Here is a 56269-nt window from a genome sequence, read left to right as displayed (position 1 = left end):
CGACGCCAGATACCCGCGCCCGGTCTCGGGTTGCGCCGCCGAGGTTTCGCAGCGCATCGCCGAGGCGGTGTTCGCGGCGATGGTGCAGGCACTGCCCGACAAGGTGACGGCGGCTCCCGCCGGCTCCAGCGGCAATTTCGCGCTCGGCGGCAACGACCCGGCCCGCGGCCGCGATTACGTCATGTACCAGATCTCCGGCGGCGGCTATGGCGGCAATGCCGGTCATGACGGCCTGACCAATGGCTGCTCGACCATCGGCATTTCCAAATCGCCGCCGGTCGAGATCATGGAACAGGCTTTTCCGGTGCTCTACCGCCACTATGCCCTGCGCGAGGGCTCGGGCGGCGCCGGCAGGCACCGCGGCGGTTTCGGCCTCGCCTACGAGGTCGAGATCCTGCGCGGCGACGCCCGCGCCTCCTTCGTCATGGATCACGGCCGTTTCGGGCCGCAAGGCGCGCTCGGCGGCAAGGACGGCGCCGTCAACACGGTGACCGTTTTTCGCGACGGCCAAGAGCATGTGCCGCCGCATCTCTCCAAGGAGCAGGACATCGCGCTAAAAACCGGCGACCGCGTGCGCGTCGGCACGCCGGGCGGCGGCGGCTATGGCGATCCGCTGCAGCGCGATCCGCAACTGGTGCTGCGGGATGTCGCCCTGGGCTATTACACGCCCGAACAGGCCAGCGAGAAATTTGGCGTTGCCCTTTCCGCGGATGGGTCGGCAATCGACCAGGCCGCCACCGAGCGGGCACGAGCAGCCGGCTGACCGACGAAGCCTCCAATCGGGCCTTGCCGCGCCGTGATCGCCGCAGGGCATGTCGTTTCCGTCTCCGCCGCGCCCACAAAACCCCGTAGACTTTGCTCCACAACGGAGATCTGGATCATGCGCCTTTTCGGTCGTTTCTTGGCTGCCGCTGCCGTCGCCCTGGCGCTCGCCACCGGCGCTGCCACCGCCCAGGACAAGAAACTCAGGCTCGGCACCGAGGGCGCCTATCCGCCGTTCAACTATGCCAATGCCGACGGCACGCTGGGCGGCTTCGACATCGATCTCGGCAAGGCGCTGTGCGCCGAGATGAAGACCGAGTGCGAATTCGTCGTGCAGGATTTCGACGGCTCGATCCCGGCCCTGCAGGCCGGCAAGTTCGACGCCATCATCAACATCACCATCACGCCGGAACGCGCCGAGAAGGTCGACTTCACCCACAAATACTACCAGACGCCGCCGGCCATCGCGGTGCCCAAGGATTCGACCGTCACCGGCACCTCGCCCGAGGACCTGAAAGGCAAGGCGCTTGGCGTGCAGAGCGCCACGATCCACCAGAATTTCGCCGAGCAGAAATACGCAGGCTCGACGATAAAGCCCTATCCGACCGGCGACGACGCCCGCACCGACATGGTCAACGGCCGCCTCGACGCGGTGATGGACGGCTCGATCCTGCTGACCGAATGGCTGCAAAAACCCGAGGGCGCCTGCTGCAAGCTGCTCGGCACCCTGGCGCCAGACCCGGCCATCCACGGCCCAGGCGTCGGCATCGCCCTGCAGAAGGGCAACAAGGAACTGGCCCAAAAACTCGACGCGGCGATCGACGCGCTGCGCGCCAACGGCAAATACAAGGAAATCAACGACAGATATTTTGCCTTCGACGTCTACGGCGAGTAGGCGGAGGCGCTCCGAGCGGGGGGCTTGTTCAAACGCCAGGGCAACCGCTTCAGGTCGGCGCTGCCCCTCATCTGCCTGCCGGCATCTTCTCCCCGTATAGTGACGGGGAGAAGGGGATTTCCTGCACCGCTGCCGATTGGCGAAATCCTCGGTGACGGCGTTCTTCTCCCCGTCACTATACGGGGAGAAGTGCCCGGCAGGGCGATGAGGGGCAGCGCCGACATCGACAATTGGTGAAGCCCGAACGGCGCTCCCCCTTCTACAGCAGCATCGTCGGGCCGGCCTTCACTTTTCCCGCTTGACTGACCCGCCGTACCGAATACGCTATTGGGGAAAATACCGGCTCCGACCGCCGGGCGGCAAAAATGCCTCGTATGCCTCGCCTTCCGCGGCGGCGGCTGCGGGGCATTGTTATTTTGGGGAATTGCTTGGGACGGCGTATTGAAATCGGCATCCTGTACTCGCGGTCTGGCAACTACCGCCTGCTGTCCGAATCCTGCCGTTCCGGTGCGATGACGGCCATCGCTGACATCAATGCCGATCCTGCCATCCCGATCGAATTCGTTCCGGTCGAGCGCGACCCGCAAGGCAACATCGATGGCTACGCGACGGGATGCGCCGACATTCTCGCCAACAGCGGCGCGCGCCACATCATTGGCTGCATTACGTCATGGAGCCGCAAGGAGGTCATCCCGATCCTTGAGCGCGCCGGCGGCACGCTCTGGTATGCCTGTCCCTATGAGGGCTTCGAAGCGAACGAGCATGTCGTCTACATGCACGCTTGCCCAAACCAGCACCTCGTCCCGCTGCTGGCCCATGTCGTGCCGCGCTTCGGCGCCAACGGTTTCCTGCTCGGCTCGAACTACATCTGGGGCTGGGAGACCAATCGTGTCGCCCGCGACCTGATCGCCGACGCCGGCGGCAAGGTTTTGGGCGAACGCTATCTGCCGCTCGGCGAGGTCGATGTCTCCAGGCTGATCGCCGAGATCCATGCGACCCGGCCGGATTTCGTCCTGAACAACCTGATCGGCTCCTCGTCCTACGCCTTCATCGCGGCCTATGCCGAGCTCGCCGAACGCGACCCGCATTTCAGGCCGGAGCGCTGCCCGATCCTGTCCTGCAATCTCACCGAATGCGAGTTGCCGGCGCTCAACGGGGCGGGCAATGGCCACCTTTCCGTCGGGCCATACTTTCACGACATCTCGGCAGCGGATCGCCAGGGCGATTCGGCGCCCTCCATCATGCCTGCCTCGTCCTTCGAGGCGGCCGCCTATGCCTCGGTGCGGACGCTTGCCGAAATCCTCGCCCGCAATCCCGGCGCACAATGGCCCGACCTTTCCCAGGCCTTTGCCGGAACCTCGTTTCGAACCCCGCTCGGCGACATCTCCATCGATCCGCAAACCCAGCACGCCACCTTGCCGGTGCAGATCGGGCGCATCGAGGGCACCGCGTTCAAGACCGTCACGCTGACCAAGAGTGTCGCGCCCGATCCATATCTGTCCCGCTATGACCGGACCGAGACATTCGGCCGCCCACGCCTGAGGGTGGTCTCGTGAGCAAGGTCCCGCGCATCCCGAACCTCGGCGGCGCCAGGGCCTTTGTCCTGCATCGTCCGCATCCGACGGTGCAGGCGATCACGCGGCAATTGTCGGCCATCGGCCTCGAGACGGTCGGCTGCTGGCCGGAACTGCCGGCCGAGGCGCTGGCGGCGGACTTCGTCTTCTTCGATGCCGATCTCGGCTTCGACGAACAATTCCCGTGGGCGCCGGGCGAGGCGCCGATGCCGCTGGTGGCGCTGATCGGCTCCGAAGCGCCGGGCCGCATCGAGTGGGCGCTGTCGCACAAGGCCGACGCCCAGTTGCTGAAGCCGGTCGGCAATGCCGGCGTCTACAGCGCCCTGTTGATCGCACGGCAGAGTTTCGAGGCGCGCAAGCTTTTGGCAAGCGAGATCTCGTCGCTTCGCCTGCGCGTCGCAGAGCGCCAGACCATCGTGCGCGCGGTGGCGGCCTTGTCGAAAGGTGCCGAGGACGGCCGCGCCTATGCGCAGCTCCGGTCGCTGGCGATGAGCTGGCAGATCAGCGTCGAGGAGGCCGCGCGCCGGATCGTGGCGATGACGGAAGAAGAAGGCGGCGATGACCAATCCCATCGCGCCTGATCTTCCGGCAACCGGGCGCATGCCGGCCAGGCCGCGCGCCGGCGTCTGGCGGCGCCTGGTCAAGCGTCCCCTGGCATTGATCGGCCTGGTGATCGTTGCCGTCGTCGTGGCCGGCGCCATTTTGGCGCCGTGGCTGACGGGCTACGATCCGAACGAGCAGATGTTCGACGGGCTGACGCTTGAAGGCGCGCCCTTGCCGCCGAATGCCAGCTTCTGGCTGGGCACGGATCTGCTCGGCCGCGATCTGCTGACCCGCATCCTTTTCGGCGCACGCACCTCGCTGATCATCGGCATCGTCGCCAACGGCGTGGCGCTTCTGATCGGCACGCTGGTTGGCGTCACCGCGGGCTATTTCCGCGGCTGGATCGGTGGCGCGCTGATGCGCTTCACCGATCTGATGATGGCCTTTCCGGCGCTGCTGCTCGCCATCTGCCTGGCGGCGGTGCTCCAGCCGAGCCTGTGGATCGTTGCCATGGTGATCGCTCTGGTGAACTGGGTGCAGACCGCGCGGGTCATCTACACCGAGACCAGCTCGCTCGCCGAGCGCGAGTTCATCGACGCCGAGCGTACGATCGGGGCCAGCGCGCCACGCATCCTGTTTCGCCATATCCTGCCGCATCTGCTGCCGACGATCATCGTCTGGGGCACGCTCGGCATCTCGACCACGGTGCTGCTCGAAGCAACGCTCAGCTATCTCGGCATCGGCGTGCAGCCGCCGACCGCATCCTGGGGCAACATCATTTTCGAGAACCAGACATACTTTCAGGCAGCGCCCTGGCTGGTCTTCTTTCCTGGTGCGGCGATCCTGGCGCTGGCGCTGGCCTTCAACCTCATCGGCGATGCGCTGCGCGACATCCTCGATCCGACGCAAAGGGGCCGGGCATGATCGCCTATCTCGGCCGCCGCGTTATCCAGTCCGTGCTCATCCTGCTCGGCGTCTCATTGATCACCTTTGCACTGCTCTACCTGCTGCCCGCCGACCCCGTCCGCCAGATCGCCGGCCGCAGTGCCACGCCCGAAACGGTCGAGAACATCCGCCGGCAGCTCGGCCTCGATCAGCCCTTCTTCATCCAGTACTGGCACTATCTGATCAGCCTGCTCAGCGGCGATCTCGGCCGCTCCTACATCCAGCGTTCAGAGGTCACGGAGCTCATCGTCTCGCGGCTGCCGGCAAGCCTGCTGCTGATGGTCGGCGCCATCCTTTGCGAGCTGGCGATCGGCCTGACGATGGGCCTTGTTGCCGCCGTCAGGCGCGGCACCGCCACCGACCAGACGCTGATGGTCGCGTCCTTTGTCGGCGTCTCGGCGCCGCAGTTCGTCGTCGGCCTGCTGCTCCTTTACGTATTCGCCGTGCAGCTCGGCTGGTTTCCGATCGGCGGCTACGGCACCTGGCGCCATCTGGTGCTGCCGTCCCTGACCATGGGAATACTCGGCGCCGGCTGGTACGCCCGCATGATGCGCTCGTCGATGATCGACGTGCTGCGCCAGGATTATATGCGGACCGCCCGCGCCAAGGGTCTTGCGCGCGGCGCCATCATTTTCCGCCATGCACTGCCCAACGCCATCCTGCCGGTCATCGCCATGATCGGCATCGACATCGGCATCTTCATGGGCGGCATCGTGGTGGTCGAAAGCGTGTTCGGCTGGCCCGGCATCGGGCAGCTTGCCTGGCAGGCCATCCAGCGCGTCGACATTCCGATCATCATGGGCGTCACCCTGGTTTCGGCCTTCGCCATCGTGCTCGGCAATCTCCTGGCAGACACCGTCGCACCGTTCATCGACCCGCGCATCAAGCTCAGATGAAAACCAAAAAAAGACCGGTAACAACCAGAGAAAGGGAACATGAGATGAAGAAATTCTTGACCTCCACCGTTGCGGTATCGGCGCTCGCGCTGATGCTCGGCATGACAAGCGCCCGCGCCGAACACGCCGTCGATCCGAACGCCAAGCCGGGCGGCGCGATCACCATCACCTACAAGGACGACGTCGCCACCCTCGATCCGGCCATCGGCTATGACTGGCAGAACTGGTCGATGATCAAGAGCCTGTTCGACGGGCTGATGGACTACGAGCCGGGCACCACCAATCTGCGGCCCGACCTCGCCGAGAGCTACGAGATTGCGCCCGACGGCAAGACCTTCACCTTCAAGCTGCGCCAAGGGGTGAAGTTCCACAATGGCCGCGAGATGACCGCCGACGACGTGAAATATTCGCTCGATCGCGTCACCAATCCGGAGACGCAGAGCCCGGGCGCCGGCTTCTTCGGCTCGATCAAGGGCCATGAGGATGTAACTGCAGGCAAGGCGGAAAGCCTGGCGGGCGTCACCGTCGTCGACCCCTACACCATCAAGTTCGAGCTGACCCGGCCCGACGCCACCTTCCTGCATGTCATGGCCATCAACTTCTCGCATGTCGTGCCGAAGGAGGAGGTCGAGAAATACGGCGCGGATTTTGGCAAGCATCCGGTCGGCACCGGGGCTTTCAAGTTCGCCGAATGGACGCTCGGCCAGCGCGTCGTCTTCGAGCGCAACCCGGATTACTGGCACAAGGGCCTGCCGCATCTCGACAAGGTCACCTTCGAGATCGGGCAGGAGCCGATCGTCGCCCTGCTGCGGCTGCAGAAGGGCGAGATCGACGTGCTCGGCGACGTTATTCCGCCGGCCAAGTTCCAGGAGGTGATGGCCGATCCCGAGCAGAAGGCCCGTGTCGTCGAGGGCGGCCAGTTGCACACCGGCTACATCACCATGAACACCACCATGGCGCCGTTCGACAATGTGAAGGTGCGGCAAGCGGTCAACATGGCGATCAACAAGGACCGTATCGTCCAGCTGATCAACAACCGCGCGGTGCCGGCCAACCAGCCGCTGCCGCCATCGATGCCCGGCTACGACAAGGAATTCAAGGGCTATCCCTATGACGTGGCCAAGGCCAAGGCTTTGCTTGCCGAGGCCGGTCATCCCGATGGTTTCGACACGCAGCTGTTCGCCATGAACACCGACCCCAACCCGCGCATCGCCCAGGCGATCCAGCAGGACCTGGCGGCAGTCGGCATCAAGGCCAGCATCCAGTCGCTCGCGCAGGCCAATGTCATCGCGGCCGGCGGCGACAAGGCCGGCGCGCCGATGATCTGGTCCGGCGGCATGGCCTGGATCGCCGATTTCCCCGATCCGTCGAATTTCTACGGGCCGATCCTCAGCTGCGCCGGCGCGGTTCCGGGCGGCTGGAACTGGTCGTGGTACTGCAACAAGGATCTCGACGCCAAGGCGGCGGAGGCTGACTCGATCGTCGATCCGGCCAAATCAGGCGAACGTGCCAGGATGTGGAGCGCGATCTACGGCAAGATCATGGAAGACGCGCCCTGGGTGCCGGTCTTCAACGAGCAGCGCTTCACCATGAAATCGCCCCGGATGGGCGGCGCCGACAATCTCTACGTCGACCCGGTCCATATCCCGATCAACTACGACAATGTGTATGTGACCGATGTGCAATAACTGCGACTACACCATCCACGGGCGCCATCACCATTTCGGCTGGGACAATTCCTTTGTCCCGACTGAGCGGGTGGCGCCCGGTTCGACGATCGAGTTCCAGTGCCTCGATTCGTCGGGTGGCCAGCTTCAGGCCGACAGCACCGTTGCCGACGTCGCTTTGCTCGACTTCGCCAAGGTGAACCCCGTCACCGGGCCCATCTATGTCGATGGGGCTGAGCCGGGCGACGCGCTGAAGATCACAATTGAGGCGTTCAAGCCGTCCGGCTTCGGCTGGACGGCGAACATTCCGGGGTTTGGCCTGCTCGCCGACGATTTTCCGGAGCCGGCGCTGAACATCTGGACATACGACGCCGCCTCGCTCGAGTCGGCGCTGTTCGGCAAGCATGCGCGGGTGCCGCTAAAACCCTTTGCCGGCACCATCGGCAACGCGCCGGCTGAAATGGGCCTCCACTCGGTTGTGCCGCCAAGGCGCGTCGGTGGCAATCTCGACATCCGCGATCTCGCGGCCGGCACCACGCTCTATCTGCCGGTGGAGGTGGCCGGTGCGCTGTTTTCGGTCGGCGACACGCATGCCGCGCAGGGCGACGGCGAAGTGTGCGGCACGGCGATCGAAAGCCCGATGGATGTCGTGCTCAAGCTCGACCTGGTTAAAAATGCGCGGTTGAAGACACCGCGCTTCACCACGCCGGGCCCGGTGACGCGCCATCTCGACGCCAAGGGCTACGAGGTGACGACCGGCATCGGACCGGACCTGATGACGGGCGCCAGGGAAGCGGTCTCGCAGATGATCGATCTGCTTGCCGGCCGCTACGCAATGGACCCGGTCGAGGCCTACATGCTGGTTTCGGTCTGCGGCGATCTCAGGATCAGCGAGATCGTCGACATGCCGAACTGGGTGGTATCGTTCTACTTCCCGCGCTGCGTGTTTGAATGAACGCTGCGTTCCGTCACACCCCCCTCTGGTCTGCCGACCATCTCCCCCGCAAGGGGGGAGATCGGATGTCACGACGGATTTCGCCAATCTTCAACGGCGAAGAATGGCTGCGGGGGCGAAACTGCCAATCTCCCCCCTTGCGGGGGAGATGTCCGGCAGGACAGAGGGGGGTGCGCAGGAACACGACCTTCTCCCGGCCGCGCCCACAATGACCCTCGCCGACAACCCCATCCTCGATATCGCCAACCTCTCCGTCAGCGTGCGCGGCGAGGACGGCGAACGGGAAGTCGTGTCGGACCTGTCGCTGACGCTCAAGCGTGGCGAGACGCTTTGCATTGCCGGCGAATCCGGCTCCGGCAAATCGATGACGGCGCTGGCGATCATGCAGTTGCTGCCGCAGCCTGCAGCACGAATTTCCTCTGGCATGATCCAGCTTGGCGAAATCGACCTCGCGACACTCGATGAGCGTCGGATGCGCCGTATTCGCGGCGCCCGCATCGCGATGATCTTCCAGGAGCCGATGACCTCGCTCAATCCGGTGCTGTCGATCGGCCGGCAGCTGGTCGAGTCCATTGAGGCCCATACCGGCCTGTCGCGTGCCGAGGCGCGCCGACGCGCCGTCGAGGCCCTGAAGGCCGTCCGCATCTCGGAAGCCGAAAGCCGGCTAAAACAGTTTCCGCACGAACTGTCCGGCGGTATGCGCCAGCGCGTGATGATCGCCATGGCGCTGGCGCTGAAACCGGATGTGCTGATCGCCGACGAGCCGACGACGGCGCTCGACGTCACCGTTCAAGGCGAGGTGCTGGAACTGTTGCGCGATCTGCAGCGCGAACACGGCACCAGCGTCGTCCTCATCACCCACGACATGGGCGTGGTTGCCGAAATGGCCGATCGCGTCGTCATCATGCGGCACGGCCGCATGGTCGAGCAGGGAACAGCCGCCGATATCTTTGCCCGCCCGCAAGCCGACTATACGCGTGAACTGCTCGCCGCCGTGCCGCGCATTGGTACCGGCGCCGGCCGCCAAAAATCCGCCGAACAAAAATCCGTCGAAGCGGAAAAGCCCGGAAGCGTGGCGGTGGTCAACGATCTGCATGTCCATTTCGACCTGCGCGGTGGCTTCTTCGGCCAAGTCAACCGCCGTGTCCACGCCGTCGAAGGCATCAGCTTTTCGATCGCGCCGCACGAGACGCTGGCGCTGGTCGGCGAATCCGGCTGCGGCAAGTCGACCACCGCCAAGGCGCTGGCCGGGCTTGTGCCCTACCACGGCGATATCGTCATCGGCGGGCGCAATCTGGCGGGCCTTGGCCGTGACCAGCGCAAGGCGGTTCGCCGCGATGTGCAGATGATTTTCCAGGATCCCTATGCCTCGCTTGACCCGCGCATGCGCGTCGGCGACCTCGTTGCCGAGCCGCTGTTGATCCATGGCATCGGTTCGAAGGAAGAGCGTAGCCAGCTTGTGGCGGCGCTGTTCGAACGTGTCGGCCTCTCGGCCGATCAGATGGAGCTCTATCCGCACGAATTCTCGGGCGGCCAGCGCCAGCGCATCTGCATCGCGCGCGCTTTGGCGCTCAGGCCCAAACTCATCATCGCCGATGAAAGCGTTTCGGCGCTCGACGTGTCGGTCCAGGCCCGGGTGCTCGACCTGCTGAAGGAACTGCAGCGCGAATTCGGCATCGCCTATCTGTTCATCTCGCACGATATGGCGGTGGTCGAGAACATTTCCGATCGTGTCGCCGTCATGTATCTCGGCCAGATCGTCGAAATGGGCACCCGCGACCAGGTCTTTTCGAACCCGCGCCACCCCTACACCAAGCGCTTGATCGAAGCCGTGCCGGTGCCCGATCCGGCAAGACGCCGGCCGCGTTTCGCGCGTCTCGATCAGGAGATCCCGAGCCCGACCCGAAAAATCGGCGAAGAGCCGCCGAAACTGGCCCTGAGGGATCTTGGCAACGGTCATCTCGTTGCGGTTTCCTGACGTGCGCAACTGTCGGCATTCTTGCGACGCTCAGAGCCACCGCCGCACGGTTTGCCTGTAGCCGCGATACGCATCGCCGAACCGCCGCTCGAGGTAGGCCTCCTCGCGGGCGACGACGCCGTAGCGGATCAGGATTGCGAGAGGCAGCGTGAGAACAAGGATCCAGATATTCTGCGCGGCCACGCCGATGCCGCCATAGATGAGGAACATGCCGAGGTAGATCGGATTGCGCGTCCAGCCGTGGATGCCGGTCGTCACCAGCACGCGCGTCGGCTCATTCGTCGGCACCGGCGTCGTCGCGCGGGAGAAATTGCGAATGCCCGCGGCGAAAAGCGCAAAACCGATCAGGATCAGCAAACCGCCGATGATCCAGGTGACCAGGTCATTCCCCGGAATCGGGAACGGCAAGCGCAGCAGGCGATCCAGCACGAAGCCAATCAGAAAAGCGGCGAGAAAGAGCAGCGGCGGTCTCGCGATAACACCTGCGGTTCCGCTGTCGGTTTGTCCAGCCGGGTCCATTGCCATGTCTGCTCCCGCAAATGCTGGAGGGCTACGAAGCTCACAGCTGCCTATCATGACAACTAAGGTGTCACTCTAGAAGTTGACAACAAGGGTGTCAATCGCAGAAATTCGCAAGACAAAAGGAAGGAAGCGATGGCGTCGGCAAGACACGACCAGAGGACCGGGGCGGACCCCATCGCTGACGGCAAGGCCGAGGCGATCGCCGAGCTGATGCTCGAAGTGGCCCAGTGCTTCTTCAGAATACGGGCTCTCGGCCAGAAGACAGGGCTCATCACCAGTTGGGGCGGCGGCTCGTTCGGCTTCATGCGAAGCCTGGCGCTGCTTGGCCCGCTCACCGTGCCGCAGATCGCCCAGATGCGACCCACCAGCCGTCAGCGCATGCAGCGGCTGGCGGATGAGCTTGCGGCCGAGGGGCTGGTCGAATTCATCGACAATCCAAAACACCGGCGCTCGAAGCTTGTGCAGGTGACGCGCAAAGGCGCCGCGCGCTATGACGAGCTGAACGCCCAGCTCTTGGCGATCGCCTCGACCATGGGCGTCGCTCTCGACGAAGCCGATATCCGCAACACCGCCGAGGTCGTGCGGCAGCTGAGCGACGATGTGAAAGTGCGCTCGGAGCGGCTGGGCTGATGCAAAGGCAACGGCGGTGCCATTGAAGCGATCCCCGATGCTTGAGCGATGAGCTCGCCGGCCGTTTTGCCGCTTCCGCCCGCCCTGCCGGCGAACAATTGCCAACCGGAACCTCTGCGGAGCTGAGGCGTTCGAAGCGCAAAAGCTGAGAGCTGCGCCACAGCAAAAGAGTACTGCAATGGCTCAGAAGACAACGACAGGCACGAACGACCGGCCGCGCAACGAAACCATATCCGGCGAACCGGACGACAGCAGCACGCCGCTTGAAGTCGATGAGGCTGCGGTTGCCCGGGTGAGAAAGCAGCTGCAAGGCGAACCCGGGCAATTTGGTGAAGCCAATCCCGACGCGCCAGGCATTCCCGGCGCCGGCGTGATTATCTGTCGCCGCTGCGCCGGGACAGGCATGATCGACGGCCGCGCCTGCCCCGAATGCGGCGGAACCGGAAAGACGCCGATAGGCTGAGGCGATCAGGGGGAGCGATCTCGCGGCAATCTCGATCAATGAAGCGCCAAGGGCCGATGCAAATTGCGCGGATCAGATCGCCGGCACCCACTTCCAGAACACGCCCTCCATCCGCTCGGGATAATGCTTGAACTCGCATTCGAAGCGCCACCCATAAGTCTTGGCGGCCGCCAGCGCTTCCTTGCTGACCGGGTTCATGCCCGTTCCCGGCGCGAACCAGTCTTCCAGCAAGTCGTCGGGCACGTAGGCGCCGATCCTCAAAGGCAGCTTTTCGAGGACGACATCCATTTCGTCAGGTGCGGACAATGGGGTCTCCTTTCGATATCTAACCACGAAGAAGTCATTTGAGGGCGATTGGGTTCCAAGCAATGGCTGAGTGGAAGGTGACGGTGATGGGCGGGCAGGAGTCGATCCGACGCTGCTTGACGGAGTGAATCCGAAAACTGCCAAAGCACGACAAAAATTAGATTTCAATTTCGAGCTCAGTCCAACGTCCATTGCCGCAATCAGCGGGTATATGGTCCGCCATCTCTGATCCCGATTTTACAATCAACTCCTCACTGGGTAATTTCCAAATATAAAAGAAGTATGCTTCACCGAATTTTAGGGCAGCGTTCCATTCCCCTCTCGTCAAGATAATTCGAGATGGCGTGCGTTGGGTGGATTTCACTTCGACTAGGCGGTTCTTTATCCCATAATCAGTTGGATCATAAGATTGAATGTCGTAGCCCGCTGCGTTGTCGTCAATGGCAACCCACCGGGGACCATTGTTGATGCCAAGTGAGGCTAGCCGAGTGCGTTCGTAGTCCAAAGATAACACTTCTGCCCAACGGCCCTGAGCGTTGAGCTTTTCATCGGTCACGCTTCGCATTTGGGCTGCGTGTGCATCCCACCACTCGACGATGGTTGAAGATGGCTCATCCTCAAATAGTCCCGCAGATTTGAAGGTCTGGAGTTCATCTTGGCTAAGCGCTGTGGCAAGCCGCTGCCTGCCGTAAGGAAAGAAACGACACCACCAAGGCTTGTAAGCTTCGATTAGAACGGTGAGCCCCTGTCGGATGCCATCACGAGGATCAACAAAATCTATGGCCTCAGGAAACCGCGCGTGAAGGCGAATTCCACCTTCGAAGTCAGCAGCCGCGTAGTCTGCATCCAAACGCCGAAGGGATTCTGCGGCTTCTTGTACGGATGAATCCGAATGATCCCGGAGATAACGACGAATCCCGCTAACTGCGACAAACGCGCTCATTCTAAATTCATGTATAAAGTTGTTGGACGGACTCACTCACTGTCCTCGTCCGAATAACTGGCCCGCCCCTCCAACACCTCAATCAAATCACGAACATCGTCAGGGCTAATGTCCCAGGCTATAGGGTCGTCGGAATTTTCTTCATCGAACGCAATTTCGTGAAGGTCTGGATCGTCTAAGAGGACTTGCAAGGCACGAAGCTTCTGCCGCAGCCTGTGGCTAACTGAATGGTCGATGCATCCAAGACCCATCGGGGCTAAAGTTCGATAGATATAAATGTTGGTTTCTACATTAGGAGCCAGGCCCAATCGGTGTATCCGATCAATAGACTGAAGGTAGTGGGTCGTCACATAGCTACGATCAAGATAAATCGCGTCGTGACATATCCTATGCAGACTTATCCCTTCCCCAGCCGCTGCCGGGTTAGCTATCATCACCATACACGACGGATCTTCATGGAATCGTTTAATTCTCCCTTCCCTAGTGGAAGGGTCTGTTGGCTCTCCAGACGGTATGGCGCCGTAAAGGCTGACTGGGTTGAGGTCAGCTAAAAGCGTTTCCATTTGAATGATGGTGTCGGTAAATATCGTCCATATGATCGCTTTCCGCCCCTCTTTTGCGAGCAATCTCGCGAAATCGGCTACTGCTCTCATTTTGGTAGATGGCCCCTCGGCGATAACCTGATCCAATACTCCAGAGTCCATAGATAAAGCGTCTTCTGCGACCGACCGGAGGGCCAGAACTGGGTTGGACGAAAGCTGCAATAGACGCATTACAGACCGCTTCGCCGCGGGTGCATCGAATCTTGCATCCAACCCTAAGGTACTGACTTGCCGCAGAAACTCGTTCTTTATGATGCCGTAGAGGGCCATCTGACCGTCAGCCATTGGGACGGAGATAAAATGCCGATAGGGCTTTGGCAGGCCTAGGTCTTGTTTTGTGGTTCGAACATAGAGTTGTCCGAGCACCTGCCGAGGCGGGTCACCTCGACTAATCTGCAGCCCGAGCCCAGCCCCTGGCCATAGAAAGTCGAGCTGAGACTGCAGATCCGATGGCTGTTGGGGCATCGGGGTACCAGTTAAAATGTCCCGACGGATTGGAAGTGGCGCGAGGTTTAGGAGGAGAGCGCCGCGCTGTGAGCCGAAACCCGCCTTCATGCGATGGGCTTCGTCAAGGACAAGATGGACCTTATGTTGAGCCGTAAAGTTGGTGAGAATTTCGGGATTCTGAATCATTAAGTCGTAGCTAACAACAAAACGCGTTCCTCCCGATGACAGAGCTTTGCTAAGGGCGTCACCAGACGTAGTCAAAATTCTGAAAGTTTCCGCATTGCCGTTGGGGGCGTCTGGTCTGACGCATTCTGCAACAACTTCGCGCCATGCTGGGAATGATGCCTTCGGGCCAATAACAAGCAAAATCTGACCGGGTTTACGCACCAAAATGTGTAGCGCCAATGTGACCGTGGTCTTTCCGGCTCCTGGTACCGAAAAATTCGCGCCATTTTCAACGGACAGCAAGCGCTGCAAGTCCCTTAGTTGAAAACTTTTTAGTTTTCTATTAAAGCCCTCTTGAATAAGCCGCGCTTCGATTTCCTCTGTTGAAACGGAAAGCTTAAGGGTGCCCTTCCCTTTCTGGACTTGTTTGAATTGCTGGACAAAAGCGTTCAAGCGATCGCGCGCGGTGTCGTCGCGGGGACTAAAGCGAAAATCGAGGCTTCTCTGCTGATTGGCGAATTGGCCGATAAGGGTGAGCGCCCCGGCCCAGGTCAACTCAATCGTGTTGGTCCCAAAATGATACTCTAAATTCAAGTTTAAGACGGCCTGCTGTAGACGCTCCCAAATTGAAGTTGACGGAGCATCTTCTAAGACAAATCGTCCGGTGAACCGCGTTGGATTGTAGTGGATGCCGATTGGAGTCGGGCTCGACGCCACGATCAGCCCCCGTCAGACGGCGACTCTTCGCTCCCGTCCCTTATCTGTATAAGCTTGCCTCGAAGCGCCGTTGCGCGGTGAATGATTTCTTCGAGCTGTTTCTCGATCCCGTCGTGTGTATTGGGGTCAGCAGTCGCGAGATCAATTTCAGTCAGGCGTGTGTTTGCGTCTTGAGCCGCCCGGAGCGCGGCCCTTCCCATTTTGCTAGCTTGTCCCGTGTCGAGGATTGTCTGGCAAACTGCCTTTAGTTCATCAAAAACCTCGTCACGACGGTCAGGGTTATCAAATAGATCTATTAGTGGCCCATAATCATCCGACGACTCGTCTCCACCGAGATCGATTTCAAGCTGGCCGGATTGATCCGCTGCCGACGCACCTTGCTCGTAGTCATACGGCTTGCTCTCCTCGTCAAATTCGAGCCTTTCAGCCAATTGAGCAAGAACTTGCTCAGCCTTTTCACCAAGAACCTTATTGAAATTGTAAATCCTGCCGCCAAGACTGTCGCGATTGTCGAAGAGCGCCCAAGCCATTCGAAGATTGGCTTCCAAAAGCGGACCTTCCTTACCCTTTAGACGAGGAACTAGATCACTGAAAAACTGTTCGCCACCCTTCTCGACGAGTCGATAATCGCCAGGGGCGCTGCACCAGTCCTTTAGATAAATCTCCGCATAGTTCAGCGCGCTCAGAGACTTCCGAATATCCCCAACGGATTTTCGGCGAATATCGGCGATATCGGTCTCTTTCTTTGTCTTCTGTGCAAGCTGGCGGCGGATTTTCAACGTTTCGTTGATCCAGCTATAGGGTAGCTTCGTCTCCGGTCGTTCCTGTAGACGTGTTTCTATGTCATCGATCTGATCTTCCGTCAGATGAGGGAGGATCATACACTCCACCTCGGCAAAGGTCGGGAATTCTGATTTTCGCTCAGCGCAAAGCTCTCTCATGGCGGCCAGGCGGCGGTTACCATTGATCACTACTCCAGCGGGCGTGAGCATGATTGGCTCGGTCTGCTTTGTGCGCTCAAGCTCTTCGATGATCGGCTTTATGGATCCAGAGATCGCGCGGGCAAACTCCTTAAGAATATTATGTTGCGCTTGCTGTGCTTCTTCGTTGTCTTGGCCCGCCTGAAAGAAATTGGTAGGTACTTTTCTTTCCGCAATGTGTGCCAACTGCTCCGTCTGTGTCCGAGCATTAGCCATCCGATAAACAGGTACATCCAACGGCAGGCGTATAACTGGTAACATTGTACGCTGACCTTCGTACACGTCGAAGGTCGGCTGCTCGCCGCAAACCGGTTTAACAGCCAGCGCGGCGATCAGATCCTTGCGCTCATGGGCAGGTTTAACGTTGACTTGATATCCAGGCATCGCCGTTCCCCTTATTCAAATCCGACGATCAAAAGGGGAAAGGTAATTATCCGATCGAACAATTGAACTTCACCCCAAACCCGCTCTACGCTTGCCACATTCGAAGCTATGGTTGCTCCCGCCGCCTTCGTTGGCACAGCTAGCGCTGCGGCTTCTATATTCCCTTGCATGTAAAGATACTGAAACTTCATAAGGTCGTAGATGGCGCGGCTTATGTTCCCCGTCTGAATTTGAAACGCGAGATCACGATATCGACCCGTTACCGTCAGGTCATAGTTCGGGTCAATTCGGACCGCGTGAGCCCATCCGCTGGCTGTCAGTTCGCCTTGCAGATGCCGGCGTATCCGTCCCGTGCATCCCGCACCAATCGGGATGTTAGGGGCCTCGAAAATATCGGTCAGCCACTCGCTCAATTCGCGCTTCTCCCACTCGGCCTGTCCGTTGTGGAGAGAGTAGGCCCCTGCGAATTTCATACTCCATCCTTAAAATGGCGGCTCGTAGACCGGTTTGTTCATAGGTCGGACGCGCAACTCGCCGCTCCGGTAGGCGTCAATCCGTTCGTTGGCGATATCGACGTACTCGCGGACCACGTCACATCCGTATGCATGTCGACCATTCTTGAGCGCGGCGATGGCGCTTGATCCCACCCCCAAATAGGGATCAAGGACGGAATCACCCCTGTTGGTGAGAGATAGCACCAGTCGCTCAACGAGTCCGACAGGAAACTGACACGGATGATCTGTCTTCTCGACGTGGTTCGACTTAACATTGGGGATGTCCCATACGTCCGACGGGTTCTTTCCTAGAGGGTTGCTTGAAATCTTTCCTTTGTTCGGTCCTTTGAAGTGCTTTTTCTCGGGATATTTAGAAGGAACTCGAATTGGATCTAAGTTGAAGGTGTAGTCATCCGACTTTGTAAACCAAAGAATTGTCTCGTGACGACCCGACAGGCGTTTCTGGCAATGCAGCCCATGCCCGAAAGTCCAAACAATTCTGTTGCGAAGCTTTAATCCGTGATTCTTGAAAATTGGATATAGAACTATATCGAGCGGAAATACCTCCCCTTCATCAATGCCGTTTCCAACTTGCCAGCAAACTGATCCATTTGGATGAAGTAGGCGGACAGCCTCCGCAATGGCTGCGGCCTGCTGCTCTACGTATACTTCGTTGGAGGTCCTTTTCTCATACTTCTTGCCGACATTATAGGGCGGTGACGTGACTATAAGGTGCATGCTCTCCTTATCGAGCCTCCGCATATATTCTAGATTGTCAGAACATTGAATATGAGCTTGCGATTCCCCTTTGTGGGGAAATTGGATGACTTTCCGTTGGTATAGTGATTCTGGCGCTGGCATCATTCTTCTACGTTATACTTGATTTAATAATAGCAATAAATTTATCATACCTACCAGAGAAAGATCCAGCCCCCGCGAGAATATTTTACAACGACATCCACCATCAAAGGCATGGGGACCCTCTTTCAGCGGTTGGACCGCTATGCTTCATTCGCAGCCGCCGAGTACAGATCCATAATCTGGGAATCATAAGTACGAAGGATACGTCGGTGATTTGCAGCCGCCAAGAGATGATGTCGCCGATGGGCTAAATCGGAGCGCAACCTCCCTATCACACATGTACGGCTCAAAGGCGGTCGACAAGATTTTGTCAGGCGCCACAGAAGATTGGACTCGGGCTGTCAATTTTTCAATGACTTGGCAGTCCATTCCACAAAGGGATTGGACTGCAGCTGCCATAGGTTGTTGGACCATGCTGGTGTTCCGCCATTGATGGCTGGACACCTTGCGTGCTTGGCCATTGGTCAACGGCTGAATCAGTAGGTCTGGAATGGTCGAACCGAAAAATACAGGAGTCGAGTGGCTTCACGAATCGCGTCCGACTCATTGATCAACCGCCTTTTGGCAGGACCGTCCGGGCTAGTTACGATTGCAGCATCGATATCGCTGAGCCTGGCGCGGTACTCGGCAATCATCCAAGCGTAAGCAAGAACGGCGTCTCTCGCATCCGGCGAGTCTGAGTTTCTCTGGATCAAGGGAGCAGCGAAATTTCGCAAGCTTGTCTTCTGAATAGGTAGTCGTCGAACCATGATAGTTGATCATGACATTCCTCATATTTGAGATGCGGGGGTTTTCGTCGACCCCGCCGACGATGGCGCCGTAGGCAAACCTGTTTCCATCCTTCAAGCAAAGGGGGGACCGCGCCTTCAAGTTCGCGGTGATCTGCTCCAATCTCGATCCCTGGCGAGATGGTATCGACGAAGCCACCTGGATCGATGCAGCGCTCCTGCGAACGGGTCTGCCGGATCGACGATCGATCATGGAGCAGGCCATAGTAGCGATCGCGATGCAACAGCCCGGAGGGCAGGAAACTCCTAGCGACGAAGCCGAGCGCTACACGCTCGAGCTAGGAGTAGGGGTCGCGAAGGGACGGACGAACAACCCGTCGTTCAGCCCTATGCACGCACAATCCTATCTGGGCCTTATTCCGCCGATGTTCGATTCGAAGGGGGAGACCTATGTATTCCCTAGTGATCGATTCGACCTCGCAAGGTTCGCACCCGAGGCCATGATTGCACTGGATGATGCTCTGGACGGGTATACCCGCAACCTCCTGACGGGATGTCGCTAGTTCGTCTAGCCAACCACATGATCTAAGGCGCGTATTCCAATGGGCCGAAGCCAAAGGGGACACTTTCAGTAACACGAAAACCCCCATCGAATTCCTCAATTGCTTTCCACGATGACAGCGATGCCAACAGGGCCGAAATCTCGTTGCTGTTCTGTCCCTTCACATATCCGTAGGCATCGACCAGAACGCGTCCTGCGTCGGCTAGATCCTCCCGTGAGACCTTTCCCTTGATGGCTGCGATCTGGTTCATGTGATGAAGCAGTGCCGCTTCCCCATAACCAATGGGCTGGGCGAACGCCCGCAGCCATACGAGTGCGATGCCTAGCAGGAAGCTGGGGAAAGTCACCGGCGGTGCTGCGATGAGAGCGGGAAGGGCGCTTCCGCCTGCCGCGCTCAGTGCAATTGCCGGAATGGAAGCGAAAGGATCCCGCGTCAGGTTGGAAACTTTCAGAGAATAAGCGAGTTGCCGGCGCTTGCGCACCAACACCATCCCCAAAACGCCCTCGCGTTGAGGCGAGACGATCTCGGGAGGAGCCTCTTCCCAGCGACTATCGGCGCTCCCGTCGAGCGCGTTGACCGCCTCGCCGAGCTCGATATCAGACACCTCGGCCAACCGCCAGGACGAGGGAATTTGATCGATCAATACCCTGATCAAAGCGATTTGATTTGAAGTCAGGGACTGCGCGTTCTGCATTGTGCTCTCTACATAACTGTCCGCTACCGGACTGTTCACCCAGGATTGACCCGAGATGCACCGCATCAGATAGCATTTACGCATGGGGCGCTGAAGCCCCACCCTGAACCAAATTGGATTGGCGGGCGCTTCAGGTCCAGCTTGTGGACCGATATCGGACCGGCGGCTTCGGCAAACGAGTATGGATTAGCTGCCGCCTGCCTAGACAAAAATGGTAAGCCACTCCAACGCAGTAATAACGCTGCTTGCCTGCACCGAAACAACCCGCTCTAAAGCTTTGATTTAGGAACGCAGCCGAGGCGAAGTTCATCACTGCGACAGGGGGCCGCGTGTCATCATTCGGGTTTACGTTTCTGTCGCGCAAGGCGTTGGGCCAGGCCGAGCAAGCCATGCTGGGTGGCGTGGCCGGCGTGCGGGATGAGGTTGGATTCCTGATCGTCCACCAGCGTTATGCCGACCATTTTTTCCCCGGCACATCCGTACTGCATACACGACTGCGATATGCGCTACTCATCCCATGGTTATACCAGTCGCTTCGCGACAAACGTCCGGTACCCAAAGACTTCGCACAGGCTTTCGTCGATCTGGAACATGATCTGACCGGACGACTTCAGTTTACGGAAGAAGGCGGCGAGAGGGACGGTGTAATCGGCGGGGAGATCTACCCACGCGCCATCAGTCAGCCCCCCGCTTATGTCTATTGGACGGCCCTTACGAAATGGGGGCTGATCGGGACGCGACCGGAAGGACACCCGTGGAGTCGCGCGGATATGGCAAAGCTGCTGGCCGCCACAGTAAAGCGCTCACTTCAGGATGATGATGGGAAGCCGTTCGACATCGTCACATGGCCGATTGCCGGAATGGTCGACTTTCCTCCAGACTGGGACGGCAAAGGAAAATTGACGCTCGATCTCTCGAAGTCCGAGCAGAAGTTTCTGGCCCGCAAACTGAGGGCCGTGCGCTCGCCTATCGACCCTGCCCAGCCCTCGCTGCTCTCCAGACTGGTCGGCAAGCCTCTGGATGGTGCCGATCATTGTTGGGAGGATATGATCCTTGCCGTTGCCGGCAAGGAAGAGCCTGTCCTGCGTCGTGCGGGCCAGGCAGCGGCGCTGTCGGCTATTGGACGGGCGATCTATGCAGCGCAGGTTGAGACGCTCAAGGAAGTTCGAGACAAGAGGCCTCAGCCCAACCTCCATCGCGCTGATCTAAAGGAGGCGACATTGCAGTGGGGAAAGCAAGCCGCCGGTCTCGATATGTCGCTCTTTCTCGAGGAGATGCGCAAGCTTCCGCCAGCAGTCGAAACCGTGCTTAAGGAGAGTTGGTCATGGGTCCGGTCAGGCGGCAAGGATCCCATGATCCTGCTGGATGCCTATACCCGCGCAGAGACCAGTCGAAAGGGCGATCGCGCCCGCCTCGCAAACAACCAGTTCGGCGTCGATCGGCGTGTCGAGTGGCAAGCCGCCAGGCACGGCAAGGCAGAACCGCTTCACTTTCGATGGGGCAATGTGAAGCGCCTGCTCCGCGACCTGGAAGGTGTCTCATGAGTGACCGCAAGGCGTGGCCGGGTCAACCCTATCTCGACGAACTACGTCCCGACCGCCTCGAAACCGTGCGCCTCGCGCTGTTCGCGACCTATTCGGTCGATCTCTCGGCGGTGGCTGCAACTTTGCTGGCACTGATCGGGCGGAATAACGACAAGGGTAGTGGGAGTGCGGTTGATTTTGCCCAGGCGATCGACAAGCTTCGTGACAAGGTAAGGATCGTCATCCAGCGCGGTCACATTGCACGCCCAACGGCGCTTCCGCGCATTGCCGGCATACTGGACCAGTTCGTCGTCGAGCAGCCTCATGATGAGGAATCACGCAGCTGGCATCCAAAGATCGCACTCATTGCCTATGACTGTCCGGGCGACTATCTTCGCTGGAAACTCTGGATAGGCAGTCGCAATCTGACGCGATCTCGCGATCTCGATGCCGGCGTCCTGCTGGAAGGCTCGCCCAAGCGCGCTAAAGGGCGTGTCCGGCTGCCCGGAGTCGGGGCAATGGGCGCAAGCCTCGCGAGCGCTGCGCATCGATCCGATTCCGAGGCACTCGCCGCTGAATTGGAGAGCCTCTGGTGGGAAGCGCCGGCAGGCTTTACCGTGCGAGCTCTGCTTAATGGCCTGGACGAAGGGGGTGGCCTCCCTGCTGGGCCGCCGGTCGGCCACATCGACAGTATCACCGTCATCAGCCCGTTCCTGTCTGCTGACTTCGTCAAGGCTGCCGGGGAGTGGGGTCCAGATGATGCAAGGACATTGATCTCTTCAATGCCCGCCCTCGTCGATATGGCCAATAGGGAGGGGAAGCCACTTTCCGGCTTCTCGAAGATACTCGCCTATGCCGCGCCTGACATCCTCTTCGAGGGGGAAGCCGCAGACCTGCCTGGAAGCGACCCTGTCACCGAAGATGATGAAGAGCCGGTCCCCCTCGCCCTCCATGCCAAGGTCTACTGCTTCGATATGGGCGAGCAGACCATATTGAGAGTGGGTAGCGCCAATGCCACCAGCAGGGCCTGGTCCGGTAGAAACTCGGAAATCATGGTGGAACTGGCGGCGGGTGAGGATTTCAGGCGAGGAGTCGAATTCCTCGTTGGAAAGGCCACTCCCGTGACGCTGGAGGAACTGAGAGCTACCGAGCCGAGCGACATGAGCGCGGCCGACGCGCTTGAAGCGTCACGCAAGCGATTGATGACCTCGTGGGATCCAGTCCTGTTACGCGATGGCGACCTGTTCTCGATCGATGCCCAACAGATTCCACAACTGGCAGATGCCTCCCATCGACTGGAGGCGGGCCATGCGAATGGCGATCTGCTCGCCTGGCCCAAGGAAGCGACGTTGCTCAAACTAGGCGTTGTCGCATTGTCCCACCAGTCGGCATTCGTCCAGGTTTGTATTGTCGGACCGAATGGCGACTTACGCTGGATGCAACGTGTCGAGGTTCGACCTCCCCTCGAACCGGAACGCGACTTGGCTGCTCTTGCGAGTCATATGGGCCTCCGAGCGTTCCACGACTGGATGCGCGCCATGCTGAACGGTGACACCCTACCGGTGGATGGGACCTTGTGGGATGAAGATCCCGGAAAAAGCCCAAAGAGAAGGGACGGACTCGGCTTCGACCGGCTGACGCTGGAAGACATGTTGTCCGCTTGGGCTCGAGACAGGAAGGCGTTCGGCAGAGTTGATCGTCATTTCGCACCCTATGTTGATGCGCTACTAACCCATTGTGACAATCTCAGCGAAGCCGAACGCCTCGATCTGAAGGAGCTCGCGCATATTTGGGCGATAGCCCGCGCACGGCTTGCATCATGAGCGCGCGCGCGAAACCCTTTCAGGAGGCCACTGCCGAGGCCGCCACAGCAGCCTTGCAGGGCGGCAACCCTCTACGGCGCTTCCTGGTCGCCGATGAGGTCGGCCTGGGCAAGACAGTCGTCGCGCGAGACATCCTCGCCGCCATGGCAAGCAAGGCCGGCAATTTCACGGTCTACTACATCACGAGCGGGCTCAAGGTTGCCGACCAGAACAAGGTCGAGCTCCTGCGGTTCCTGGACAAGGACAAGGCGAAAGCCGCACTGTCAAAGATCGATCGGGTCGGCCTTATTCCGTTCGAATCATCCGAAAGCGAGAAGCTCCGGCTCTATGCCTTCACGCCCAAGACGTCCTTTTCCGGATCACAGCGCCTCTATGGCGGAAAGGCGGTTGAGCGGGCGTTTATCGGCCTGCTGCTGGACAAAATCTATCCGGGCCTCAGCGATGAGTTCCCCGATGGCTACATCGAATATGGCGCCACGTCCGGCTGGCCCGGAGCGTGCTATGAAGCGCAAGAGCAGATCAGTCATGTGCCGCAGAAGTTCATCGCCGCCTATTGCCGGGCTTTGCGGACAGAGTTCGGAACGCCTGCACGTGACACTATCCTCAAAGCCATCATCACGACCAAACATGGGCAAAGTCTGGGGCGAATGCGGAAAGCTCTGGCTCAGGCGGCTTTGGAATCAACGCCGCCCGATCTCGTCATCTTCGACGAGTTCCAATGCTACAGGGAACTGCTCAGCCCCGACGACGACAATCCGTTAGCGAAGCAACTCCTGTGCGGCAAAGAGGGCGAAGCGCCGCCACCCCTTCTCCTGCTTTCCGCAACGCCCTATCGCTTTTATGCCGAGCGTTGGGAAACGGGTGCCGGGATCGCCCCGCATGCCGAGCTGTTCGACCTGATTGAATTTCTGGGCGGCACGAAAGTTCGGACGGAGGCCGAGTCGCAATTCCGAAGGTTTGGCGACCTGTTGCATTTGATTGGAAGGCTGCCACCCCAGAGCCGTAGCGCGCCGATCGACGAGGCCCGATCGATCAAGCATCAACTCGAAGCTCTCCTCACGCCGCTCATGTCAAGAACCGAGCGTCCGGCCACACCGCACCCCAATGAACCGCCACCGCGGCCTGTCCCGATCGAAGCCCATGATCTCGATGTGTATCGACACTTCACCGATCATGTGGCGCCAAAGCTGGCCGGCAGCGCGATTGCATATTGGCTCTCTGTGCCTCTCCCAGCCCAGGCCCTTGGAGATCGTTATCAGATCTCCAAGGACATTGATTTTCCGGCGACGCGCAGCGTCCCGCGTCTGGGAGTCACCAACTGCTTTAAGCCGCCGAAGGACGGTTGGGGGAGCGCCAAGCTGCGCGCGCTCAACGCTCTTGTGCCTACTGAGGCACTTGCCCTGCCATGGGTGCTACCCTCCCTTCCTTGGTGGACGCCCGCCGGCCCTTGGGCGAAGTTATCGCACTCGCCCAAAATGCTGATATTCAGCCGGTTTCGAGCGACTCCGCAGAGTTTGGCCGCACTGGTGAGCCTTGAAGTCGAGCGCCGATATGTCGGCAAGGAGAATATTCCGTACGCGCGCGCCTGGAAGAAGCGGCATCTCAACCCCAAACCCAACCAGGGGCCGACGCTCGCTCTGTTTCACCCTAGCCCGTTCCTCATAAAGGCAGTGGATCCGTTAGACGTTCGCGGAAAGGCTAGCTTGAAGCAGGTGCGGTTGAAGGTGCGGCAGCAGATCATCGAGGCGTTGCCGCAGTCGATCTCGCCGAGAGCACCCAACGCTCGCCATGATCGGCGGCGAAAGCCAGCCTGGGCGGTCCTCGCCGCGATCGAACGCGCACAGAAAGGCAAGGAAGCCCGTGAATTCGGGATCGTCCAAAGAAACTGGTCCAGGATCGCGCCCAAGGATACGACCCTCCAGACACTGATCGCGCAACGGCAGGAAGCCGATGCGATCGACTGGTTGAGCGCTGGTGAGCTCGATGCGCTTGTCGATATCGCGCTCGGCGCTCCGGGCGTCGTCGTTGGACGGGCGCTGTATCGCCATCTGCCGGAGCTGTTTGACTATGAGGATCAGCATTTCCTTCGATTGGTGAGGTTCTGTTGGACAAGACTGCGTACCTATCTCGACCGGCCTGTGTTCTGGTCGATATTGCCGGGTGACGACGCGACAGAAAAATATCAGCAAGCCTGCATCGATGGGTGCCTTGAGGCTGTCCTCGACGAGCATTTCTGGCTGCGGAAATCCAAGGTCAATCCCGAGGGGCTGATCGAGGACCTGTCGTCAGCTCTGGCCGCCAGCGTTGGAACCTTTGGCTTCAAGGGCGCCAGGAAGAAGGACAAGATCCGAATTCGGTGTCACGCGGCAGTGCCCTTCGGTGGGACCGAGACGGAAACGCAGCGACAAGAGCAGAATAACGACGAACCGCCCGCGGCTCGATCGGAAGAGATCCGGAGCGCGTTCAATACGCCCTTCTGGCCCTACATACTCGCGACGACCTCAGTGGGCCAAGAAGGGCTGGATTTTCACAGCTGGTGCGACAGGCTGGGGCACTGGGATATTTGCTCGAGTCCCGTCGATCTGGAACAGCGTGAGGGTCGCGTTCAGCGGTTCGGCGGTTTGACGGTGCGGCAGCCTTTGGCAAAAAAGCTCGGCGAGGATGCCTTGGCACATGCAAGACAAGTTTCTGCTTCCCCCTGGGACATAATCGCCCAGGAAGCCGACGCGGCGTTTGGCGACAAAACCGGTATGAGCCCGTGGTGGACAATGCCTGGCGCCGAGCTAAAGCGCCATTTGTTCGCATTGCCGCAGAGCCGTGATATCGATCGGTTTGCCCGGCTAAGAAGCCAAAGGCTTCTTTATCGCCTCGCCTTGGGACAACCCGATCAGCAGGATCTGGTTGATCTTTTGACCAATCATGACGCGGAAAGTGCCCAGCAACTTCAAGCCCTAACGCTCGACCTTTCGGCGCTTTCGCACAGGAGATCAGTCTCCTGATCGCAGCTTCTTGTCCTACTGCTCCAATCGTAGCAGCTAGACCTCTTCCTCGCCGGCAAGCTGACGACCTACATGCCCATCCCGGTCTCCAAACGAGGTCGGACGCAGTGAACGGATGACAGCTTCCGAGATCATCGACCAGCCAATGAATGGCTATAATGAGGCGCTAAGCGGTCGCGGCACGAGGAACGAAGGTCGTAACCGGTGGCTGGATAGCGAGGAAGGTCCCGTTTGAGAGGAAAATCGGCGCCGGAAAGGCGGCATCGGGTCACGACTTTTCCTTGGCCTCTTCAGGGATGGTCTGCAAGGGGTCGGATCTTGCCGGTCACCGCGGGTACCAAGCATCATGTGTCGATGCCCCGTGATGCAAGGGGATTTTCGAACGTCGAGTGCATGTGATCGGTGCAGACTGGCGAGGCCGGCGACAAGTTGGTTCATGAGGTCCTTTTCCACGGCTCGCACGGTAGCAATTAGTCCGATTCAATATTCTGTTCGGCTGAGGATGGCGCTGAAGGCGGCCGCGGAGAGATGGCGGCATAGTCGCTTAACTCGGGAGGTCGCCAGCCAGCTTTTTCTTATTATTTGGTTGCGAAGAGTCCAACGATCTGTGTCGTTGTCCAAACTTCTGTGTCGTCCGATTTTGGCGCACCCGACAGGATTCGAACCTGTGACCTCTGCCTTCGGAGGGCAGCGCTCTATCCAGCTGAGCTACGGGTGCTTTCGGGATCGACGATCCGGAAAACGAACCAGCCGGTGAACCGGCCAGCCACGGCTTCTTAGCGGAAGCAGGCGCAGGCTTCAACGGGCAAGGCGCCGTAAAGTTGTCCCGGCGCCTCTAGGCGTCGCCTATGAGGTTCGCGCCGCATCCGGTCGCTACGCGGCCTTCGCAGGCTCAGGGGCGTTCGCCATTCGAAAGCCAGGGCTTTTGTCCGCCCCTCACTGCTCCCCGGCATACAACAACCGCGTCGTCGTGTTCGAGACCGGCGACAGGTTGCGCTGGATCAGCGCTTCGACGTGGTCGTTGCGCTGGCGCGCGCTGTCGGCGCCCATCACCACGAGGATGAGCCGGCGGCCGTCGGCATCGTAGGAGGTGACGATGTTGAAGCCTGAGGCTCTGATGTAGCCTGTCTTGATGCCGTTGACGCCGCGGACGCGGCCGAGCATGTCGTTGTGGCCGCGCACCAGCCTGCCCCGGAACATGAAATCGCTTTCGGAAAAATAGTGGAAATGCTGCGGGAAGCGGGCGCGCAGCGCCGTGCCGAGCACCGCCATGTCGCGCGCCGTCGTCTGCTGGCCGGCGTCCGGCAGGCCGGACGCATTGCGGAAGACGGTGCTGCGCATGCCGATCTGGCGCGCTTTGGCGGTCATCATCGCGGCGAACGCATCTTCGCTGCCGCCGAGATATTCGGCGACGGCGACCGCCACGTCATTGGCCGATTTGACGGTGATCGCCCGGATCGCCGAATCGACGTCGATCGTCTCGCCGCGCCGGAAGCGCAGCTTGGTCGGCGGTTGCCTGGCGGCGTTGGCCGACACCGGGATCAGCGTCGCCTTGCTGACGCGGCCCTGCTCCAGCGCCTCGAACAGCAGGTAGAGCGTCATCATCTTGGTCAGCGATGCCGGATAGCGCGGCGCCGTCGAATTGGCCTCGAACAGCGTCCTGCCGCTGCCGTCGATGACGACAGCCGCATATTTCTGCGCCGGCGCCGGCACCGCCAGCATGGTTTCCGTCGGCGTCGTCGTCGCGCAGCCGGCGACCAGCGCCAGCAGCGCAAACGCCGCGACAAATTTTTTGATGAGCGGAAAGAGGCGCGGTTTGGACATTCTGAAGGTAAGCTGTTGCTGAAACGAGTGGGAAACTAGCTTAACCCAATGGCGCCGTCCATTTGGTTAATGCCGGTGTTCACGGCAATCGCTTCGGGTTTGAATGCACCCGGGCGTTGGTGCTGCCCCTCACCTGCCTGCCGGCATTCTCTCCCCGTATAGTGACGGGGAGAGGGGGCTGGCATCGGCGGTTTCGCCAATCACCGGCGTTCGCAAGAAGGGCGCCGGCATTGCGGCCAGCTTCTTTCGCCCCGTTTACGGCAGGGCTATCGCTGGGCCGAGGCTTTCGCTTTACGATGGACCCCCACCCTAACCCTCCCCACAAGGGGGAGGGAACGCTGCCGCGCTCTTTACTTTCCCTTTGGCGCGCCGGAAGGCAGGCAATTTGCCGAGGTCAGTGCCAACGGAAGTCTTCCTCCCCCTTGTGGGGAGGGGTTAGGGGTGGGGGTACATCGTAGAGCGAAAGCCTCGGGGCTAGGGGTACGTGGCCGGGCACAGCGTCTCTGATGCGAAATGCCCCTCATCCAGCTTGCGCAACCGGCACCGAGCGGGTTTGCTGGCGCCGGCAGAATCAGCAGGTGCGCCATGGATACGCTGACGATCACGGCAAAAGGGATTTCGGTAACGGTCGATCTCACCGTCGGCCATCTCGCCGACATGACGGTCGATATCGACGGGCGCCGGCTAAAACCGCTGCATCGCGCGCCGTGGATCGACGAGCCGCGCGCGACGCTGCCGCCAGACCTTCCCGCGGGCACCGTTCGCCTGTCCGGCGATTTTTTATGCGCGCCGTTTTCGCGCAGCGATGTCGAGGAAGCGCCCTTGCACGGCTGGCCGGCCAACAGCCCTTGGGATGTCGTCGCCTCGGCGGCGACTGCCGATGGCTGGCGGGCCGTTTTCAGGCTGCAGCACAAGGTTTTGGGCGCCACGGTCGAAAAAATCCTGACCCTGCGCGACGGCCATCCCTTTCTCTACCAGGAGCATGTCTTTTCCGGCGGTTCGGGCGGCATTTCCGTCGCCCATCATCCGATGACGGTGATGAAGGACGGCGGCAGGCTGGCTTTTTCGCCGAAGCGATTTGCGGCAACGCCGGACGACCCACTCGAGCCCGATCCCGCCCGCGGCCGTTTCCTGCTCGCCTATCCCGCGCGTTCGACCGACCTGACGCGTTTTCCCGCCGCCGATGGCGGCACGCTCGACCTGACCGACTATCGCATCGACCACAGCCGAGAGGATTTCGTCACGCTGGTCGAGGCCGACCATGGCGGGCCGGGCTGGACCGCTCTGGCGCGAAAGGCGGAAGCCGATCTCGTTCTGGTGCTGAAAAACCCGGCCGAATTGCCGGTCACCATGCTGTGGATCAGCAATGGCGGGCGCGACTACGCGCCGTGGAGCGGCCGCCATCGCGGCGTGCTCGGCATCGAGGACGGCCGCACCGCACTCGGCCACGCCGCGTCGCTGGGCGACAACTGGCTGAAGCGGGAAGGGGTGGCAACCGCCTTTGCCCTTGGCGGCAACGTCTCGTTCCGCCACGTCATCGGCGTTTTGCCCTTAATGGACGGCGAGCCGCCGCGCGATATCACCACCACGCAGGGGCGCATGCGCCTCATGGCGGCCGACGGTACGACGCGGGATGTCGCTTTCGACGGCGACTTCCTGCGGATCGGCCGATCCGTGCCCGCCTGATTGGGCTGTGTCGGGGGCGGCGCTTCCGGTTGGAGTTAGCCCTCCTATTGCGAGCGTTGGCGCTGCCCCCTCACCCGGATTGCCAACCGAATTGCAAAGGGCAATTCGGGGCAATCCGACCTCTCCCCGAGGGGAGAGGAGATCGCCAGCGCCGCCGCTTCTCTCTTCTCCCCAACGGGGAGAAGGTAGCCGCGAAGCGGCCGGATGAGGGGGCAGCGGCGCCGACCTCGACAATTGGTCGATCTTCAATAATCCCGCGTTTGAAATTCCCGCCAACTATCGCCAAGATGCGATCCAAAACACTTAGGCCAGAAAGGCTCCGATGTCCGAGATTGCCCACCTCGCCGCCACCATCTTCAAGCGCGCCGGCAAGGCGCGGCGCTTTGTCGTTGCCATCGCCGGTCCTCCGGGCGCCGGCAAGTCGACGCTGTCGGCCCGCCTGCATGAGCTGCTGCCGGAAGGCGCGGCCGAAATCGTGCCTATGGACGGTTTCCATTACGACGATATCGTGCTCGAGCAGCGCGGCCTGCGCGCGCGAAAGGGCGCTCCGGAAACTTTTGACTTTGCCGGCTTCGAAACCTTGCTGAAGCGCATCCGCGCCGCCGAGCCCGACATCGCCATTCCGGTGTTCGACCGCAGCATGGAGCTGTCTCGCGCGGCCGCGTCGATCATCGCCGCTGACACCAAGTTCATCCTGGTCGAAGGCAATTATTTGCTGCTTGACGAGGAACCGTGGTCGCGGCTGGCGCCGCTGTTTGATTTCTCGATCTTTGTCGATGTGCCGCGCGCCGAGCTCGAGCGCCGGCTGCTCGAGCGATGGCACGAGCATGGCCGCTCCGACGATGACGCCCGCGCCTGGATCGCTTCCAACGACATGCCCAACATCGACCGCGTGCTTGCCCGCCGCCGTCGCGCCGATCTGGTGCTTGGCGATCAACCCTGATTCGCAAGGACCGCCCGGCCTGGAACCTTAGGACTTTCCGGCCGTTATCTCGAATACGGCAATAATGCTGACATGAGGAAGACTGTCCGATGGCTACTCCGATGGCAAACAAGGCAAGAAAGCCTGCGCCCGGCAAGGGCAGGGCAACTCGATCCAGGGCAACTGGATCAAAGGCAACTGAAGCGAAGACCGGCGCTGGCCCGGCCGTTGCCGCCCGCTCCAAGGATGCAAAGCCCAGTTTTGGCAAGGCAGCACCGAAGAAAGTGACACCGACCGCCGCCAAAACCACGGCAAAACCGGCTAGGTCGAGGAAGTCGGCAAGTGGCGGCTCGATGGCGGACAGCGCGATGCGCACCGTCAAGACGACGGCCAATGTCGCGGCCGGCGCAGTTGTCGCCACCGCCAAGACCGCTGCGTCCCTCGCCGCTTCCGTCATGGGCAAGGGCGGCTCAAAACCCAAAACCAAGTCAAAATAGCCGCTTCCCGGCGCCTGCGACCGATGAGCTAGCCACGAGCGGGGATGCTGAGACCCCTTTGCACCGCCGGGCGGGCAAGGCCGCGCTCCAGCCATGCCGCGACATGGGAAAAATCATCGAAGCCGACAAGTTCCCTTGCCTCGTAAAAACCGATCAGATTGCGTACCCAGCCCAGCATCGAGATATCGGCGATGGTGTAATCGTCATCCATGATCCAGCTGCGGCCCTTCAGCCTCGTCTCGAGCACACCGATCAGCCGCCGCGATTCGTCGCGATAGCGCGCCAGCGGGCGCTTGTCGGCGATCTCGCGTCCGGCGAATTTGTGGAAAAAACCGACCTGCCCGAACATCGGCCCGATCGCGGCCATCTGAAAAAACACCCACTGGATCGTTTCGTAACGCCGCGCCGGGTCGGCCGGGACCAGCCGGCCGGTCTTGTCGGTGAGGTAGAGCAGGATGGCGCCGGATTCGAACAGCCCGATCGGCTTGCCGCCCGGGCCGTCCGGATCGATCATCGCCGGGATTTTGCCGTTCGGGTTCAGCGACAGGAATTCCGGCGTCCAGCTCTCGTCCTTGCCGATGTTCACCGCATGCGCCTCATAGGGCAGGCCGAGTTCCTCCAGCGCGATCGACACTTTTACCCCGTTCGGCGTCGGGAACGAATAGAGCTGGATGCGGTCGGGATGGCTGGCCGGCCAGCGCGTGGCGATCGGAAAGGCGGACAGGTCGGTCATCGAAACTCCTGGGATTTTTTTTCGCACAAGCGCGCCGTCGTGGCGCGTGGCAAGACGCGTCTCGTCGTGTCTGGATGATCCGATTGCGGTCAGACCGCCTTGAACGCCAGCACCGCATTGGTGCCGCCGAAGGCGAAGCCGTTGCTGATCGCCGCGCGCACCTTGCGCTCACGCGCTACATTCGGCGTGATGTCGAGATCGCAATCGGCGTCGGTTTCGCGAAAATTGGCAGTTGGCGGCACGATGCCTTCGCGGATCGCCATCACGCAGGCGATCAACTCCAGCGCGCCCGACGCGCCGAGGCAGTGGGCATGCATCGATTTGGTCGAGGAGATCGATAGCCTTTGGGCATGGTCGCCGAAGACGCGCTTGATCGCCGCCGTCTCGATCTGGTCGTTGGCCTTGGTGCCGGTGCCATGCGCATTGACGTAGTCGATGTCCTCCGGGTTGAGCCTGGCATCGACGAGGCAGAAGCGCATCGCCGCCTCCGGCCCTTCGATGGTCGGCGCGACGATGTCGGAGGCATCGCCGGAAAGGCCGGCGCCGGCAATTTCGGCAAGGATCGTGGCGCCGCGCGCCATGGCATGCTCAAAAGTTTCCAGCACGACCATGCCGGCGCCTTCGCCGAGCACCAAGCCCTGGCGATCGGCCGAAAACGGCCGGCAGGTGTCGGGCGCCAGCACCCGCAGCGCCTCCCAGCCTTTCAGGATGCCCCAGACCAGCGGCGCATCGGTGCCGCCGGCGAGCATGACGTCGGCGCGGCCAAGCCTGATCTGGTCGACCGCCGAGGCAATGGCGTGATTGGACGAGGAGCAGGCCGAGGTGATGCCGAAGACCGGCCCGCGCAGGCCGAGATTCATGCTGACATGGCCGGCCGCAGCGCCCGGCATCACTTTCGGCACGGTGAAGATGCCGGTGCGGTTCTTGCCCTCGAGCAGGATGGCGCGATAGCTCTCTTCGATCGCCTCCCAGCCGCAAACGCCGACGCCGACGATGGAGCCCATCCGGTAGGTGTTGGCCGCGTGCAAGCTTAGCCCGGCTTGTTGCGCGGCCTCGCGCGCGGCGATCGTCGCCAACAGGCTGAAACGGTCCATCGACACGGCCTGCTTGCGGTCGATGCCGTGCTCGGGAAGCGTCCTGATTTCGCAGCCGACCCTGATTTTCAGGTCATGCAGCTCCGAATTGACGATCGGGCCGATGGCCGAACGGCCGGCGCGCATCTCGCCCCAGATCGTCGGCACGTCGGTGCCGAGCCCGCACAGGCCGCCGATGCCGGTAATGACGACGCGCTTGTGCATTCGGTCAGGCTTTTTTCGCGATCAGCGCGCGAACCGCCTCGACCATGTCGCCGACGTTCTTCAGATTGCTCCAGGCGTCGACCGTGTTCATCTCGATCTCGATGCCATACTGTTCCTCGAGGTCGAAGATGATCTCCGTCAGTTCCAGCGAATGGATGCCAAGCGAGGTCAGTTCGGTGCTGGTGGTGATCTCTTCGCCACCCGGCTCGGCATGGGCCTTGATCTTCTCGATGATGTCCGTTGCCAGCTGGTCAGCCATTCGGTTCCTTCCCCAACCCTCGTCGTTTCCCGGCGCCAACGGATCGGCGCCCGTTTTTCCCCAGGTTCAGACCGTCACCGTCGCCTTTTATCCGGCCAGGCGTTGTGTGACCGTACCAAGACGGCTCCTCTATAGAAACCGAAACGTTGTCAAGCAACAAGCTATATGTCGACAAAGCCGGCGCTGTGCTTAAGTTGGCGCCGTGGATATGATCGGACAGGACCTGACCTTTGTGCCGCCGGCCCAGCGCGTCGCCGGCACGGCGCGGCTTGCCTGTGAGAAGGATGGCGGCCGCACGCGGCTTCGGCGGCTTTATCAGGATGGATCCGCCAAGATCCGCATGCCGGCCGTCTCGGCCGATCCGCTCGAAGCCGTGCTGATCAACACCGCCGGCGGGCTGACCGGCGGCGACCGCCTTGGCTGGCAGGTCGATGTCGGCGCCGGCGCCGGCGCCAGCATAACCACCCAGGCCTGCGAGAAAATCTACCGCGCTGCGTCCGATCGTGCCGAGGTGCGGGTCAAGCTGACCGTCGGCGCCGGCGGCCGCATCGCCTGGCTGCCACAGGAAACCATCGTCTTTGATCGATCTGCCTTTGCCCGCAGGCTCGACCTGGAGCTTGCCGCAGGCGCCGAGGCGCTGGTGCTCGAGGCGACCGTTTTTGGCCGCCTCGCCATGGGCGAACGCGCGGCGCACGGCGCTTTCCACGACCGCTGGCGGGTCAGCCAGGACGGAGCGCTGGTTCATGCCGAGGATTTCCGCATCGGGCCGGACATTGCCGCGATTCTGGGCCGTTCCGCCGTGGCCGGCGGCGCCGTCGCTATGGCGACGGTGCTGATGATCTCGCCGCGGGTCGAGGCTTTGCTCGATCCGGCCCGGGACATTATCGGCGGCCAGGGCGATGCCAGCGTCTGGAGCGTGAAAAAATATGGCAAGCTTCTTGCGAGGCTGTTTGCCGAGGACGGCTACCAGCTCCGCAAGCGGCTGGTGCCGCTCGTCGAATTGCTCAACGGACGGGCGGGTCTGCCCAAATTATGGTCACTCTGATTCCGATTACACCGCTCCTGTCTACACGATCCTAGGAAAACGCATGAACCTGACGCCAAGGGAAAAGGACAAGCTGCTCATCGCCATGGCGGCGATTGTGGCGCGCAAGCGGCTCGAGCGCGGCGTCAAGCTCAATCACCCGGAGGCGATCGCGCTGATCACCGACTTCGTTGTCGAGGGCGCCCGCGACGGCCGCCAGGTCGCCGAGCTGATGGAGGCCGGCGCCCACGTCGTCACCCGCGCGCAGGTTATGGAGGGCATCGCCGAGATGATCCACGACGTCCAGGTCGAGGCGACGTTTCCCGACGGCACCAAGCTGGTGACCGTGCATGAACCGATACGGTGAGGGCCGATACGGTGAGGGCCGACAAGGTGAGGTGAGAAAAATGCTTGAGCTGCGCCCCAACTGCGAATGCTGCGACAGGGACCTGCCGCCTGAGGCGACGGATGCGCTGATCTGCACCTTCGAGTGCACCTTCTGCGCCGAGTGCGCGGCAAACGTGCTGGGCGGCGTCTGCCCGAATTGCGGCGGCAATTTTTCAGCGCGCCCGATCCGCCCGGCAGCGATGCTGAACAAATATCCCGCCTCGACAAGGCGCGTCCTCAAGGCCGAAGGCTGCGGCCCGGTGCGCCGCGCCGCGTGACGGCACGATCCTGACAGCGAAAGGCATATCGATGGCGATGATCCCGGGCGAAATCATCACGGCAGGCGGCGAGATCGAGCTCAACAAGGGCCAGCCGACCATCACCATGAAGGTGGCCAACAGCGGCGATCGGCCGATCCAGGTCGGTAGCCACTATCATTTCTTCGAGACCAATGAGGGGCTGAAATTCGATCGTGACAAGGCGCGCGGCATGCGCCTCGACATTGCCGCCGGCACGGCGATGCGCTTCGAGCCCGGCCAGGAGCGCGACGTCACCTTGGTGCCGCTCGGCGGCAAGCGCGAGGTCTATGGGTTCCAGCAGAAGATCATGGGCGCGTTGTGAGATCCCCTGGTCGCGCTGTGCGATCCCCTGGTCGCGCTGTGCGATCCCCTGGTCGCATTGTGCGATCCCCTGGTCGCGTTGTGCGATCCCCTGGTCGCGTTGTGCGATCCAGAGCGTCGCGCAGTTTCGGCTCAGCTGGGCGGCTTGGCCGCCGCGTAGATGACGACCTTGCCAGGATCGTCGAATTCGACGGCGAGAACGTCTTCGGTCTGCACGCGTCGAGAGTCGATGGCGTTGAACAGCAATGCGTTCGCCTCGATCTCGTCGCGCAGTTCCGCAATGTCTTCCTGATGCTGCTCGACCTTGCTTTCGATCGCCGGCGGCAGCCCGCCTTCCGTGCGCGCGGCGTCGGTAAGGAACACGATGTCGACCTTGTCGAGCTTGGACGTCTTGCGCACCGCGCCGATGTTTTCACGCGTCCGGTCGATCGCGGTAGTGACTTTGCCGGCCTCGACAGCCGTGTTGGTCTCTTCCTGGCCGACCTCCGAGCCGATGATCTTGTTCTGGGTCTCAGGGCCTTCAAGGCCCTGCGCATTCAGCCCGGCCTGGGGAGCGCTCGCCGCAAGAAACGCAGTTGCGGCCAGCATATGCAGCCATCTGGTGTCGGGGAAGGTGGTGATCGCCATCGCTCGCTCTCGGAGCCGCTTTCGAGACTCGCTTCTAGGCCAAAAAGTCGAAACGTATTCCGCCCTGCGAAGGTTCCCTCCCCGATGCGGCAGGCCGGCCTCGTGCCGGCCCGCCACAGCGCATCGTCAGCTCGCTTTCTTGGTGATCAAGGTCAGCGAGCCGTTGGCGTCCATGCTGGCGGCGATCACTTGCGCCGAGGTGAGTCCCTTGGCTTCGAGCGCGGATTTGACCTGTGGGGTCGCGTCGATCGAGCTGCGCAATTTCTGCAGGCCGTCCTCGCCGCGCTTGGCGATCACTTCGTTGACCTTGGCCTGCGTTTCCTTGGGCAGTGTCTCGATGTCGACGACGTTGACGGTCTGGATCGCCGGCGCTTGCGGCTGAGCGCCGGGCGCTGCGGGAGCGGGCGAAGCCGGCGGCTCGGCAGGCTGCGGCGCAGGCTGTTGCTGGGCGCTGGCAGCGGTCGCGAGCAGCAGGGTGGCGGCGGCTGCGAGAGAGATCGTTTTGCGCATAAAACTTCCTTTCCATCGATTGGCAAACGGTCGTTTTGGGGTGACCCTGCCACCTCAAACGTTAAATGGGATCGGAAGGTGTCGCCCAGCAGGTCATTGCGTGACCATAGGATGGCGACAATGTGGGGCCGGGCTTCGCCCCGGCCGTATCTTGGGTCGTATTTCGGGAGCAATTGCTGATGGCTAGAATCACCCGCGCCGCCTATGCGCAGATGTACGGCCCGACCGTCGGCGACAAGGTGCGGCTTGCCGATACCGAGCTGTTCATCGAGGTCGAGAAGGATTTTACACTGCACGGCGAGGAGGTGAAATTCGGCGGCGGCAAGGTCATCCGCGACGGCATGGGCCAGAGCCAGGTGTCCCGCGCCCAAGGCGCGGTCGACACCGTCATCACCAATGCGCTGGTCGTCGATGCCTCAGGCGGCATCTTCAAGGCCGATATCGGCCTGAGCGATGGCCGCATTGCCGCGATCGGCAAGGCCGGCAATCCCGACATGCAAGACGGCGTCACCATCATCATCGGTCCCGGCACCGAAATCATCGCCGGCGAGGGCAAGATCCTCACCGCCGGCGGCTTCGACGCGCATATCCATTTCATCTGCCCGCAGCAGATCGAGGAAGCGCTGATGTCAGGCATCACCACCATGCTTGGCGGCGGCACCGGACCGGCGCATGGCACGCTGGCGACGACCTGCACGCCGGGGCCGTGGCATCTGGCGCGCATGATCCAGTCCTTCGACGCCTTCCCGATGAATATCGGCCTGTCGGGCAAGGGCAACGCGTCGTTGCCGGCCGCGCTTGAAGAAATGGTGCTGGGCGGCGCCTGCTCGCTTAAGTTGCACGAGGACTGGGGCACGACGCCAGCGGCAATCGACTGCTGCCTGTCGGTCGCCGACAACTATGACGTGCAGGTGATGATCCACACCGACACGCTGAACGAGTCCGGCTTTGTCGAGAACACGGTGGCGGCGATCAAGGGCCGCACCATCCACGCCTTCCACACCGAAGGCGCCGGCGGCGGCCATGCGCCCGACATCATCAAGGTTTGCGGCCTGCCCAACGTCATCCCCTCGTCGACCAATCCGACGCGGCCCTACACCGTCAACACGCTGGCCGAGCATCTCGACATGCTGATGGTCTGCCATCATCTGTCGCCGTCGATCCCCGAAGACATCGCCTTTGCCGAAAGCCGCATCCGCAAGGAGACCATCGCCGCCGAAGACATTTTGCACGACATCGGCGCCTTCTCGATCATCTCGTCGGACAGCCAGGCGATGGGCCGCGTCGGCGAAGTGGCGATCCGCACCTGGCAGACCGCCGACAAGATGAAGCGCCAGCGCGGCTCGCTGCCGCAGGAGACCGGCGACAACGACAATTTCCGCGTCCGCCGCTACATCGCCAAATACACGATCAACCCGGCCATCGCGCACGGCCTGTCGAACGAGATCGGCTCGGTGGCGGTCGGCAAGCGCGCCGATCTGGTGCTGTGGAACCCGGCCTTCTTCGGCGTCAAGCCGGACATGGTGCTGGTCGGCGGCATGATCGCCGCCGCCCCGATGGGCGATCCCAACGCCTCGATCCCGACGCCGCAGCCGATGCACTACCGGCCGATGTTCGGCGCCTATGGCAAGGCGATGACCAATTCGTCGGTGACCTTCGTTTCCAGGGCGGCGCTCGATGCGGGCCTGCGCGACAGTCTCGGCGTCGACAAGCAGATGGTCGCCGTCGACAACACCCGCGGCGGCATCGGCAAGCATTCGATGGTGCTCAACGACGCCACCCCGCATGTCGAGGTCGATCCCGAAACCTACGAAGTCCGCGCCGACGGCGAATTGCTCACCTGCGAGCCGGCCACCGTGCTGCCGATGGCGCAGCGGTACTTTTTGTTCTGATCCCTACAAACGCCCTGTTGGCGGGGCGTCAAATTCGGTGCTCAGTTGTCCAAGCTCTGACGTGCCGTTTTGCGATTGTCTCGAAATTGCGGCATGATGGGCCCCATGAACAGGATTGATCGTCTCAGGGCCCTCACTCCCTACGAAGCGGACTACGTCCAGTGGTGCGCCGAGCAAGGCGCATTGTTGCGCGAAGCTCGTTTCTCCGACCTCGATCGTGAGAATCTTGCCGAGGAGATCGAGAGCTTGGGGAGACGTGACAAACGAGAGATTCGCAGTCGGATGGAGGTGCTGCTTGCACATCTCCTGAAATGGGAATTCCAACCCGGCCATCGAAGTCATAGTTGGCAGTCGTCAATTTCCGAACAGCGCATCTGGATCGGAAACATCATCAAGGACAGCCCGAGTCTTCGCCGATATCCCGCTCAGATTTTCGACGATGCATATAAAGACGCTTTGCTTGTCGCGGTCAGGGAGACGGGTCTCAGGAAATCTCACTTTCCAGGCGAACCTCCATTCACATGCAAGCAGGCGCTCGATGAACGATTTTGGCCGGGCAATCCCCTATTGATGGGCGATTTCCTGCGGGATTAGCTGGCTTCTTCGGCGACCGTCGCTTTCACATCGCCTTTGTCGCCGCCGCCCTCGTCTACCAGATATCGTTCATCCTGCGGCTCTTCGACACGATCGTCTGAGCACCATTGGGGCGACGAATGCGATAGGCTACGCTTGTTGGGAGAGGAGTTTTACATGAAGCTCGACATCCGCACCGATTTCACCAAATTCCCGCGTGCCGTCTCGGTTCTGAGCGCCGGCGAGGCAGGAGCGGTCGCGCCCTACGATCGTGCGGTGCTGGCCCATGACGAGCGGCATCTGCGCCGCCGCGCCATCGAAACGGCCCGTAGCGATAGAGTGCTGGTCGACCTGCCCGAACCGGTGGCCCTGAACGATGGCGACCGCCTGGTGCTGGAGGATGGCCGTCATATCGAGATCGTCGCGGCCGAGGAACCGCTCTACGACATCCGTGCCAGCGGCCCTGTCCATCTCGCCGAGCTTGCCTGGCATATCGGCAACCGCCACCTCGCCGCCGCCATCGAGGCTAACCGCATCCTCATCCTGCGCGACCATGTCATCAAGGCGATGCTGGAAGGGCTGGGTGCGACGGTGCGCGACGTTTCCGAGCCGTTCAAGCCGCTGCGCGGCGCCTATTCCGGGCACAGTCACGGTCATGCCCATGCCGAGGCGCATGCGCACAGCGGTGCGCATTCCCATACCCATAGCGAATCGCATTCCCACAGCCATTCGCACGACCATGACTGACCAGCCTTCCAACGTCGCTTTGTTGCGTCTGATGGCGTGGCTGTCGCCTGCCTTCCCGGTCGGCGGTTTTTCCTACAGCCATGGTCTCGAACAAGCCGTGCATGCCGGCCTGGTCGCCGACAGCAAAGACCTCGCCGCGTGGCTGGAGACGCTGGTCGAGATGGGCTCGGGCTGGAACGATGCCGTGCTGTTTGCCGAAAGCTGGCGGCGCGCCCGCCAAGCCGGCGATCTCGCCGAAATCGCAGCCCTCGCCGAGGCCTTGGCCGGCTCGCGCGAGCGCCACAGCGAGACCATGCTGCAGGGCGCCGCCTTCCTGAAGGCGGCATCGGCCTGGCCGTGTCAGGTGCTCGACCGTCTGCCGGCCGAGTGCGCCTATTGCGTCGCCGTCGGTGCAACTGCCGGTGGCAACGCCATTGCCCTGCGCGATGCACTGTCGGCCTTCCTGCACAGCTTCTTCTCCAATCTCGTCCAGGCCGCGATCCGGCTCGGCGTCGTCGGCCAGACCGGCGCCACGGCGCTGCTCGCCGGCTTCGAGCCGCTGGCCTTGGAAACTGCCGCTCGCGCCGCCGGCTCGACGCTGGACGATCTCGGCGGCTGCGCCTTCGTCTCGGATGTCATGGCGATGAAGCACGAAACGCAATATTCGCGGCTGTTCCGCTCATGATCGTCCTCGCCTTCGCGCTCTCCTTCGTCTTGCTGCTGATCACCACCCTGCATGTCTATTGGGGCATTGGCGGCATCTGGCCGGGCAGGGACGCTGCCTCCTGCGCCCGCGCGGTGGTCGGCTTTCGCGGCGTTGACGAAATGCCGGCGCCCTTCGCCAGCTTCGCCGTCGCCGCCTGCCTCGGCCTGGCGACACTGTGGCCGCTGGCGCTGGAAGGCGTGTTTGCCACGCCCTTTCCTAAGGCCGGGCTTGCCGCGACAGCGCTGCTCATCGCGCTGGTCTTCCTGGGGCGCGGCATTGCCGGCTTCACGCCGTGGTGGCGCCGGCTGGCGCCCGAACAGCCTTTCGCGCGGCTCGATGTCAGCTATTATTCGCCGCTCTGCCTGGTTGTAGGGCTCGGCTTTGCAGTGCTAGCCATCATGGAGTTCCCTGGATGACACAAGCCAATGGTCCCCTTCGCGTCGGCATCGGCGGTCCCGTCGGCTCCGGCAAGACGACGCTCACCGAAAAGCTCTGCAAGGCGCTGCGCGACGAGTTCTCCATCGCCGTGGTCACCAACGACATCTATACCAAGGAAGACGCCATGATGCTGGCCCGGCTTCAGGCGCTCCCCGAGGATCGCATCATCGGCGTCGAGACCGGCGGCTGCCCGCACACCGCCATCCGCGAGGACGCCTCGATCAATCTGCAGGCGATCGCCGAGATGACCAGGAAATTCCCGGATCTCGACATCGTCTTCATCGAATCGGGCGGCGACAACCTCGCCGCCACGTTTTCCCCGGACCTCGCCGATCTGACGCTCTACGTCATCTCGGTCTGCCAGGGCGAAGAAATCCCGCGCAAGGGCGGCCCGGCGATCACCCGGTCGGATTTCCTGGTCATCAACAAGAGCGATCTCGCCCCCTATGTGAACGTCAATCTCGATGTCATGGAGAGCGATGCCGCCCGCATGCGCGGCAAGCGGCCGTTCGGATTTACCGATCTGTCGCGCGGCAAGGGCCTGCAGCAGGTGATCGATTTTGTCGTCGAGCATGGCGGGCTGCGCATCGACGCCGCCAGAAGCACGGCGGCGTAAGCCAAAGCGCTCGCCTGCACCAAACGAAACCGGTTGCGCGCATCGGCGGCGCACGGCATCCTTGCTTCTTTCACGGAGGTTTTCGATGAGCATCGCCCGCCTGCAGAAGGAAATGCTGACCAACCTGCCCTTCTACGAGGAGCGCGTCGATCTGGCTTGCGCCTTCCGCTGGACAGCGCGGCTCAACATGCATGAAGCGGTGGCCAATCATTTCTCGCTGGCCGTCAACGATGACGGCTCGCAATTCCTGATGAATCCCAACCAGGTGCATTTCTCGCGCATCAAGGCGAGCGACCTGCTGCTGATCGACGCCAACGATCCCGATACGCTCTCCGGCCCGGATGCGCCCGACCCGACGGCATGGGGGCTGCATGGCGCCATCCATCGCAATGTCCGTCATGCGCGCTGCGTCATGCATGTGCACTCGATCCACGCCACGGTGCTCGCTTCGCTCGCCGACTCGACGTTGCCGCCGATCGATCAGAACTCGGCGATCTTCTTCAACCGCCACGTCGTCGACGGCCATTATGGTGGGCTCGCCTTCGAGGAAGAGGGCGAACGCTGCTCGCAGCTGCTCACCGATCCGAAGGTCAAGGTGATGGTCATGGGCAACCATGGCGTGCTGGTCATCGGCGATACCGTCGCCGACACCTTCAACCGCATGTTCTATTTCGAACGCGCCGCCGAGACCTACATCAAGGCGCTGTGGACCGGCCGCCCGCTGCGGGTCCTGTCGAATGAAATCGCCGAGAAGGCAGCAGCGGAGCAGGAAGATTATCCCGGTCAGGCCGAACGGCACCTGTCCGAATTGAAGGCGATCCTCGACGAGCAGGAGCCGACCTATCGGAACTGAGAGCCCTTCTCCCCGTCACTATGCGGGGAGAAGGTGCCGGCAGGCGGATGAGGGGCAGCGCAAGCGCCCGAAAGTGTGCTCGGCCTGGCCGTGATCTCGATGCGCCCTGGAAAAGCGCCTTCCTTGTCAATCTCGGCGCTGCCCCTCATCGCCCTGCCGGGCACTTCTCCCCGTATAGGTACGGGGAGAAGAACACTCTGATCGTCGGTTTCACCAATCATCGGCGTTGCAGGATACGCGTCTAGGTTGCAGCCCAATCTTAAAGCCCGAGTTCAGCCCGCAATTCGTCGGCGCTGTTGATGACGATCGCGCCGGGCGGCCCTGCCATGGGCGCTTCCGGCCAGAAGATCGTCCTGATCCCCGCCGCCAGTCCTGCCGTGGCGCCGGTCACGCTGTCCTCGACGGCCATGGCATTGGCTGGATCGACACCGGCCAGCCAAGCGGCGCGCAAAAAAGGTTCGGCGTGCGGCTTGCCTTCGCGCACGTCGTTGCGGCTGATCGTCTTCATGCCGGGATGGGAAAGACCGACCATGCGCAGATTGGCGTCGACGACCAGCCGGTCGGAGTTGGACACCACCGCTTGCGCCACGCCAAGGGCACGCAGCTCGTTGTAGATCTCGATGGCGCCGGGGCGCGGCTTCAGCGTCTCGGCCATCGGCAGATAATGGTCGTATTTGCGCACGATCCAGTCGTCGAAGGGCAGGTCGAGGCCGAACTCGTCGCGCAGCATCTCGTAGACCGGCCATGCGGCGATGCCGAGCACGCGCTCATGCAGGTTGGTTGGCGCCGCGATGCCGACGCTGTGCAGCGCCGCTATCAGCGCCGCCTCGTGCAACGGCTCGCTGTCGACCAGCGTGCCATCCATGTCCCAGAAAACCGCTTTCGGCGTCATGCGAGGCTCCTTTGTCCGAAATCCCTTAAAGGGTTTGCCTCGCGAGATAAACTGCCGCGCCTGGCTGCGCCAACATTGCGGGCTATAATCATCCACTCGGAACCCAGCAGGCACCCCGGGAGCTTACCTAAGCAATTGCCCTGTCTGCAGGCAATTGCTTACAAACGCATTCCCCGGTAAAACCAAGGCGCTCCCGCTCGGTGCTAGTGCTCGGTGCTCGGGGGCAGGGAGGCAGCAAGTTGAATTCCCGGCAGGACAGCGGCAGCAACAGGCTGGACGACGCGGCGCGTGCCGGCTGGCTCTATTATGTCGCCGGCAACACGCAGGACCAGATCGCCTCGACGCTCGGCATCTCAAGGCAGACGGCGCAGCGGCTGGTGTCGCTGGCGGTGTCGGAAGGGCTGATCAAGGTGCGTGTCGACCACCCGATCGCCAATTGCCTCGACCTCGCCGCCCGGCTGAAATCGCGCTTCGCCCTCGATCTGGTTGAGGTGGTTCCAAGCGATCCCGCTTCCTCCTCGACTATTGGCGTCGCCGTGGCGGCGGCCGCCGAGATCGAGAGGCGGCTGCGCTCGCCGACGCCGATCGTCATGGCGATCGGCACCGGCCGCACGCTGAAGGCGGCAATCGAGCAGCTGCCGCCGATGGAATGCCCGCAGCACAAGGTGGTGTCGCTGACCGGCAACATCTCGCCCGACGGTTCGGCCGCCTTCTACAACGTCATCTTCACCATGGCCGACAGGGTCAAGGCTCGCTCCTTCCCGATGCCGCTGCCGGTCATCGCCTCCTCGCCGCAGGAGCGAGAAATGCTGCTCAGCCAGCCGATGATCCAACCGACGCTGGCGCTTGCCGCGGAAGCCGACGTCACCTTCGTCGGCATCGGCGATCTCGGCCCCAAGGCGCCGCTTTACGAGGACGGCTTCATTTCGGAGAGTGAATTGAAAGCGCTGCAAAAGGCAGGCGGCGTCGCCGAGATCGTCGGCTGGGTGTTCGATCGCGAAGGCCGGATGATCGAGGGCATCACCAATGACAGGGTGTCGTCGGCATCGTTGCCGTCGCGCGAAAAATCGCTGGTGATCGCGCTCGCCATGGGCGAGCGGAAGCTGCCGGGCATCCTTGCGGCTGTGAACCGGCGGCTGGTCAACGGCCTCATCACCGACGAGCGGACCGCCGCCGCCTTGTTGGCCGCCAGCTGATTTGCGATAAATCCAGCAGGGCTATTTGCGACGGCCGTAAGGATCGTTGCCGTCGAGAAAACCCATGTCGCGCTGCAGATGCGGCGGTAATTCCCTGATGTCGAGATAAGCCCGTTTCCTGGCTCCGTGCCGTGCCAATCCACGCGCCAGCCGCAAAAACCAGCCTTGGCCTGGCGTCAGAAATAGCTTTTCCCGTACAATGGTCATGATCATCAGCCTTTGTTATGTCTGGCGCATGACCCCGAAAATCGATATCGAATTTCGGAAAGGATCATGCGCAAAATCAAAAGGGCTACAGCGTCCTTTGCGCGCCCAAAAGGACGCGCGGCGCTGTAGACGAGAGTGATCGTCGACCTCAAATATCGGCCGGATCGGGCCTTGCTGCCAATCAAACGTTAATCACGGCCCATAAGGAGGATTTATGCCTGAACTCAAGTCACGGCAGGTCTCCCAGCTCCCTCCGCTTCAGGCGATCCGGGTGTTCGAGGCGGTGGCGCGGCATCTTTCCTTCACCAAGGCCGCCGGCGAGCTTGGCATGACGCAGGCGGCTGCGAGCTATCAGATCAAGCTTCTGGAAGAGCGCGTCGGGGCACCGTTGTTCCTGCGCCGGCCAAGGCAGATCGTGCTGACCGAGGCGGGGCAACGCCTGGCGCCTGCGGTCAGCGAGGCGTTCGCCCTGTTGGGTGGAGCCTATGCCGCGGCGCGCAGCGGCGCCGACGGCGTACTTTGTGTCTCGACGCTGCTGACCTTTGCCTCGAACTGGCTGGCGCAGCATCTCGGTTCGTTCCAGGTCGCGCATCCGTCGCTGGCGGTGCGCCTCGATACATCGAACCGCCTCGTCGACTTCGCCCGCGAGGACATCGACATCGCCATCCGTTCGGGCGGCGGAAACTGGCCGGGCGTGGAGGTGCACAAGCTTTTCAATGCGGACTTCACGCCGATGCTGAGCCCGAAACTCGCGGCAAGCATCGGCGGGGTGAAGGAGCCGGCCGATCTGTTGCGCCTGCCGATCCTCGACCCCGGCGATATCTGGTGGCGGGACTGGTTTATCGCCGCCGGCCTGCCGGTCGAGGAACTGGCCAAGCGCCCCGGCTCCAGCATGGGGGCGCAGGCCTATGAGGCCAACGCCGCGATCGCCGGGCAGGGCGTGGCGATCGTAACGGCCGCTCTTTTCAAGGCCGAGCTTGCCGATGGCCGCCTGATCCAGCCCTTCGATCTGGTCGGCGACGACGGCCACGCCTATTGGCTGGTCTATCCCCAGGCGCGGCGCAACGTGCCGAAGATCCGCGCTTTTCGCGAATGGATCCTGGCCGAGATTGCCGGCGGATAGTCGATAATCCATCGATCAAGCGGGCACCGACATCCGGCCTGTTCGCGCGCAAAAATCCTCCGGAGCAAGATACGCACGCGGCCGGATGCTGCGCTGCAGCAACGAATCCGGCTTGACATAAATCACGCGAGGTGAGTAATTGCTCACAGCCAAAGCAAATGCTCAGCTTGGTCCATGGGAGGAATTTTGATGAAACTTCGCACGCTCACCCTGGGTCTGTTGTCGGCCAGCACCCTCGCGTTCGCCGCGCATGCCGAATCCATCACCATCGCCACCGTCAACAATGGCGATATGGTCCGCATGCAGACGCTGACCGACGATTTCACCGCCAAGAACCCCGATATCCAGCTCCAGTGGGTCACGCTCGAGGAGAACGTGCTACGCGAGCGCGTCACCACCGACATCGCCACCAAGGGCGGCCAGTACGACGTGATGACCATCGGCACTTACGAAGTTCCGATCTGGGCCAAGCAGAGCTGGCTGCTGCCGCTCGACAAGCTCGGCGACGACTATGACGTCAAGGACATCATCCCGGCCATTGCCGGTGGCCTGTCGGTCGATGGCACGCTTTATGCAGCACCGTTCTATGGCGAAAGCTCGTTCGTCATGTACCGCAAGGACCTGATGGAGAAGGCCGGGCTGACCATGCCCGACGCGCCGACCTGGGACTTCGTCAAGCAGGCCGCCGAGAAGATGACCGATCGCGCCAATGGCGTGAACGGCGTCTGCCTGCGCGGCAAGGCCGGCTGGGGCGAGAACATGGCCTTCCTGACCGCCATGTCGAACTCCTTCGGCGCACGCTGGTTCGATGAGAACTGGAAGCCTCAGTTCGACCAGCCCGAGTGGAAGAACACGCTGCAGTTCTATGTCGACCTGATGAAGGCCAATGGCCCGGAGGGCGCGTCTTCGAACGGCTTCAACGAAAACCTGGCGCTGTTCCAGCAGGGCAAGTGCGGCATGTGGATCGACGCCACCGTCGCTGCCTCCTTCGTCTCCGACCCAAAGAACTCCACGGTCGCCGACAAGGTCGGTTATGCGCTGGCGCCCGACAATGGCCTGGGCAAGCGCGGCAACTGGCTGTGGGCGTGGTCGCTGGCCATTCCCGCCGGCACGCAAAAGGCTGACGCCGCCCAAAAATTCGTGTCCTGGGCAACCAGCAAGGCCTATCTCGAGCTCGTCGCATCGAAGGAAGGCTGGGCCAATGTTCCGCCGGGAACGCGCACCTCGCTCTACGCCAACCCCGAGTACCAGAAGGCGGCGCCGTTCGCCAAGATGACACTGGACTCGATCAACGCCGCCGATCCGACGCATCCGACCGTCAAGCCGGTGCCCTATGTCGGTGTCCAGTTCGTCGCCATCCCCGAGTTCCAGGGCCTTGGCACCACCGTCGGCCAGCTGTTTTCGGCGGCACTCGCCGGCCAGACCAGCGTCGACGATGCTCTGAAGCAGGCCCAGGACGCCGCCACCGCAACGATGACCGAGGGCGGTTATATCCAGTAGGCTCCTCCCGGTGCCGAAAGCCGGTTGCCTATCTTAACCGGCAGGGGCCGCCCGAATCCCAGTTCGGGCGGCCACCTTCACAACACTGAAAAATTTGGCTGACCTTTGAAGGGTGACCGTCATGGCTACTCAGCAGACCCGTTCGCTTGCCCGCTTCATGATGGCGCCATCCGTGGTGCTGCTATTCGTCTGGATGATCGTGCCGCTGGCATTCACCCTGTGGTTTTCCTTCCAGCAGTACAATCCGCTCAACCCGATCCGCGACGGCTTCGTCGGCTTCTCGAATTACGCGCTTTTCTATTCCAATCCGGCATTCCTGCAGTCGATCCTCAACACGCTTATCCTCGTGGCCAGCGTGCTTTTGATCACGGTGATCGGCGGCATCCTGCTGGCGCTGCTGATCGATCAGCCGATGTGGGGACAGGGCATCGTCCGCATCCTCGTCATCTCGCCGTTCTTCGTAATGCCGCCGGTCGCCGCGCTGGTCTGGAAGAACATGATCATGCATCCGCAATACGGCGTCTTTGCCGACATTGCGCGCTTCTTCGGCGGTCAGCCGATCGACTGGTTTGGCCAATACCCGATGCTGGCGATCATCATCATCGTCGCCTGGCAATGGCTGCCGTTTGCGACGCTGATCCTGTTGACCTCCCTGCAGTCGCTCGACGGCGAGCAGAAGGAAGCCGCCGAGATGGACGGCGCCGGTTTCGTCAGCCGCTTCATCTATCTGACGCTGCCGCATATGTCGCGCGCCATCACCGTCGTCATCCTGATCCAGACGATCTTCCTTCTGTCGGTCTATGCCGAGATCCTCGTCACCACCAATGGCGGCCCGGGTTACGCCTCCACCAACCTGCCCTTCCTCGTCTACCAGAAGGCGTTGCTGGAGTTCAAAATCGGCCAGGCATCCGCCGGCGGTATCATTGCCGTCATTTTAGCCAACATCGTCGCCTTCTTCGCCATGCGCGCGGTCGGCAAGAACCTGGACAAATAAGGGAGGAAACGATGGCACGTGCAGTCAGCACCCAGCACAAGACGATCGCGACCGCGGCCGCCTGGATCGTCGCCCTGCTGATCTTCTTCCCGATCCTTTATACGATCATCACCTCGTTCAAGTCGGAGCAGGAGGCCATCCAGGGCTTCAACCTGTTTCCGTCGGGAACCACGGAAAGCTACACCGCGGTCGAGGCGCAGAGCGGCTACTTCAAGTTCTTCCTCAACTCGGTGTTCCTGTCGGTCGGCTCGACCATCCTGGCCTTGCTCGTCGCCATACCGGCGGCCTGGTCGATGGCGTTCTCGCCGGGCAAGTGGACCAAGGACATCCTGATGTGGATGCTTTCCACCAAGATGATGCCGGCGGTCGCCGTGCTGTTCCCGATCTACCTGATCTTCCGCGATACCGGACTGCTCGACAGCCGCATCGGCCTGATGATCATGCTGATGCTGATCAACCTGCCGATCGTGGTGTGGATGCTCTACACCTATTTTCGCGAGATCCCCGGCGAGATCCTGGAAGCGGCGCGCATGGACGGCGCATCGCTCTGGAACGAGATCGTCTATGTGCTGACGCCGATGGCGGTGCCGGGCATCGCCTCGACGATGCTGCTCAACATCATCCTGGCGTGGAACGAGGCGTTCTGGACGATCCGGCTGACCACCACCGAGGCCGCGCCGCTTACTGCCTTCATCAGTTCCTTCTCAAGCCCGCAAGGGCTGTTCTGGGCCAAGCTTTCGGCGGCCTCGACGCTGGCGATCGCGCCGATCCTGATCATGGGCTGGTTCAGCCAGAAGCAGCTGGTGCGCGGCCTGACGTTTGGCGCCGTGAAGTAACACCGCCGCAAGCGATGAACGACGGACAATAACCCCTCGGGGAGGAAACCATGGGAAACATCACGCTCAAGCACGTCTCCAAGTCGTTCGGGTCGACGATCATTATTCCGGGCATCGACTTGGTCATCGAAAACGGCGAGTTCGTCGTCTTCGTCGGCCCGTCGGGCTGCGGCAAGTCCACGCTGCTGCGACTGATCGCCGGGCTGGAGGACACCACCGCCGGCACCATCAACATCGACGGCCGCGACGTCACCGGCGAGGCGCCGGCCAAGCGCAAGCTGGCCATGGTGTTCCAGTCCTATGCGCTCTACCCGCACATGACGGTGGCCAAGAATATCGCCTTCCCGCTGAAGATGGCGGGCGAGGACCAGGCGACCATCGATCGGAAGGTCAAGGACGCGGCACGCATCCTGAACCTCACCAACTATCTCGATCGCCGCCCCGGCCAGCTCTCCGGCGGTCAGCGCCAGCGCGTCGCCATCGGCCGCGCCATCGTGCGCCAGCCATCGGCTTTCCTGTTCGACGAACCTCTGTCCAATCTCGACGCAGCACTGCGCGGCACCATGCGGCTGGAGATCAGCGAGCTGCATCATCAGCTCAAGACGACGATGATCTACGTCACCCACGACCAGGTCGAGGCGATGACCATGGCCGACAAGATCGTCGTGCTCAACGCCGGCAACATCGAACAGGTCGGCTCGCCGATGGAGCTCTACAAGACGCCGAAGAACCTGTTCGTCGCCGGCTTCATCGGTTCGCCCAGGATGAACCTGATCGAAGGCGCGCCGGCGGCCAAACATGGCGCCAAGACCGTCGGCATCCGTCCCGAGCATATGAACATCTCGACGACTTCAGGCGAATGGAAAGCCACGGTCGGTGTTGCCGAGCATCTCGGCTCCGACACGTTTCTGCACGTTCAGGCCGACGGTGTCGGGCCGCTGACGGTGCGCGCCGACGGCGAACTGGCCGCCCATCACGGCGACACGATCTATCTGACGCCGGACCAGACCAAGCTGCACCGCTTCGGCGCCGACGGAAAGGCGATGTTGCAATGAGGCTCGAGGGTAAATCGGCGCTGATCACCGGATCGGCGCGCGGCATCGGCCGGGCGTTCGCCGAAGCCTATGTCCGCGAGGGCGCCACCGTCGCCATCGGCGACATCAATCTCGAAGCTGCGGAAAAGACCGCTTCGGAGATCGGCGGCAATGCTTACGCCGTGAAACTGGACGTCACCGACCTCGCTTCGATCGAGGCGGCGGTGAAAGCAGTCGAGACAAGGGCCGGCGGACTGGACATCCTGGTCAACAACGCCGCTCTGTTCGACTTGGCGCCGATCGTCGAGATATCGAAGGCTAGCTATGACCGGCTGTTTTCGGTCAATGTCGCCGGCACGCTGTTCATGCTGCAGGCAGCCGCCCGCTCGATGATCGCGGCTGGCCGAGGCGGCAAGATCATCAACATGGCGAGCCAGGCCGGGCGCCGCGGCGAGGCGCTGGTTGCCGTCTACTGCGCTAGCAAGGCAGCCGTCATCTCACTCACCCAGTCGGCCGGCCTCGACCTGATCAAGCACCGCATCAACGTCAACGCCATCGCGCCCGGCGTCGTCGACGGCGAGCACTGGGACCATGTCGATGCCCTGTTCGCCAAATACGAAAACCGGCCGAAGGGCGAGAAGAAGCGGCTGGTCGGCGAAGCCGTGCCTTACGGCCGCATGGGCACGGCGCAAGACCTCACCGGCATGGCGGTGTTCCTGGCCAGCGATGACGCCGAATACATCGTCGCCCAGACCTACAATGTCGATGGCGGCCAGTGGATGAGTTGAACTTTCCTTCTCCCCTTGGGGAGAAGGTGCCGAGTGAAACGAGGGCGGACGGGGGGTGTTCTGATGCAGCACTTCGTCCAGCACCCCTCAACCGTCTCGGCGCTGCGCGCCGATCCACCTTCTCCCAAAAGGGGAGAAGGTCAGGCAGGCGCAGGCGCCGCAATGAGAAGGCGTTTGTTAAAATGACCGTAAAACTCTCATCGGCGGCACTGTCCCGCCTGCCGGAAAAAGTCGTCGGCCCGAAATATGATCGCGCCGCGCTCAAAGCCGGCATCGTGCATTTCGGCGTCGGCAACTTCCATCGCTCGCACCAGGCCGTCTATCTCGACGACCTGTTCAATGCGGGCGTCGGCCACGACTGGGCAATTGTCGGCGCCGGCGTTTTTGAGGGCGAAAAGGTCGGCCGCGGCAAGTTGCAGGAACAGGACTGGCTGACCACCGTGGTCGAGCAGGATTCTGGCCACATGAGCGCCCGCATCACCGGCGCCATGATCGACTTCCTGATGCCGGGCGATGCAGCCGCGATCTTGGAAAGGCTTGCCGACCCGGCGATAAGGATCGTTTCGCTGACGATCACCGAGGGCGGCTACTTCATCGATCCGGCATCGGGCGTGTTCAATCCGACCCATCCCGATATCGTCGCCGACGCGCAGCCGGGAGCAATGCCGAAGACTGTCTTCGGCATCATTCTTGCCGGGCTGTTGCGCCGCCGCGACGACGGCATCGTGCCGTTCACGGTCATGTCCTGCGACAACATCCCCCACAACGGCCATGTCACCGCCGACGGCGTCATCGGGCTCGCGCGGCTGATCGACGAGAAACTGGCGACCTGGGTGAGCGAGAACGTCGCCTTTCCCAACGGCATGGTCGACCGCATCACGCCGGCCACCACCGACCGCGAGCGCGGCATTCTGTCGAGCGAGTTCGGGCTCGACGACAATTGGCCGGTATTTTGCGAGCCGTTCAGGCAATGGGTCCTGGAGGACCATTTCACCGACGGCCGCCCGCCGCTGGAAAAGGTCGGCGTGCAGTTCGTCAGCGATGTCGCACCCTACGAGCTGATGAAGATCCGCATCCTCAATGGCGGCCATGCGACCATCGCCTATCCGGCCGGGCTGATGGACATCCATTTCGTCGACGAGGCGATGCAGGAGCCGCTGGTGCGCGGTTTTCTCGAAAAACTGGAGCACGACGAGATCATCCCGACGGTGCCGCCGGTGCCGGGTACCGTGCTGGAGGACTATTACCAGCTCATCGAGCACCGCTTCTCCAATCCGAAGATCGGCGACACCATTCGCAGGCTTTGCCTCGACGGCTCCAACCGGCAGCCGAAATTCATCATCCCGACCATCGCCGACCGGCTGAAGGCCGGCAAGGGCGTGGCCGGCCTGGCGCTGGAATCGGCGCTCTGGTGCCGCTATTGCTTCGGCACCACGGATTCAGGCGCGGTCATCGAGCCCAATGATCCAAGCTGGGACCGGCTGCAGACGACCGCCAGGGCGGCAAAGGCTGCGCCTGCCGCCTGGCTGGCCATGGAGGACATCTATGGCGAGGTCGGCCGCTCGACGCCGTTCGTCGAGGCCTTTGCCAAGGCGCTCGAGGCGCTCTGGGCCGATGGCGCACGTACGACGCTGACGCGCTACCTCGCCGGCAACCTCTAAGATCGGCTCAATGCATGTCCCCGCCGATGAGGGCCCTGCAATGACGCCTGACCTGGTCATTTTCGACTGCGACGGCGTGCTGGTCGACAGCGAGGGGCTGTCTGTTTCGGCGCTGCTTGGCATGATCACGCTTGCCGGCGGCAGTGTCAGCGAGGATGCCGCCTATGAGCATTTCCTCGGCAAAAGCATGAAAAGCGTTCGCGAAATCCTCGGTCGCGACTTCGGACTTGATATCACCGACCTGCATCTGAGCGAGATGCGCGTCGGGCTGATGCGCAAATTTCGCGAAGAGCTCAAGCCGATCCCCGGCATCGGCCAGGTTCTTCCGAAGCTTACCGTGCCATGCTGCGTTGCTTCCTCCGGCACGCTGGATCGCATCCGCTATGCGCTCGACGTTACCGGGCTGCTCGGGCTGCTCGAGCCGCATCTGTTCAGCGCCGCCATGGTGGCGCGGGGCAAGCCGGCGCCGGACCTTTTTCTCCACGCAGCCGCCAAAATGGGAGCGATCCCGCAAAATTGCGTCGTCGTCGAGGACAGCCCCGTCGGCGTCGCGGCGGCACGGGCGGCGGGAATGCGCGTCCTCGCCTTCACCGGCGGCTCGCATGCCGGCAACCCGGCACTGAAAGCGCGGCTTGCGTCGAGTGAACCGGACTTTATATTCGCTGACATGCTGCAACTGCCCGATCTGATTGCAGGCCTGGGAGCGAGAGTAAGAACATCTTGACGAACAGTTTCGTTTGCGCGGTCGATGTCGGCACCGGGAGCGCCCGTGCGGGCATTCTCGACACCGGAGGCACCTTGCTCGGCCGCGCCGAGCATCCGATCGTCATGAACCGGCCGAAGGCCGATCACGCCGAGCACGATTCGCAGGATATCTGGTCGGCGGTCTGCATTGCGGTGCGCGCGGCCAATGAAAAAGCCGGCGTGGCAGCGCAGGACATCGTCGGCATCTCCTTCGACGCCACCTGCTCGCTGGTGGTGCGGGGCAAGGATGGTGGCCAGCTCAGTGTCTCGGTGACAGGCGAAAGGCGCTGGGACACCATCGTCTGGCTCGATCACCGCGCCATTGCCGAGGCCGATGAATGCACCGAAAGCGGCCACGCCGTGCTCGACTATATCGGCGGCGTCATGTCGCCGGAAATGGAGACGCCGAAGCTGATGTGGCTGAAGCGCAACCTGCCCGCAACATGGAACGACGCCGGCTATCTATTCGACCTCGCCGACTTTCTCAGTTGGAAGGCAACCGGTTCGCTTGCCCGCTCGCAATGCACGCTGACCGCCAAATGGACCTATCTGGCGCATGAAGAGACCGGCTGGCGGCGCGACTTCTTCAAAGCCGTCGGGCTCGGCGATCTTTTCGAGCATGGCAATCTGCCTGACAAGGCCAGCCCGGTGGGCGCCGATATCGGCCGGCTGAGTAAGCAAGCCGCAGCCGAGCTTGGCCTGACCGAACAATGCCGGGTCGGCGCCGGCGTCATCGACGCCTATGCCGGCGCGCTCGGCGTGCTCGGCGGCTTCGCCGGCGATGAAACCAACATCGGTCGGCATCTGGCGCTGATCGCCGGCACTTCGAGCTGCGTCATGGCGATGTCGCCCGACCCGCAACCCTTTGCCGGGGTCTGGGGCCCGTATTGCGGCGCGGCGCTTCCCCGGCTTTGGCTGTCGGAAGGCGGCCAATCGGCCACTGGCGCGCTGCTCGATCACATCATCCGCTGGCACGGCGCCGGCGGCGAGCCGGACGCCGCCATGCACGCCAGGATTGCCCGACGCGTTGTCGAGTTGCGCGCCATAGAGGGCGAAAATCTGGCCGGAAGGCTGCATGTGCTGCCGGATTTCCATGGCAACCGCTCGCCGCTCGCCGACCCGCATGCCGTCGGCGTCATCAGCGGTCTGACGCTGGATTTCTCCTTCGACAGCCTGTGCAAGCTGTATTGGCGCACCGCCGTCAGCATTGCGCTGGGCGTGCGCCATGTGCTGGAAGCGCTGAATGAGAACGGCTATCTGATCGACACGCTGCATGTTACCGGCGGTCACACCAAAAACCCGCTGCTGATGGAGCTTTATGCCGACGCTACCGGCTGCACGGTGGTCGAGCCGCTGGCCGATGAGGCGGTGCTGCTCGGCACAGGCATGATCGCCGCCACCGCCGCCGGACTTTTTCCCGATTTGAACGCCGCCTGCGTCGCCATGCAGCAAGGCGGCAAGACGCGAGAGCCCAATTCGGCGGCCGCCGGCCGGTTCGACCGCGACTACCGCGTGTTTTTGGAGATGCACCGGCAGCGGCAGGCGCTGGACGAAATCAGGTAAATTGAGCAGCGTGCGCCTGCAAAGCGAGCGGCATTAAATTTCATCGTCGTGACCGCGCGTTCGGCTGTCCGCCCATTCATAGTAACGCGTGTATGGATGGCCTCCTCCGAAGCGGTTGGTTAGCTTCCTAATAATGTCCTTGCTTATCCCTAACTCCCGCATCGTGGCCAAGTACGCCACTGTCTCGACAGCGGCCATTGCAATAAAGTATTCGCGTGGGTCTGTTGATCTGTCTCTGGCACCATGAGCGGCTTCGTCACGGAAGCGCTTCGCCAACTTGCAATCCCCTATGATTGTCTCAGGTAAAATGTCATCCCCAAATTGGTTCAAAATATCGGCTATCGCCTTTTCGAACCTCTCAACCAAAGGAATTTGTTTGAGCGAGTTCACAACTTCAGAGAGCCTCTTGTCCGATATGCCCAACGCTTTGATGCAACTTTCCTGCCGGGCGGCTTTTCGCACATCTTTCAATTGAGCGTCTGTGATCCCGGAATCGACTTGATACGTTGGGATCGATTCAAACCATGCCATCGCTTTAAGCATACGGGAACGGTCGTAAATGTTGCCACCATTGATGAATTGAGAAGCGAGCCAATAGGTCACTTCCCATTGCTTTCGTCGGTTTAGCCAAAGCGTGAGTGCTCGGGCCGTCTCCGCCCGGTCAACATCCCTGAATACCCGAAATGCAGGCTCACTGTAGAACTCTGGGTTTCCACCGAAGGGGCTTCCGGGACATACAAAGAAAAATAGGCATCATGGTCAAATTCCGTGGCCTCTGTATGTTGTCGCGTCGAAACTGCCTGGCCAACCCGCCGGCATGGGCGACCTTCCGACAGCTCGAAGAAAATCTGAACGTGGAATAGAACCTGAAAAATGTCAGCCAGCGGAACCGGTTCGCTGAACGTGACAGATATCCAAGTGGGATCGCGGCTAATTTCTTCGATGCGTCCAGCGAATACCGACTGATTTTTATTCAGGCGGACAACAATTCCGTCCGCTGCAACTTCGACAATCTGGAGACGGTCCTGATAGACCCTTTCGGTTTGGACATTCTCTTCAAATTCGAGTGCTCGATGCTGATTATAGGCGAGAGACCCTTTAGCGGCCGGAAGGCAAAACTCGGCTGCTGCGACACGGTAATTCTCATCCCACGCACGATTGCCGATTAGAGCGTGTTGGGCATGAATCGTACTTGCGAAAAACCGCGGCCAGCTGCCGAAAAGCGTTACGATCTTGCCGGTCTCAAGTGTCAGAATGGGATCCTTCGGCGGCATCGCCCTGGGGCGCGGTCCAAAAGAAAATAACTCCGCCTTGATCTCGCTGCAGGTGACCAAAAAACGGCCGCTCCTCTGGGCTTGATCCACGCACGACAGGTCGAGGATTGGCATTGTACTGCTTCCGCTCAGTTAACGTCGCCGTCGTTTAAAGATGATAATCTACAGTTGCGAAATGAACTTGACTGAGATGAGTGCAGGTACCCT

Annotated in this window: 57 protein-coding genes and 1 tRNA gene (1 of these 58 cut by a window edge); 39 read left to right on the top strand and 19 right to left on the bottom strand. The window is 61.6% G+C overall.

The window, feature by feature from the left end; genetic code table 11:
• The 9 genes from AC0L2R_RS05570 to AC0L2R_RS05530 all read left to right on the top strand — a co-directional run.
• Positions 1–763: the end of a hydantoinase B/oxoprolinase family protein gene (locus AC0L2R_RS05570; RefSeq protein ID WP_473507996.1), read on the top strand. The gene continues 983 nt to the left of window position 1, outside the view; the window shows 763 of its 1746 coding nt (coding positions 984–1746); its start codon lies beyond the left edge, outside the window; it ends in the stop codon at positions 761–763.
• Between the two features lie 117 nt (positions 764–880).
• A complete protein-coding gene (locus AC0L2R_RS05565; protein WP_473507995.1) occupies positions 881–1657 on the top strand; it encodes an ABC transporter substrate-binding protein in 777 nt (258 codons plus the stop codon).
• A gap of 428 nt (positions 1658–2085) precedes the next feature.
• Positions 2086–3213 (top strand): transporter substrate-binding protein, encoded by a 1128-nt coding sequence (locus AC0L2R_RS05560; RefSeq protein ID WP_473507994.1) that lies wholly within the window; start codon positions 2086–2088, stop codon positions 3211–3213.
• On the top strand, positions 3210–3812 hold the full coding sequence (locus AC0L2R_RS05555; protein ID WP_473507993.1) for an ANTAR domain-containing response regulator: 603 nt from the start codon (positions 3210–3212) through the stop codon (positions 3810–3812). The genes AC0L2R_RS05560 and AC0L2R_RS05555 overlap by 4 nt, the downstream gene beginning before the upstream one ends.
• Positions 3790–4698 carry an ABC transporter permease gene (locus AC0L2R_RS05550; protein WP_128185641.1) on the top strand — a complete coding sequence of 303 codons (909 nt, stop codon included), beginning with the start codon at positions 3790–3792 and terminating at the stop codon, positions 4696–4698. The genes AC0L2R_RS05555 and AC0L2R_RS05550 overlap by 23 nt, the downstream gene beginning before the upstream one ends.
• Complete coding sequence (locus AC0L2R_RS05545) at positions 4695–5615, top strand: ABC transporter permease (protein WP_287065098.1); 921 nt, start codon at positions 4695–4697, stop codon at positions 5613–5615. Before AC0L2R_RS05550 ends, AC0L2R_RS05545 begins: the two co-directional genes overlap by 4 nt.
• A gap of 92 nt (positions 5616–5707) precedes the next feature.
• Entirely contained in the window at positions 5708–7303 is a 1596-nt protein-coding gene (locus AC0L2R_RS05540; RefSeq protein WP_473508079.1) for an ABC transporter substrate-binding protein, read from the top strand.
• On the top strand, positions 7293–8237 hold the full coding sequence (locus tag AC0L2R_RS05535; RefSeq protein ID WP_473507992.1) for an acetamidase/formamidase family protein: 945 nt from the start codon (positions 7293–7295) through the stop codon (positions 8235–8237). Before AC0L2R_RS05540 ends, AC0L2R_RS05535 begins: the two co-directional genes overlap by 11 nt.
• A 208-nt stretch (positions 8238–8445) precedes the next feature.
• Positions 8446–10215 (top strand): ABC transporter ATP-binding protein, encoded by a 1770-nt coding sequence (locus tag AC0L2R_RS05530; RefSeq protein WP_473507991.1) that lies wholly within the window; start codon positions 8446–8448, stop codon positions 10213–10215.
• Between the two features lie 30 nt (positions 10216–10245).
• Here AC0L2R_RS05530 and AC0L2R_RS05525 read toward each other — a convergent pair whose 3' ends face one another.
• A complete protein-coding gene (locus AC0L2R_RS05525; protein ID WP_473507990.1) occupies positions 10246–10644 on the bottom strand; it encodes a methyltransferase family protein in 399 nt (132 codons plus the stop codon).
• A 225-nt stretch (positions 10645–10869) separates the two neighbouring features.
• Between AC0L2R_RS05525 and AC0L2R_RS05520 the strand changes: the two genes are divergently transcribed.
• Together AC0L2R_RS05520 and AC0L2R_RS05515 are read left to right on the top strand one after the other, a co-directional pair.
• Positions 10870–11367 (top strand): MarR family winged helix-turn-helix transcriptional regulator, encoded by a 498-nt coding sequence (locus AC0L2R_RS05520; RefSeq protein ID WP_473507989.1) that lies wholly within the window; start codon positions 10870–10872, stop codon positions 11365–11367.
• A gap of 178 nt (positions 11368–11545) precedes the next feature.
• Positions 11546–11830: a hypothetical protein gene (locus tag AC0L2R_RS05515; RefSeq protein ID WP_473507988.1), complete on the top strand. Its 285-nt coding sequence runs from the start codon at positions 11546–11548 to the stop codon at positions 11828–11830.
• Positions 11831–11902: 72 nt separating this feature from the next.
• Here the strand turns inward: AC0L2R_RS05515 and AC0L2R_RS05510 are convergent, their stop codons facing one another.
• The 6 genes from AC0L2R_RS05510 to AC0L2R_RS05485 form a co-directional block, all read right to left on the bottom strand.
• Positions 11903–12136, bottom strand: a complete 234-nt coding sequence (locus AC0L2R_RS05510) for a hypothetical protein (RefSeq protein ID WP_127206550.1) — start codon at positions 12134–12136, stop codon at positions 11903–11905.
• A gap of 157 nt (positions 12137–12293) precedes the next feature.
• The gene (locus tag AC0L2R_RS05505) at positions 12294–13079 is read right to left on the bottom strand and encodes a protein NO VEIN domain-containing protein (RefSeq protein WP_473507987.1); all 786 of its coding nucleotides are present in this window, start codon (positions 13077–13079) and stop codon (positions 12294–12296) included.
• Positions 13080–13111: 32 nt separating this feature from the next.
• A complete protein-coding gene (locus AC0L2R_RS05500; protein WP_473507986.1) occupies positions 13112–15010 on the bottom strand; it encodes an SNF2-related protein in 1899 nt (632 codons plus the stop codon).
• A gap of 2 nt (positions 15011–15012) precedes the next feature.
• Positions 15013–16374 (bottom strand): ParB N-terminal domain-containing protein, encoded by a 1362-nt coding sequence (locus AC0L2R_RS05495; protein WP_473507985.1) that lies wholly within the window; start codon positions 16372–16374, stop codon positions 15013–15015.
• A gap of 11 nt (positions 16375–16385) precedes the next feature.
• Positions 16386–16847: a BglII/BstYI family type II restriction endonuclease gene (locus AC0L2R_RS05490; protein ID WP_473507984.1), complete on the bottom strand. Its 462-nt coding sequence runs from the start codon at positions 16845–16847 to the stop codon at positions 16386–16388.
• Between the two features lie 9 nt (positions 16848–16856).
• Positions 16857–17606, bottom strand: a complete 750-nt coding sequence (locus AC0L2R_RS05485; protein WP_473507983.1) for a DNA-methyltransferase — start codon at positions 17604–17606, stop codon at positions 16857–16859.
• Between the two features lie 1000 nt (positions 17607–18606).
• Here AC0L2R_RS05485 and AC0L2R_RS05480 point away from each other — a divergent pair.
• Entirely contained in the window at positions 18607–19020 is a 414-nt protein-coding gene (locus AC0L2R_RS05480) for a hypothetical protein (RefSeq protein ID WP_473507982.1), read from the top strand.
• Between the two features lie 22 nt (positions 19021–19042).
• On the opposite strand, the gene AC0L2R_RS05475 is transcribed toward AC0L2R_RS05480, so the two are convergent.
• Positions 19043–19714: a hypothetical protein gene (locus AC0L2R_RS05475; RefSeq protein ID WP_473507981.1), complete on the bottom strand. Its 672-nt coding sequence runs from the start codon at positions 19712–19714 to the stop codon at positions 19043–19045.
• Positions 19715–20043: 329 nt separating this feature from the next.
• On the opposite strand from AC0L2R_RS05475, the gene AC0L2R_RS05470 reads away from it, so the two are divergent.
• The 3 genes from AC0L2R_RS05470 to AC0L2R_RS05460 are packed head-to-tail and all read left to right on the top strand — an operon-like array spanning position 20044 to position 26059.
• Positions 20044–21258, top strand: a complete 1215-nt coding sequence (locus AC0L2R_RS05470; RefSeq protein ID WP_473507980.1) for a DUF6361 family protein — start codon at positions 20044–20046, stop codon at positions 21256–21258.
• Complete coding sequence (locus tag AC0L2R_RS05465) at positions 21255–23060, top strand: phospholipase D family protein (RefSeq protein WP_473507979.1); 1806 nt, start codon at positions 21255–21257, stop codon at positions 23058–23060. Before AC0L2R_RS05470 ends, AC0L2R_RS05465 begins: the two co-directional genes overlap by 4 nt.
• Positions 23057–26059, top strand: a complete 3003-nt coding sequence (locus tag AC0L2R_RS05460) for a helicase (RefSeq protein ID WP_473507978.1) — start codon at positions 23057–23059, stop codon at positions 26057–26059. The genes AC0L2R_RS05465 and AC0L2R_RS05460 overlap by 4 nt, the downstream gene beginning before the upstream one ends.
• 641 nt (positions 26060–26700) lie before the next feature.
• On the opposite strand, the gene AC0L2R_RS05455 is transcribed toward AC0L2R_RS05460, so the two are convergent.
• Both AC0L2R_RS05455 and AC0L2R_RS05450 read right to left on the bottom strand, forming a co-directional pair.
• Positions 26701–26777, bottom strand: a tRNA-Arg gene (locus AC0L2R_RS05455).
• A gap of 218 nt (positions 26778–26995) precedes the next feature.
• Entirely contained in the window at positions 26996–27883 is an 888-nt protein-coding gene (locus tag AC0L2R_RS05450; RefSeq protein WP_473507977.1) for a D-alanyl-D-alanine carboxypeptidase family protein, read from the bottom strand.
• 585 nt (positions 27884–28468) lie between these two features.
• Between AC0L2R_RS05450 and AC0L2R_RS05445 the strand changes: the two genes are divergently transcribed.
• From AC0L2R_RS05445 to AC0L2R_RS05435, 3 genes are all read left to right on the top strand, one after another.
• The gene (locus AC0L2R_RS05445; RefSeq protein WP_473507976.1) at positions 28469–29569 is read left to right on the top strand and encodes a hypothetical protein; all 1101 of its coding nucleotides are present in this window, start codon (positions 28469–28471) and stop codon (positions 29567–29569) included.
• Between the two features lie 322 nt (positions 29570–29891).
• A complete protein-coding gene (locus AC0L2R_RS05440; protein WP_473507975.1) occupies positions 29892–30512 on the top strand; it encodes a nucleoside triphosphate hydrolase in 621 nt (206 codons plus the stop codon).
• A gap of 89 nt (positions 30513–30601) precedes the next feature.
• On the top strand, positions 30602–30988 hold the full coding sequence (locus AC0L2R_RS05435) for a hypothetical protein (RefSeq protein ID WP_473507974.1): 387 nt from the start codon (positions 30602–30604) through the stop codon (positions 30986–30988).
• 28 nt (positions 30989–31016) lie between these two features.
• Here the strand turns inward: AC0L2R_RS05435 and AC0L2R_RS05430 are convergent, their stop codons facing one another.
• The 3 genes from AC0L2R_RS05430 to AC0L2R_RS05420 all read right to left on the bottom strand — a co-directional run bounded on the left by AC0L2R_RS05430 (position 31017) and on the right by AC0L2R_RS05420 (position 33278).
• The gene (locus AC0L2R_RS05430) at positions 31017–31721 is read right to left on the bottom strand and encodes a glutathione S-transferase family protein (protein ID WP_473507973.1); all 705 of its coding nucleotides are present in this window, start codon (positions 31719–31721) and stop codon (positions 31017–31019) included.
• An 89-nt stretch (positions 31722–31810) separates the two neighbouring features.
• Complete coding sequence (locus AC0L2R_RS05425; protein ID WP_473507972.1) at positions 31811–33019, bottom strand: beta-ketoacyl-[acyl-carrier-protein] synthase family protein; 1209 nt, start codon at positions 33017–33019, stop codon at positions 31811–31813.
• A gap of 4 nt (positions 33020–33023) precedes the next feature.
• Positions 33024–33278 carry an acyl carrier protein gene (locus AC0L2R_RS05420; protein WP_010912831.1) on the bottom strand — a complete coding sequence of 85 codons (255 nt, stop codon included), beginning with the start codon at positions 33276–33278 and terminating at the stop codon, positions 33024–33026.
• Positions 33279–33486: 208 nt separating this feature from the next.
• On the opposite strand from AC0L2R_RS05420, the gene AC0L2R_RS05415 reads away from it, so the two are divergent.
• From AC0L2R_RS05415 to AC0L2R_RS05400, 4 genes are read left to right on the top strand one after another with little or no spacing between them, the layout of a single operon-like run.
• A complete protein-coding gene (locus tag AC0L2R_RS05415; protein ID WP_473507971.1) occupies positions 33487–34323 on the top strand; it encodes an urease accessory protein UreD in 837 nt (278 codons plus the stop codon).
• Positions 34324–34366: 43 nt separating this feature from the next.
• Positions 34367–34669, top strand: a complete 303-nt coding sequence (locus AC0L2R_RS05410; RefSeq protein ID WP_023801505.1) for an urease subunit gamma — start codon at positions 34367–34369, stop codon at positions 34667–34669.
• Positions 34670–34709: 40 nt separating this feature from the next.
• Complete coding sequence (locus tag AC0L2R_RS05405) at positions 34710–34967, top strand: DUF1272 domain-containing protein (RefSeq protein WP_473507970.1); 258 nt, start codon at positions 34710–34712, stop codon at positions 34965–34967.
• Between the two features lie 37 nt (positions 34968–35004).
• Positions 35005–35310 (top strand): urease subunit beta, encoded by a 306-nt coding sequence (locus tag AC0L2R_RS05400; protein ID WP_077374464.1) that lies wholly within the window; start codon positions 35005–35007, stop codon positions 35308–35310.
• 131 nt (positions 35311–35441) lie between these two features.
• Here the strand turns inward: AC0L2R_RS05400 and AC0L2R_RS05395 are convergent, their stop codons facing one another.
• Both AC0L2R_RS05395 and AC0L2R_RS05390 read right to left on the bottom strand, forming a co-directional pair.
• Positions 35442–35936 (bottom strand): hypothetical protein, encoded by a 495-nt coding sequence (locus AC0L2R_RS05395; RefSeq protein ID WP_287182143.1) that lies wholly within the window; start codon positions 35934–35936, stop codon positions 35442–35444.
• A gap of 126 nt (positions 35937–36062) precedes the next feature.
• Positions 36063–36446 carry a hypothetical protein gene (locus tag AC0L2R_RS05390; protein ID WP_287225221.1) on the bottom strand — a complete coding sequence of 128 codons (384 nt, stop codon included), beginning with the start codon at positions 36444–36446 and terminating at the stop codon, positions 36063–36065.
• 179 nt (positions 36447–36625) lie between these two features.
• Between AC0L2R_RS05390 and ureC the strand changes: the two genes are divergently transcribed.
• The 7 genes from ureC to AC0L2R_RS05355 all read left to right on the top strand — a co-directional run bounded on the left by ureC (position 36626) and on the right by AC0L2R_RS05355 (position 42250).
• The gene (gene ureC, locus AC0L2R_RS05385; protein WP_473507969.1) at positions 36626–38338 is read left to right on the top strand and encodes an urease subunit alpha; all 1713 of its coding nucleotides are present in this window, start codon (positions 36626–36628) and stop codon (positions 38336–38338) included.
• Between the two features lie 105 nt (positions 38339–38443).
• Positions 38444–38932, top strand: coding sequence for a DUF29 domain-containing protein (locus tag AC0L2R_RS05380; protein WP_473507968.1), 489 nt, complete (start codon positions 38444–38446; stop codon positions 38930–38932).
• Between the two features lie 156 nt (positions 38933–39088).
• Entirely contained in the window at positions 39089–39658 is a 570-nt protein-coding gene (gene ureE / locus AC0L2R_RS05375) for an urease accessory protein UreE (RefSeq protein ID WP_473507967.1), read from the top strand.
• The gene (locus AC0L2R_RS05370; RefSeq protein WP_473507966.1) at positions 39651–40322 is read left to right on the top strand and encodes an urease accessory protein UreF; all 672 of its coding nucleotides are present in this window, start codon (positions 39651–39653) and stop codon (positions 40320–40322) included. Before ureE ends, AC0L2R_RS05370 begins: the two co-directional genes overlap by 8 nt.
• Complete coding sequence (locus AC0L2R_RS05365) at positions 40319–40759, top strand: DUF3995 domain-containing protein (RefSeq protein ID WP_287139353.1); 441 nt, start codon at positions 40319–40321, stop codon at positions 40757–40759. The genes AC0L2R_RS05370 and AC0L2R_RS05365 overlap by 4 nt, the downstream gene beginning before the upstream one ends.
• The gene (gene ureG, locus AC0L2R_RS05360) at positions 40756–41397 is read left to right on the top strand and encodes an urease accessory protein UreG (protein WP_287221321.1); all 642 of its coding nucleotides are present in this window, start codon (positions 40756–40758) and stop codon (positions 41395–41397) included. The genes AC0L2R_RS05365 and ureG overlap by 4 nt, the downstream gene beginning before the upstream one ends.
• Before the next feature lie 85 nt (positions 41398–41482).
• Positions 41483–42250, top strand: a complete 768-nt coding sequence (locus tag AC0L2R_RS05355) for a class II aldolase and adducin N-terminal domain-containing protein (protein ID WP_473507965.1) — start codon at positions 41483–41485, stop codon at positions 42248–42250.
• Between the two features lie 259 nt (positions 42251–42509).
• On the opposite strand, the gene AC0L2R_RS05350 is transcribed toward AC0L2R_RS05355, so the two are convergent.
• The gene (locus tag AC0L2R_RS05350) at positions 42510–43142 is read right to left on the bottom strand and encodes an HAD family hydrolase (RefSeq protein WP_473507964.1); all 633 of its coding nucleotides are present in this window, start codon (positions 43140–43142) and stop codon (positions 42510–42512) included.
• A gap of 239 nt (positions 43143–43381) precedes the next feature.
• On the opposite strand from AC0L2R_RS05350, the gene AC0L2R_RS05345 reads away from it, so the two are divergent.
• Positions 43382–44338, top strand: coding sequence for a sugar-binding transcriptional regulator (locus tag AC0L2R_RS05345; RefSeq protein WP_287059388.1), 957 nt, complete (start codon positions 43382–43384; stop codon positions 44336–44338).
• Positions 44339–44359: 21 nt separating this feature from the next.
• Here the strand turns inward: AC0L2R_RS05345 and AC0L2R_RS05340 are convergent, their stop codons facing one another.
• Complete coding sequence (locus AC0L2R_RS05340) at positions 44360–44545, bottom strand: hypothetical protein (RefSeq protein WP_473507963.1); 186 nt, start codon at positions 44543–44545, stop codon at positions 44360–44362.
• A gap of 214 nt (positions 44546–44759) precedes the next feature.
• Here AC0L2R_RS05340 and gcvA point away from each other — a divergent pair, with 214 nt between their 5' ends.
• From gcvA to AC0L2R_RS05295, 9 genes are all read left to right on the top strand, one after another.
• On the top strand, positions 44760–45668 hold the full coding sequence (gcvA, locus tag AC0L2R_RS05335; RefSeq protein ID WP_473507962.1) for a transcriptional regulator GcvA: 909 nt from the start codon (positions 44760–44762) through the stop codon (positions 45666–45668).
• A 189-nt stretch (positions 45669–45857) separates the two neighbouring features.
• Positions 45858–47168, top strand: a complete 1311-nt coding sequence (locus AC0L2R_RS05330; RefSeq protein WP_027152174.1) for an ABC transporter substrate-binding protein — start codon at positions 45858–45860, stop codon at positions 47166–47168.
• Between the two features lie 121 nt (positions 47169–47289).
• Positions 47290–48162 (top strand): carbohydrate ABC transporter permease, encoded by an 873-nt coding sequence (locus AC0L2R_RS05325; protein WP_091596287.1) that lies wholly within the window; start codon positions 47290–47292, stop codon positions 48160–48162.
• 11 nt (positions 48163–48173) lie between these two features.
• Positions 48174–48998: a carbohydrate ABC transporter permease gene (locus AC0L2R_RS05320; RefSeq protein ID WP_023801521.1), complete on the top strand. Its 825-nt coding sequence runs from the start codon at positions 48174–48176 to the stop codon at positions 48996–48998.
• A 50-nt stretch (positions 48999–49048) separates the two neighbouring features.
• A complete protein-coding gene (locus AC0L2R_RS05315) occupies positions 49049–50053 on the top strand; it encodes an ABC transporter ATP-binding protein (protein WP_091596290.1) in 1005 nt (334 codons plus the stop codon).
• Entirely contained in the window at positions 50050–50820 is a 771-nt protein-coding gene (locus AC0L2R_RS05310) for an L-iditol 2-dehydrogenase (RefSeq protein WP_473507961.1), read from the top strand. Before AC0L2R_RS05315 ends, AC0L2R_RS05310 begins: the two co-directional genes overlap by 4 nt.
• A gap of 182 nt (positions 50821–51002) precedes the next feature.
• A complete protein-coding gene (locus AC0L2R_RS05305) occupies positions 51003–52481 on the top strand; it encodes a mannitol dehydrogenase family protein (RefSeq protein ID WP_473507960.1) in 1479 nt (492 codons plus the stop codon).
• A 40-nt stretch (positions 52482–52521) separates the two neighbouring features.
• Positions 52522–53205: an HAD-IA family hydrolase gene (locus AC0L2R_RS05300; protein ID WP_473507959.1), complete on the top strand. Its 684-nt coding sequence runs from the start codon at positions 52522–52524 to the stop codon at positions 53203–53205.
• Positions 53202–54788 (top strand): FGGY-family carbohydrate kinase, encoded by a 1587-nt coding sequence (locus AC0L2R_RS05295; protein ID WP_473507958.1) that lies wholly within the window; start codon positions 53202–53204, stop codon positions 54786–54788. Before AC0L2R_RS05300 ends, AC0L2R_RS05295 begins: the two co-directional genes overlap by 4 nt.
• Before the next feature lie 33 nt (positions 54789–54821).
• Here AC0L2R_RS05295 and AC0L2R_RS05290 read toward each other — a convergent pair whose 3' ends face one another.
• Complete coding sequence (locus tag AC0L2R_RS05290; RefSeq protein WP_473507957.1) at positions 54822–55391, bottom strand: HEPN domain-containing protein; 570 nt, start codon at positions 55389–55391, stop codon at positions 54822–54824.
• A gap of 20 nt (positions 55392–55411) precedes the next feature.
• On the bottom strand, positions 55412–56176 hold the full coding sequence (locus AC0L2R_RS05285) for a hypothetical protein (RefSeq protein WP_473507956.1): 765 nt from the start codon (positions 56174–56176) through the stop codon (positions 55412–55414).
• Between the last annotated feature and the right edge of the window lie 93 nt (positions 56177–56269).

The organism is Mesorhizobium sp. WSM4820, from assembly GCF_055811075.1.
Note: the sequence above shows the minus strand (reverse complement) of the source record. Positions and strands in the feature narration are given on the sequence as shown.

Coding starts and splice junctions, on each gene's coding strand:
- AC0L2R_RS05565 (WP_473507995.1), top strand. CDS start 881: ATGCGCCTTTTCGGTCGTTTCTTGGCTGCCGCTGCCGTCGCCCTGGCG.
- AC0L2R_RS05550 (WP_128185641.1), top strand. CDS start 3,790: ATGACCAATCCCATCGCGCCTGATCTTCCGGCAACCGGGCGCATGCCG.
- AC0L2R_RS05545 (WP_287065098.1), top strand. CDS start 4,695: ATGATCGCCTATCTCGGCCGCCGCGTTATCCAGTCCGTGCTCATCCTG.
- AC0L2R_RS05540 (WP_473508079.1), top strand. CDS start 5,708: ATGCTCGGCATGACAAGCGCCCGCGCCGAACACGCCGTCGATCCGAAC.
- AC0L2R_RS05535 (WP_473507992.1), top strand. CDS start 7,293: ATGTGCAATAACTGCGACTACACCATCCACGGGCGCCATCACCATTTC.
- AC0L2R_RS05530 (WP_473507991.1), top strand. CDS start 8,446: ATGACCCTCGCCGACAACCCCATCCTCGATATCGCCAACCTCTCCGTC.
- AC0L2R_RS05520 (WP_473507989.1), top strand. CDS start 10,870: ATGGCGTCGGCAAGACACGACCAGAGGACCGGGGCGGACCCCATCGCT.
- AC0L2R_RS05515 (WP_473507988.1), top strand. CDS start 11,546: ATGGCTCAGAAGACAACGACAGGCACGAACGACCGGCCGCGCAACGAA.
- AC0L2R_RS05505 (WP_473507987.1), bottom strand. CDS start 13,079: ATGAGCGCGTTTGTCGCAGTTAGCGGGATTCGTCGTTATCTCCGGGAT.
- AC0L2R_RS05495 (WP_473507985.1), bottom strand. CDS start 16,374: ATGCCTGGATATCAAGTCAACGTTAAACCTGCCCATGAGCGCAAGGAT.
- AC0L2R_RS05490 (WP_473507984.1), bottom strand. CDS start 16,847: ATGAAATTCGCAGGGGCCTACTCTCTCCACAACGGACAGGCCGAGTGG.
- AC0L2R_RS05485 (WP_473507983.1), bottom strand. CDS start 17,606: ATGCACCTTATAGTCACGTCACCGCCCTATAATGTCGGCAAGAAGTAT.
- AC0L2R_RS05475 (WP_473507981.1), bottom strand. CDS start 19,714: ATGCAGAACGCGCAGTCCCTGACTTCAAATCAAATCGCTTTGATCAGG.
- AC0L2R_RS05465 (WP_473507979.1), top strand. CDS start 21,255: ATGAGTGACCGCAAGGCGTGGCCGGGTCAACCCTATCTCGACGAACTA.
- AC0L2R_RS05460 (WP_473507978.1), top strand. CDS start 23,057: ATGAGCGCGCGCGCGAAACCCTTTCAGGAGGCCACTGCCGAGGCCGCC.
- AC0L2R_RS05450 (WP_473507977.1), bottom strand. CDS start 27,883: ATGTCCAAACCGCGCCTCTTTCCGCTCATCAAAAAATTTGTCGCGGCG.
- AC0L2R_RS05445 (WP_473507976.1), top strand. CDS start 28,469: ATGGATACGCTGACGATCACGGCAAAAGGGATTTCGGTAACGGTCGAT.
- AC0L2R_RS05440 (WP_473507975.1), top strand. CDS start 29,892: ATGTCCGAGATTGCCCACCTCGCCGCCACCATCTTCAAGCGCGCCGGC.
- AC0L2R_RS05435 (WP_473507974.1), top strand. CDS start 30,602: ATGGCTACTCCGATGGCAAACAAGGCAAGAAAGCCTGCGCCCGGCAAG.
- AC0L2R_RS05430 (WP_473507973.1), bottom strand. CDS start 31,721: ATGACCGACCTGTCCGCCTTTCCGATCGCCACGCGCTGGCCGGCCAGC.
- AC0L2R_RS05425 (WP_473507972.1), bottom strand. CDS start 33,019: ATGCACAAGCGCGTCGTCATTACCGGCATCGGCGGCCTGTGCGGGCTC.
- AC0L2R_RS05420 (WP_010912831.1), bottom strand. CDS start 33,278: ATGGCTGACCAGCTGGCAACGGACATCATCGAGAAGATCAAGGCCCAT.
- AC0L2R_RS05415 (WP_473507971.1), top strand. CDS start 33,487: ATGATCGGACAGGACCTGACCTTTGTGCCGCCGGCCCAGCGCGTCGCC.
- AC0L2R_RS05410 (WP_023801505.1), top strand. CDS start 34,367: ATGAACCTGACGCCAAGGGAAAAGGACAAGCTGCTCATCGCCATGGCG.
- AC0L2R_RS05405 (WP_473507970.1), top strand. CDS start 34,710: ATGCTTGAGCTGCGCCCCAACTGCGAATGCTGCGACAGGGACCTGCCG.
- AC0L2R_RS05400 (WP_077374464.1), top strand. CDS start 35,005: ATGATCCCGGGCGAAATCATCACGGCAGGCGGCGAGATCGAGCTCAAC.
- AC0L2R_RS05395 (WP_287182143.1), bottom strand. CDS start 35,936: ATGGCGATCACCACCTTCCCCGACACCAGATGGCTGCATATGCTGGCC.
- AC0L2R_RS05390 (WP_287225221.1), bottom strand. CDS start 36,446: ATGCGCAAAACGATCTCTCTCGCAGCCGCCGCCACCCTGCTGCTCGCG.
- ureC (WP_473507969.1), top strand. CDS start 36,626: ATGGCTAGAATCACCCGCGCCGCCTATGCGCAGATGTACGGCCCGACC.
- AC0L2R_RS05380 (WP_473507968.1), top strand. CDS start 38,444: ATGAACAGGATTGATCGTCTCAGGGCCCTCACTCCCTACGAAGCGGAC.
- ureE (WP_473507967.1), top strand. CDS start 39,089: ATGAAGCTCGACATCCGCACCGATTTCACCAAATTCCCGCGTGCCGTC.
- AC0L2R_RS05370 (WP_473507966.1), top strand. CDS start 39,651: ATGACTGACCAGCCTTCCAACGTCGCTTTGTTGCGTCTGATGGCGTGG.
- AC0L2R_RS05365 (WP_287139353.1), top strand. CDS start 40,319: ATGATCGTCCTCGCCTTCGCGCTCTCCTTCGTCTTGCTGCTGATCACC.
- ureG (WP_287221321.1), top strand. CDS start 40,756: ATGACACAAGCCAATGGTCCCCTTCGCGTCGGCATCGGCGGTCCCGTC.
- AC0L2R_RS05355 (WP_473507965.1), top strand. CDS start 41,483: ATGAGCATCGCCCGCCTGCAGAAGGAAATGCTGACCAACCTGCCCTTC.
- AC0L2R_RS05350 (WP_473507964.1), bottom strand. CDS start 43,142: ATGACGCCGAAAGCGGTTTTCTGGGACATGGATGGCACGCTGGTCGAC.
- AC0L2R_RS05340 (WP_473507963.1), bottom strand. CDS start 44,545: ATGACCATTGTACGGGAAAAGCTATTTCTGACGCCAGGCCAAGGCTGG.
- gcvA (WP_473507962.1), top strand. CDS start 44,760: ATGCCTGAACTCAAGTCACGGCAGGTCTCCCAGCTCCCTCCGCTTCAG.
- AC0L2R_RS05330 (WP_027152174.1), top strand. CDS start 45,858: ATGAAACTTCGCACGCTCACCCTGGGTCTGTTGTCGGCCAGCACCCTC.
- AC0L2R_RS05325 (WP_091596287.1), top strand. CDS start 47,290: ATGGCTACTCAGCAGACCCGTTCGCTTGCCCGCTTCATGATGGCGCCA.
- AC0L2R_RS05320 (WP_023801521.1), top strand. CDS start 48,174: ATGGCACGTGCAGTCAGCACCCAGCACAAGACGATCGCGACCGCGGCC.
- AC0L2R_RS05315 (WP_091596290.1), top strand. CDS start 49,049: ATGGGAAACATCACGCTCAAGCACGTCTCCAAGTCGTTCGGGTCGACG.
- AC0L2R_RS05310 (WP_473507961.1), top strand. CDS start 50,050: ATGAGGCTCGAGGGTAAATCGGCGCTGATCACCGGATCGGCGCGCGGC.
- AC0L2R_RS05305 (WP_473507960.1), top strand. CDS start 51,003: ATGACCGTAAAACTCTCATCGGCGGCACTGTCCCGCCTGCCGGAAAAA.
- AC0L2R_RS05300 (WP_473507959.1), top strand. CDS start 52,522: ATGACGCCTGACCTGGTCATTTTCGACTGCGACGGCGTGCTGGTCGAC.
- AC0L2R_RS05285 (WP_473507956.1), bottom strand. CDS start 56,176: ATGCCAATCCTCGACCTGTCGTGCGTGGATCAAGCCCAGAGGAGCGGC.